Annotated in this window: 55 protein-coding genes (1 of these 55 cut by a window edge); 32 read left to right on the top strand and 23 right to left on the bottom strand. The window is 63.8% G+C overall.

The window, feature by feature from the left end; genetic code table 11:
- The 3 genes from C515_RS0106565 to C515_RS24550 all read left to right on the top strand — a co-directional run.
- Positions 1–553: the 3' portion of a CHAD domain-containing protein gene (locus C515_RS0106565; RefSeq protein WP_028454887.1), read on the top strand. The gene continues 197 nt to the left of window position 1, outside the view; 553 of the gene's 750 nt are visible here — the last part of the coding sequence; the start codon falls outside the window, past its left edge; it ends in the stop codon at positions 551–553.
- Positions 554–825: 272 nt separating this feature from the next.
- Complete coding sequence (locus C515_RS22365; RefSeq protein WP_158380788.1) at positions 826–2,574, top strand: carbohydrate-binding protein; 1,749 nt, start codon at positions 826–828, stop codon at positions 2,572–2,574.
- A 453-nt stretch (positions 2,575–3,027) separates the two neighbouring features.
- Positions 3,028–3,234 (top strand): YkgJ family cysteine cluster protein, encoded by a 207-nt coding sequence (locus tag C515_RS24550; protein ID WP_245574997.1) that lies wholly within the window; start codon positions 3,028–3,030, stop codon positions 3,232–3,234.
- Between the two features lie 60 nt (positions 3,235–3,294).
- On the opposite strand, the gene thiD is transcribed toward C515_RS24550, so the two are convergent.
- The 3 genes from thiD to thiM all read right to left on the bottom strand — a co-directional run bounded on the left by thiD (position 3,295) and on the right by thiM (position 5,878).
- On the bottom strand, positions 3,295–4,113 hold the full coding sequence (gene thiD / locus C515_RS0106545) for a bifunctional hydroxymethylpyrimidine kinase/phosphomethylpyrimidine kinase (protein WP_028454884.1): 819 nt from the start codon (positions 4,111–4,113) through the stop codon (positions 3,295–3,297).
- Positions 4,114–4,409: 296 nt separating this feature from the next.
- Entirely contained in the window at positions 4,410–5,063 is a 654-nt protein-coding gene (thiE, locus tag C515_RS0106540; RefSeq protein WP_043648441.1) for a thiamine phosphate synthase, read from the bottom strand.
- A complete protein-coding gene (gene thiM, locus C515_RS0106535) occupies positions 5,063–5,878 on the bottom strand; it encodes a hydroxyethylthiazole kinase (protein ID WP_043648438.1) in 816 nt (271 codons plus the stop codon). The genes thiE and thiM overlap by 1 nt, the downstream gene beginning before the upstream one ends.
- Before the next feature lie 432 nt (positions 5,879–6,310).
- Here thiM and C515_RS0106530 point away from each other — a divergent pair, with 432 nt between their 5' ends.
- Positions 6,311–6,523, top strand: coding sequence for a hypothetical protein (locus tag C515_RS0106530; RefSeq protein ID WP_028454881.1), 213 nt, complete (start codon positions 6,311–6,313; stop codon positions 6,521–6,523).
- A 93-nt stretch (positions 6,524–6,616) separates the two neighbouring features.
- The gene (locus tag C515_RS0106525; RefSeq protein WP_028454880.1) at positions 6,617–6,820 is read left to right on the top strand and encodes a hypothetical protein; all 204 of its coding nucleotides are present in this window, start codon (positions 6,617–6,619) and stop codon (positions 6,818–6,820) included.
- 182 nt (positions 6,821–7,002) lie between these two features.
- Here C515_RS0106525 and C515_RS0106520 read toward each other — a convergent pair whose 3' ends face one another.
- Positions 7,003–7,773, bottom strand: coding sequence for an HAD-IIA family hydrolase (locus C515_RS0106520; RefSeq protein WP_245574996.1), 771 nt, complete (start codon positions 7,771–7,773; stop codon positions 7,003–7,005).
- A gap of 186 nt (positions 7,774–7,959) precedes the next feature.
- Positions 7,960–9,216 (bottom strand): D-amino acid dehydrogenase, encoded by a 1,257-nt coding sequence (locus tag C515_RS0106515; protein ID WP_028454878.1) that lies wholly within the window; start codon positions 9,214–9,216, stop codon positions 7,960–7,962.
- 200 nt (positions 9,217–9,416) lie between these two features.
- On the opposite strand from C515_RS0106515, the gene C515_RS22360 reads away from it, so the two are divergent.
- The 4 genes from C515_RS22360 to recX all read left to right on the top strand — a co-directional run bounded on the left by C515_RS22360 (position 9,417) and on the right by recX (position 14,673).
- Positions 9,417–11,243, top strand: coding sequence for an ATP-binding protein (locus C515_RS22360; protein WP_051304700.1), 1,827 nt, complete (start codon positions 9,417–9,419; stop codon positions 11,241–11,243).
- 102 nt (positions 11,244–11,345) lie between these two features.
- Positions 11,346–12,398 (top strand): recombinase RecA, encoded by a 1,053-nt coding sequence (gene recA, locus C515_RS0106505; protein WP_028454877.1) that lies wholly within the window; start codon positions 11,346–11,348, stop codon positions 12,396–12,398.
- Positions 12,399–12,543: 145 nt separating this feature from the next.
- Entirely contained in the window at positions 12,544–12,846 is a 303-nt protein-coding gene (locus C515_RS0106500) for a GIY-YIG nuclease family protein (RefSeq protein ID WP_028454876.1), read from the top strand.
- A 1,350-nt stretch (positions 12,847–14,196) separates the two neighbouring features.
- Entirely contained in the window at positions 14,197–14,673 is a 477-nt protein-coding gene (gene recX / locus C515_RS0106495; protein ID WP_051304699.1) for a recombination regulator RecX, read from the top strand.
- Between the two features lie 349 nt (positions 14,674–15,022).
- On the opposite strand, the gene C515_RS19870 is transcribed toward recX, so the two are convergent.
- Entirely contained in the window at positions 15,023–15,949 is a 927-nt protein-coding gene (locus C515_RS19870; RefSeq protein WP_043648435.1) for a LysR family transcriptional regulator, read from the bottom strand.
- Positions 15,950–16,214: 265 nt separating this feature from the next.
- On the opposite strand from C515_RS19870, the gene C515_RS19865 reads away from it, so the two are divergent.
- From C515_RS19865 to C515_RS19860, 3 genes are all read left to right on the top strand, one after another.
- Complete coding sequence (locus C515_RS19865; protein WP_051304698.1) at positions 16,215–16,802, top strand: DsbA family protein; 588 nt, start codon at positions 16,215–16,217, stop codon at positions 16,800–16,802.
- A gap of 13 nt (positions 16,803–16,815) precedes the next feature.
- Entirely contained in the window at positions 16,816–17,454 is a 639-nt protein-coding gene (locus C515_RS0106480) for an NAD(P)-dependent oxidoreductase (protein WP_028454874.1), read from the top strand.
- Positions 17,455–17,712: 258 nt separating this feature from the next.
- Positions 17,713–18,951, top strand: a complete 1,239-nt coding sequence (locus tag C515_RS19860; RefSeq protein ID WP_051304697.1) for a multidrug effflux MFS transporter — start codon at positions 17,713–17,715, stop codon at positions 18,949–18,951.
- Positions 18,952–19,114: 163 nt separating this feature from the next.
- Here C515_RS19860 and C515_RS0106470 read toward each other — a convergent pair whose 3' ends face one another.
- From C515_RS0106470 to bioB, 8 genes are all read right to left on the bottom strand, one after another.
- Positions 19,115–19,873, bottom strand: coding sequence for an SDR family NAD(P)-dependent oxidoreductase (locus tag C515_RS0106470; protein ID WP_028454873.1), 759 nt, complete (start codon positions 19,871–19,873; stop codon positions 19,115–19,117).
- A gap of 115 nt (positions 19,874–19,988) precedes the next feature.
- Complete coding sequence (hpnE, locus tag C515_RS0106465) at positions 19,989–21,323, bottom strand: hydroxysqualene dehydroxylase HpnE (protein ID WP_028454872.1); 1,335 nt, start codon at positions 21,321–21,323, stop codon at positions 19,989–19,991.
- A gap of 28 nt (positions 21,324–21,351) precedes the next feature.
- Positions 21,352–22,191 carry a presqualene diphosphate synthase HpnD gene (gene hpnD / locus C515_RS0106460; RefSeq protein ID WP_028454871.1) on the bottom strand — a complete coding sequence of 280 codons (840 nt, stop codon included), beginning with the start codon at positions 22,189–22,191 and terminating at the stop codon, positions 21,352–21,354.
- A 28-nt stretch (positions 22,192–22,219) separates the two neighbouring features.
- Positions 22,220–22,846 (bottom strand): DUF4136 domain-containing protein, encoded by a 627-nt coding sequence (locus C515_RS0106455; protein WP_028454870.1) that lies wholly within the window; start codon positions 22,844–22,846, stop codon positions 22,220–22,222.
- Positions 22,847–22,945: 99 nt separating this feature from the next.
- A complete protein-coding gene (locus C515_RS0106450; RefSeq protein WP_028454869.1) occupies positions 22,946–23,509 on the bottom strand; it encodes a hypothetical protein in 564 nt (187 codons plus the stop codon).
- A gap of 13 nt (positions 23,510–23,522) precedes the next feature.
- Entirely contained in the window at positions 23,523–24,623 is a 1,101-nt protein-coding gene (aroC, locus tag C515_RS0106445) for a chorismate synthase (RefSeq protein ID WP_028454868.1), read from the bottom strand.
- 263 nt (positions 24,624–24,886) lie between these two features.
- The gene (locus C515_RS22355; protein ID WP_081686796.1) at positions 24,887–27,220 is read right to left on the bottom strand and encodes an extracellular solute-binding protein; all 2,334 of its coding nucleotides are present in this window, start codon (positions 27,218–27,220) and stop codon (positions 24,887–24,889) included.
- 223 nt (positions 27,221–27,443) lie between these two features.
- Positions 27,444–28,454: a biotin synthase BioB gene (gene bioB / locus C515_RS0106435; protein ID WP_028454866.1), complete on the bottom strand. Its 1,011-nt coding sequence runs from the start codon at positions 28,452–28,454 to the stop codon at positions 27,444–27,446.
- Positions 28,455–28,539: 85 nt separating this feature from the next.
- Between bioB and C515_RS0106430 the strand changes: the two genes are divergently transcribed.
- Positions 28,540–29,250, top strand: coding sequence for a ComF family protein (locus C515_RS0106430; RefSeq protein ID WP_211233999.1), 711 nt, complete (start codon positions 28,540–28,542; stop codon positions 29,248–29,250).
- Positions 29,251–29,315: 65 nt separating this feature from the next.
- On the opposite strand, the gene C515_RS0106425 is transcribed toward C515_RS0106430, so the two are convergent.
- Positions 29,316–30,341 carry a nucleoid-associated protein gene (locus C515_RS0106425; protein ID WP_028454864.1) on the bottom strand — a complete coding sequence of 342 codons (1,026 nt, stop codon included), beginning with the start codon at positions 30,339–30,341 and terminating at the stop codon, positions 29,316–29,318.
- A gap of 319 nt (positions 30,342–30,660) precedes the next feature.
- On the opposite strand from C515_RS0106425, the gene C515_RS0106420 reads away from it, so the two are divergent.
- Entirely contained in the window at positions 30,661–31,098 is a 438-nt protein-coding gene (locus tag C515_RS0106420) for an Hsp20/alpha crystallin family protein (RefSeq protein WP_028454863.1), read from the top strand.
- Positions 31,099–31,174: 76 nt separating this feature from the next.
- Here the strand turns inward: C515_RS0106420 and C515_RS23995 are convergent, their stop codons facing one another.
- Positions 31,175–31,378 (bottom strand): hypothetical protein, encoded by a 204-nt coding sequence (locus C515_RS23995; protein WP_158380787.1) that lies wholly within the window; start codon positions 31,376–31,378, stop codon positions 31,175–31,177.
- 157 nt (positions 31,379–31,535) lie between these two features.
- The gene (locus C515_RS0106410; RefSeq protein WP_028454861.1) at positions 31,536–31,880 is read right to left on the bottom strand and encodes a zinc ribbon domain-containing protein YjdM; all 345 of its coding nucleotides are present in this window, start codon (positions 31,878–31,880) and stop codon (positions 31,536–31,538) included.
- A gap of 125 nt (positions 31,881–32,005) precedes the next feature.
- Here C515_RS0106410 and C515_RS0106405 point away from each other — a divergent pair, with 125 nt between their 5' ends.
- Entirely contained in the window at positions 32,006–32,449 is a 444-nt protein-coding gene (locus tag C515_RS0106405; RefSeq protein WP_028454860.1) for a GNAT family N-acetyltransferase, read from the top strand.
- Positions 32,446–32,823 (top strand): hypothetical protein, encoded by a 378-nt coding sequence (locus C515_RS0106400; protein WP_028454859.1) that lies wholly within the window; start codon positions 32,446–32,448, stop codon positions 32,821–32,823. Before C515_RS0106405 ends, C515_RS0106400 begins: the two co-directional genes overlap by 4 nt.
- A gap of 11 nt (positions 32,824–32,834) precedes the next feature.
- Here C515_RS0106400 and C515_RS0106395 read toward each other — a convergent pair whose 3' ends face one another.
- From C515_RS0106395 to C515_RS0106385, 3 genes are all read right to left on the bottom strand, one after another.
- Complete coding sequence (locus tag C515_RS0106395) at positions 32,835–33,701, bottom strand: HDOD domain-containing protein (RefSeq protein ID WP_028454858.1); 867 nt, start codon at positions 33,699–33,701, stop codon at positions 32,835–32,837.
- A gap of 155 nt (positions 33,702–33,856) precedes the next feature.
- On the bottom strand, positions 33,857–35,227 hold the full coding sequence (locus C515_RS0106390) for an L-serine ammonia-lyase (protein ID WP_028454857.1): 1,371 nt from the start codon (positions 35,225–35,227) through the stop codon (positions 33,857–33,859).
- Positions 35,228–35,240: 13 nt separating this feature from the next.
- A complete protein-coding gene (locus tag C515_RS0106385; RefSeq protein WP_043648432.1) occupies positions 35,241–36,476 on the bottom strand; it encodes an amino acid permease in 1,236 nt (411 codons plus the stop codon).
- A 22-nt stretch (positions 36,477–36,498) separates the two neighbouring features.
- Here C515_RS0106385 and C515_RS23490 point away from each other — a divergent pair, with 22 nt between their 5' ends.
- Positions 36,499–36,807, top strand: a complete 309-nt coding sequence (locus C515_RS23490; protein WP_144290371.1) for a hypothetical protein — start codon at positions 36,499–36,501, stop codon at positions 36,805–36,807.
- A gap of 147 nt (positions 36,808–36,954) precedes the next feature.
- Here C515_RS23490 and C515_RS0106375 read toward each other — a convergent pair whose 3' ends face one another.
- Together C515_RS0106375 and apaG are read right to left on the bottom strand one after the other, a co-directional pair.
- On the bottom strand, positions 36,955–38,733 hold the full coding sequence (locus C515_RS0106375) for an ABCB family ABC transporter ATP-binding protein/permease (protein WP_028454855.1): 1,779 nt from the start codon (positions 38,731–38,733) through the stop codon (positions 36,955–36,957).
- A gap of 232 nt (positions 38,734–38,965) precedes the next feature.
- On the bottom strand, positions 38,966–39,343 hold the full coding sequence (gene apaG, locus C515_RS0106370) for a Co2+/Mg2+ efflux facilitator ApaG/CorD (RefSeq protein ID WP_043648429.1): 378 nt from the start codon (positions 39,341–39,343) through the stop codon (positions 38,966–38,968).
- A gap of 186 nt (positions 39,344–39,529) precedes the next feature.
- Here apaG and rpe point away from each other — a divergent pair, with 186 nt between their 5' ends.
- From rpe to C515_RS24340, 12 genes are all read left to right on the top strand, one after another.
- The gene (gene rpe / locus C515_RS0106360; RefSeq protein WP_028454853.1) at positions 39,530–40,210 is read left to right on the top strand and encodes a ribulose-phosphate 3-epimerase; all 681 of its coding nucleotides are present in this window, start codon (positions 39,530–39,532) and stop codon (positions 40,208–40,210) included.
- Positions 40,211–40,532: 322 nt separating this feature from the next.
- Positions 40,533–41,201 (top strand): phosphoglycolate phosphatase, encoded by a 669-nt coding sequence (locus C515_RS0106355; protein ID WP_028454852.1) that lies wholly within the window; start codon positions 40,533–40,535, stop codon positions 41,199–41,201.
- Positions 41,202–41,381: 180 nt separating this feature from the next.
- Entirely contained in the window at positions 41,382–43,484 is a 2,103-nt protein-coding gene (locus tag C515_RS24770; protein WP_144290370.1) for a methyl-accepting chemotaxis protein, read from the top strand.
- A gap of 106 nt (positions 43,485–43,590) precedes the next feature.
- Positions 43,591–44,052, top strand: a complete 462-nt coding sequence (locus C515_RS0106345) for a hypothetical protein (RefSeq protein ID WP_028454851.1) — start codon at positions 43,591–43,593, stop codon at positions 44,050–44,052.
- Between the two features lie 169 nt (positions 44,053–44,221).
- The gene (trpE, locus tag C515_RS0106340; protein WP_043648423.1) at positions 44,222–45,691 is read left to right on the top strand and encodes an anthranilate synthase component I; all 1,470 of its coding nucleotides are present in this window, start codon (positions 44,222–44,224) and stop codon (positions 45,689–45,691) included.
- Positions 45,684–46,097, top strand: coding sequence for a GxxExxY protein (locus C515_RS22990; protein WP_081686792.1), 414 nt, complete (start codon positions 45,684–45,686; stop codon positions 46,095–46,097). The genes trpE and C515_RS22990 overlap by 8 nt, the downstream gene beginning before the upstream one ends.
- A 50-nt stretch (positions 46,098–46,147) precedes the next feature.
- Positions 46,148–46,717, top strand: a complete 570-nt coding sequence (locus tag C515_RS0106330) for an aminodeoxychorismate/anthranilate synthase component II (protein ID WP_028454849.1) — start codon at positions 46,148–46,150, stop codon at positions 46,715–46,717.
- A 202-nt stretch (positions 46,718–46,919) separates the two neighbouring features.
- Positions 46,920–47,375, top strand: a complete 456-nt coding sequence (locus tag C515_RS19850) for a lysozyme inhibitor LprI family protein (protein WP_051304694.1) — start codon at positions 46,920–46,922, stop codon at positions 47,373–47,375.
- Between the two features lie 8 nt (positions 47,376–47,383).
- Positions 47,384–47,926, top strand: coding sequence for a VOC family protein (locus C515_RS0106320; protein WP_028454848.1), 543 nt, complete (start codon positions 47,384–47,386; stop codon positions 47,924–47,926).
- A 30-nt stretch (positions 47,927–47,956) separates the two neighbouring features.
- A complete protein-coding gene (gene trpD, locus C515_RS0106315) occupies positions 47,957–48,985 on the top strand; it encodes an anthranilate phosphoribosyltransferase (RefSeq protein WP_028454847.1) in 1,029 nt (342 codons plus the stop codon).
- A gap of 284 nt (positions 48,986–49,269) precedes the next feature.
- Positions 49,270–50,199: a restriction endonuclease gene (locus C515_RS0106310; protein ID WP_028454846.1), complete on the top strand. Its 930-nt coding sequence runs from the start codon at positions 49,270–49,272 to the stop codon at positions 50,197–50,199.
- Positions 50,186–50,557, top strand: a complete 372-nt coding sequence (locus C515_RS24340; protein WP_245574994.1) for a DUF1294 domain-containing protein — start codon at positions 50,186–50,188, stop codon at positions 50,555–50,557. The genes C515_RS0106310 and C515_RS24340 overlap by 14 nt, the downstream gene beginning before the upstream one ends.
- Positions 50,558–51,240: 683 nt before the next feature.
- Here the strand turns inward: C515_RS24340 and C515_RS0106300 are convergent.
- Entirely contained in the window at positions 51,241–51,813 is a 573-nt protein-coding gene (locus C515_RS0106300; RefSeq protein WP_028454845.1) for an NUDIX domain-containing protein, read from the bottom strand.
- 348 nt (positions 51,814–52,161) lie between these two features.
- On the opposite strand from C515_RS0106300, the gene hemP reads away from it, so the two are divergent.
- The 3 genes from hemP (at position 52,162) to C515_RS0106285 (ending at position 55,939) form a co-directional block, all read left to right on the top strand.
- Entirely contained in the window at positions 52,162–52,299 is a 138-nt protein-coding gene (gene hemP, locus C515_RS22985) for a hemin uptake protein HemP (RefSeq protein WP_081686791.1), read from the top strand.
- A gap of 124 nt (positions 52,300–52,423) precedes the next feature.
- A complete protein-coding gene (locus tag C515_RS19840; protein ID WP_081686790.1) occupies positions 52,424–54,583 on the top strand; it encodes a TonB-dependent hemoglobin/transferrin/lactoferrin family receptor in 2,160 nt (719 codons plus the stop codon).
- A 288-nt stretch (positions 54,584–54,871) separates the two neighbouring features.
- Positions 54,872–55,939 (top strand): hemin-degrading factor, encoded by a 1,068-nt coding sequence (locus C515_RS0106285; protein WP_028454844.1) that lies wholly within the window; start codon positions 54,872–54,874, stop codon positions 55,937–55,939.
- Positions 55,940–56,383: the final 444 nt, after the last annotated feature.

The raw sequence follows: 56,383 nt of genomic DNA, 5'->3' as shown, positions 1-56,383 counted from the left end.
GAGCAATGCCATGCGCGATCTGGATGTGCAACTCGCGCTGCTGCAGAAACATCGCGCCGGACAGGCTAGTCTGACCCGGCACCGGCAAGCCATGGCAGAAGCCAGCGAACGCCTGCGCGTCGCGCTCAGTACGGCAGCACTGGACACGCTGCTGCTGGACAGCACGCGCTGGCTGGCCTGCTCGCGGCCGGTCAGCGCGGGCCGGCTGGCGCAGCACCGGCGCACATTGCACACGCGCCTGCTGCGGGCGCTCGGCAGCCTTGCCCCGGACAGCCCGCCCGCGCTCTGGCATGCGCTGCGACTGGCCATCAAGCGTCTGCGTTACCTCAACGAGGCCGCCAGCAGCGCCACGCAGTCCGCAGCGCCGCCCTACCAGGCCGCATTGAAAGCCGCACAGGGCACACTGGGCGAGCTGCACGATGTGGATGCCCTGCTGCTGCAGGCCGGCCTTCCGGCGCCACTGCGCGCGGCACTGAGCGCGAGCCGCGCGCCCCTGCTGATCCGGGCCTGGCAGGACGTGGTCACACTGCAGAAGCTGCTGCCCGGCGCCTGAAGAGGCCTTGCCAGCCCCCCCTGGTGAACCTGTCGCCGCCGCCATTGCACGGTCATTCGTGAATCCGCCCGGTGCCAGCAAACCTGCATGTCACTGTTTTTAATGGCCATTTTCGAACGCGCGCCGTCATTCGTGAAAGAAGCCCGCAGCCCGGCTGGTCAACCGGCTGCGCTGCGCCGATAGTCACAGCTGCCCGAACCGGCAAGACCAGCAGAGGCCAGCAAGGCCCGGCGGCCGGGGGGCAATCACAAGCCAGGAAGATGGAGACGCAATTGAAAACAACTACCCTCAGCACCCTGCTGATCGGCCTGCTGCTCGCCGCCGGCAGCCATGCCGCCACCGCGTGGCAGGAAGGCAGCACCTACAGCAGCGGCAGCGTGGTCAGCTACAACGGCCGCGACTACCAGGCTCTAACCACCCACACGGCCCACATCGGCGCCAACTGGAATCCGGCCGGCACGCCGACACTGTGGAAAGACCTCGGCGCAAGCAGCGCCACAACACCGACAGCGACCCCCACGCCCACCTGCCCGTCTCCCCCGCCGTCCCCTAGCGGTGGAGCCACTCCGGTTTATTTGAATGGCTGCATCGTTGGCTGGAGCACCGCAACCCGCCCGCCAACCGCCACACCAACCGCCACGACCACTCCGACGGTCACCCCCACCGCCACCCCGACCGCCGCCAGCAGCTGCTATCCGGGCTGGACCGCCAAGGCCTATCCGGGCGGCAGCCGCGTCACCCATAACGGTCGAGACTACGAAGCCAGATGGTGGGCCGAAGGCAGCGAGCGCCCCGACCAGTCTGGCCAGTGGGGCGCATGGAAGGATATCGGAGCCTGCAACAGCACGACACCGACCGCCACCGTCACCTCAACCATCACGCCTTCGCCAACACCACTGCTCTGCCCCGTTCCCACTCCGCCCAATGGCCCGGCCACGCCCATTTATGGCACAGGGGATCTCAAGAACTGCATCATTGGCTGGAATGTGACGATCACGCCGCCGCCGACCCCGAACCCGCTGGTCAATCTGGTGTCGGCCACCAGCTGGAAGCATGGCGCCAACGGCGCGTATTCGCTGCTGCATGATGATTACTGCTCGATGTATTACGGCAACGACCCCTACATCAAGCTGATCGAGCCGGCGCTCACCCAGCGCGGCCTCGTCGCCGGCTTTGGCGTCATCACCGGCAACTGCTCGGAGCAGCACTGGGCCGCGGCGAAGACCATGGTCGCCAATGGCCACGAGATCGTCAGCCACAGCCGCACCCATCCCGACCCCTATATCGCTGACGCCGCGCTGCACGACCAGCTCAATGGCGCAGCCGCCGACATTGCCGCCAGGCTCGACGGCTACCAGGCCAGCTATTTCGTCTGGCCGGGCGATGCCGCCTCGGCCGCCGGCACGGACTTCCTGAAGAACGGCACGGCCTATCTCGGCGGACGCGCCACGCATCTGGTCGCCAATGGCGGTGTGGATTACACCACCATGCCGGCGGGCATCAACCCGGCGAACTTCGACAATCCGTATCGCATCAAGTGGGACCTGTTTACCGTCGACGGCAAGTGGTCGCTCTACCCGATGGGCAGCGAAATCCTCAACCTGCACGTCGATGCGGCAATCAGCCAGGGCGCCTGGGCCACGCGCACCATGCACAGTGTCGATACCGGCTACTGGGAAACCGCGCCGCTGGACCGCTACACCGCGCACCTGGACTATGTGAAGGCGAAGGTGGATGCCGGGCTGCTGTGGATGGCAGGGCCGAGCGACGTAATCCGCTACCGCTTCGCCCGCCAGTACTGCAAGCCGGTGCTGGGCGGCGACCTGCGCTCGGTGACGTTTGACACCAGCGCGCCGGAATGCGCGAAGTACGCCACGCCGATCACGCTGCAGCTGAACCCGGTCAATGCCATCGCCCCGCTGGCGGCCTTCCAGGCCGGCAAGCAGCTGCCGGTAGCCAAGCGTGACAACAAGTACTACGTCACCGCCAATCCGCTGGCCGGCGTCGTCGAACTGCGCTGATTCCGGCGCATTCGGGAACTTCAGCCTGAACCTTGCCCCGCCTCTGGCGGGGCTTTTTTTCGGCCAGGCCGCACACGCGCCGCGCCAGCCAGGCGGCATTGCGCCAGGCCTCGCACTGGCGGCGCCGCAGCTTGCGCAGGCCAGTCTGCGCCGCGCCGGCAGCCTTGACGCAGCGCGGCCCGCGTCCGCTCGGCCCGCCGTTGCACGCGCGCGACAAGGGTCCCGCCCGGCCATTCACAGCCAGGCCGGCTTGCGGCATCATCGCCGCCGCAAACGCCACCCCCTTGACCCTGCTTGTTGATCCGCTATCGCGATGAGCTCCGTCTGCCAGCACTGCGGCGCCTGCTGCGCCAGTTTTCGAGTGTCCTTCTACTGGGCCGAAACCGACGCCCATCCCGCCGGCCGCGTGCCGCAGGCACTGACCATTCCGATTAGCCCGCACCACGTCGCCCCATGCGCGGCACCGAGCAACAGCCGGTGCGCTGCAGCGCGCTGCAGGGCAGCGTTGGCGCAATGGTCTCCTGCAGCATCTATGCCGCACGCTCCAGCACCTGCCGCGACTTCCGCGCCGGCGACGAGCGCTGCAACGCCGCCCGCGCCCGGCACGGCTTGCCGGCGCTGGCGGAGGACGGGACGGAAGACCTGGCCATCGCCGCCTGATACATCCGCCCCCATCACCCTGTAGCCCATCACCCTGAAAGGCTGCAGGTCAATACCCTGTCACCACCAGGCATGGAAATGATGAACGGGCCCGATGCCCTGCCCCACCTGCAAGCGCTCGGCATTGCCGATGGCCTGCAGCAGCCAGGCCTTGGCCTGTGCGACGGTGCCCCCCCAGTCGGCGCACTGCGGGCGCAGCGCCGCCAGGGCCGCCGACAGGGTGCAGCCGGTGCCGTGGGTGTGCCGGGTCGCAATGCGCCGCGCCGGGAAACACACCGGCTCTTCGCCCGCCACCAGCAGCCAGTCCGGGCAATCCTCCCCCGGCAGATGGCCGCCCTTCATCAGCACCGCATTGGCCCCCAGCGCCAGCAGTGCCTCGCCCTGGCGCAGCATCGCGTCTTCGGTCTGCGCCTCAGAGCAATCAAGCAGCGCCGCCGCTTCCGGCAGATTGGGCGTGATCAGGCCGGCCAGCGGCAACAGCTTCTCGCGGATGCCGGCCACCGCATCGGGCAGCAAGAGCGCCTGCCCGCCCTTGGCGATCATCACCGTATCGACAACCACAAAACGCGGCTGCCAGCGCTGCAGGCTCTCGGCCACGGCGGCGACAATCTCGGCATTCGCCAGCATGCCGAGTTTCACGCTATCGACACGGATGTCGCTGAACACCGCATCGAGCTGCGCATGTACGAAGTCCGGCGGCACCGGATGCACGGCATTCACGCCACGCGTGTTCTGCGCGGTGAGCGCCGTAATCACGCTCATGCCGTACGCACCGAGCGCGGAGAAGGTTTTCAGATCGGCCTGAATGCCGGCGCCACCGCCGGAATCGGAACCGGCAATGGTCAGGGCATGGGGAATGGGATGGCTGGGGGCGTTCATCAGTTTTACCTTTGCTTTGTTTTTTCTCTGTTTCTGGAGCCCGCAGGGCGAGTTGCGGCGCGCCGCTGGACGGAGCGAGCAGCGCAGGGCATTCGGCGCGGCGGAACGGTGGAACGGGCGCGCCTTTCTTTGCTTACTTTCTTTGGCGAAGCAAAGAAAGTAACCCGTCCGCCGGGCGGAACCGGCCCCCCAACACTGCGCCGCCAGGCGCTAAAACTCCATCCGGCGGGTTACGCTGCTAATGCAGCTAACCCACCCTACGTCCTGGATTCCGGCCTGCGCCGGAATGACGCAACTCAGCGGGCTGCCGCGATCTCGGCCTTGAGCCGCTGCGTCGCGTTCCGCACATCCCCCTGCCCGCAGATCGCCGACACCACTGCCACGCCATCAGCGCCGGCAGCGATCAAGGGCGCGGCCATGCCGGCCTTGATGCCGCCAATCGCCACCGCCGGCAGCGGCTTGGTCTGCATCAGGCGCGCGAACTCATCCAGCCCCAGCGAAGGCGCAGCGTCTTTCTTGGTGCCCGTCGGGTATACCGGCCCGACGCCGATATAGTCTACGATAGCAGCCGATACCCCCTGCTGGTGTGCCAGATTATTGGTCGAGAGCCCCAGAATCTTGTCCGGGCCGATCAGGGCGCGCACCACGTCAGCGGGAATATCGCTCTGACCGACGTGCACGCCGTCGGCAGCCACGGCGAGCGCGATGTCGACGTGATCGTTGATGATCAGCGGCACGCCGCTGCCCGCCAAGACCGCTTTCAGTTCGCGCGCGCACCGCAGCCAGTCGCGCTTTTTCCACTGCGGCGCACGCAGCTGCACCACCGTCACACCACCGGCGACCGCCTGCTCGGTGGTGCTGACCATGCCGGCCAGGCCGCCGCACAGCTCGGGGTCAAGCACCAGATACAGCGAGAGATCAATCGGATTCAGTTCACGTTGTGAAGGCATCAGGCATTGTCCTCGGCGGTGGCGAGCTGGGCGGGGGCGATCACGGTCAGCGCATCAAGGAAGGCCATCTTGAAGGAGCCGGTGCCTTCCGAGCAATCGAAGGCCCGCTCGCCGCACACGCCCAGGATGCCGCAGGCGGCAGCCACCGCTAACAGGCGATCCGGCGCGTCGGCCAGGAAGGCGGCCACCACGGCAGACAGCGCGCAGCCGGTGCCGACCACGCGGGTCATGCGCACATGGCCCCAGCCGGTGGACAGCACGCGCGCACCGTCGGTGATGTAATCGGTTGCGCCGGTCACCGCGACAATCGCACTGGTGTCGCGCGCCAGCTGTTTGGCGGCATCGACGGCGCTGTGCGAGCCGGCGGTGCTGTCCACGCCACGCCCGCCGCCCGCCAGCCCCGCCAGCGCCAGGATTTCCGAGGCATTGCCGCGAATCGCGGCGGGCTGGAATGCCAGCAGCTCGCGCGCGGCATCGCTGCGGTATTTGAGTACGCCGACCGCCACCGGATCGAGCACCCAGGGCGTGCCGGCCTGCTGCGCGGCCGCCGCGGCAATCTTCATCGCGGCAAAACGCGCCGGGTAAAGCGTGCCGACATTGATCAGCAGCGCGGAAGCGATGGCGGCGAATTCGCCGGCTTCTTCCTCGGCGACAATCATGGCGGGGGCCGCGCCGATGGCCAGCAGCACATTGGCGGTAAATTCCTGCACCACCTCATTGGTCATGACATGAACCAAGGGGGTATTGTCACGCAGCCTTTGCAATTCAAGGGCCAGCTGTTGATAGGTAACGGGAGTATGATCGATGACTGTCATGGTGTTCTCTCAGGCGGGCCGGCTCGCGCCAGGCCGCGATAAATGGGTTCCGGGCAAGCCGGGAAAAGGCATGGCATGGGCAAGCCGCCACCTGATCAGGTAGGCAGTTCAGCAACTCGTCAGGCCGGCGTCCCACGGGGGAATGACGAAGTGTTCCTTGCTGAAGTCGCTGGGCCGCCACGCCCCATCGGCACGGCGGCGGAAAACCGTCAGCACGCCCCTGGGCGGCTGGTGCACCGGATCGGCCTGCCGATTGTCGGCGGCGGCTGCAGGAGGGTCAAGGCAGAGCCGGCGCGGATTGCAAGTTTCTTGATCCAGCCCGGTGCGACAACAAGACGAACGGCAGGCCGATGCCGCTTGATGGACGCTGCGCCAGCACACTAGGCTGGACTCAGGCTCGCCGCCGGCGGCCGCCAACCCAGGAGTTGCACGATGCCCGGACTCAACCTCGACTTGAACATCGACAAGCACCACAACGCCACGCTGGTCGTGGAATGCCCAGCCTGCAAGCACGAACTCACGCATCACCTGAAATCGCTCACCCCCGACCATATCCTGCCCTGCACCTGCGGTGAGCAGATCGGCCTGTCCGGGCACGATCTGGCGCGCGCACAGGCACTGCATCAGCAAATCATCAGGAACTGATTGTCTGGTTTAGCAAACCTTTTATCTGTCTTACGCAATCTGGTAACAGGGCTTATTTATGCTGGCAATTGTCCGTACTCATGGAGAACGACAATGCAAGCCCCCCTGTTTGGTTCGGCCCCGCACGACTGGTTGCGCGAGCTGAATACCTCCGACCTGCTGCATCTGGAGCTGGGCCTGTTGCGCCTCTTGACCAATCGCCCCAATGCCTTTGTGCTCTTCAAGGCGCGCGGCATGCTCAGCGCCGTGCAGTGCCTGCTACTGGAACGCAGCAACCAGCATCGCTCGGCGGCCTGAAGGCCCCGCAACGGGCCTGTGCCCCCACCCCACCATGGCGCCGCTGGCGCCATGGTGTTTTCTCAGGCCGCCGCAGCGCAACACTCCCCGGCGCCATTCCGGGCAAACGCCCAGGCGGCCGACCATCGCCGTCCCTTTTCCAGTTTGCAGTTTCCAGAAGCGGATCAGCGATCAGCAATGCCTCAGAGCGTGTCCAGCGCAATCTCGCCGACGTGGTTGAACACGTAGTCGGGCTTGTAGGGGAAGTGGTCGATCATCTCGGTGGTCGTCACGCCCGAGAGCACCAGCGCGGTTTTCATGCCGGCCTCCATGCCGCCGACGATGTCGGTATCCATGCGGTCGCCGACCATCAGCGTGTCATCCGGGTGCGCGCCGAGCTTGCGAAGCGCCAGCGTCATCATCAGCGCGTTGGGCTTGCCGACGATGTAGGGCTTCTTGCCGGTGGCGGCGGCAATCGCCGCCAGAATCGTGCCGGCCGCCGGCTCGTTGCCGCCTTCGACCGGGTCGATCATGTCCGGGTTGGTGCCGATGAATTTGGCGCCCTGGTCGATAAAGCGCACCGCCTTTTTCATCTGCTCGAAGCTGAAGGTCGTCGATTTGGCCACCACGACATAATCCGGCTTGCTTTCTGATATCGAGAAGCCGACGTTGTAGAGCTCGTTGATCAGCCCGCCGCCACCGATCACGTAGACCTTGGCGCGCTCCTTCTGGTTTTTCAGGAACATCGCGGTGGCCATCGCGGCGGTGATGAAGTTGTCTTCCGTCAGGCCGTGCACGCCCAGCGATTCGAGCTTCAGTTTCAGGTCATACGGCGTCTGCTCGGCATTGTTGGTCAGGAACAGGAAGGGAATCCTGGCCGCCAGCATGCGGTCGACAAAATCCTGCGCGCCGGGAATCAGCTGCTTGCCGCGGTACACCACGCCGTCCATGTCGGAAATCACGTTCTTGATCATTGCCGTCCCTCAAACCGGAAAAAACCAATTTACCACAAGCCCGCCCCCCTTCCCCTTGCAGGTCGCAGCCACAACAAAACCAAAATCCAAGGCTGAGGCGCAAAGACGCAGAGAAAAACAGCCGATATGTTGCCTTTCATCTGCGTCTTTGCGTTGGTGGTTTTTCGGTGCAAGTGAACCTGTCGCTCACAGCCCCTGCACGAAGGGGTAATCGACTTCGGGCTGTTTGCCGGCGATCAGGTCGGCAATCGCCTTGGCCGAGCCACAGCATTCGGTCCAGCCCAGGGTGCCGTGGCCGGTGTTGAGCCACAGGCTTGGGTAGCGCGTGCTGCCGATATAGGGCAGATTGCCCGGCGTGGCGGGGCGCAGGCCCGTCCAGAACTCGGCGTTGGCGTAGTCGCCGCCGTTGGGAAAGATCTCGCGCGTGCGGTCTATCAGCGCCTGGCAGCGGATTTCATTCAGTTCAAGGTTGTAGCCGTTGAATTCGGCGGTGCCGGCCACGCGCAGGCGGTCGCCCAGTCTGGAAAACACCAGCTTGTAGCCGTCGTCGGTCATGCTCACCGTCGGCGCCTCGTGCTCGGGACCGACCGGAATCGTCGCCGAATAGCCCTTGGCCGGGTAGATGTCGAGCGTGACGCCCAAGGGCGCCAGATACAGCGGGCTGTAGCTGCCCAGGCAGACGACGAAGCGATCGGCACTGAGCACTTCTTTACCTTCTGGGGTATGCACCCGCACGCTTTTCACATCGCCGCCTTCAGCATCAAACCCGTCGATCGCGCAGTCGTAGCGGAAGGTCACCCCCAGCGCCTCGGCGTGTTTGGCCAGCGCGTTGGTGAACTTGCGCGCATCACCCGATTCGTCGCTTGGCGTGTAGGTGCCGCCGACAATCGGGCGGCGCGAATGCCGCAGCGCCGGCTCGATCGCCAGACACTCGGCGGCGGATTTCACCTGCCGGTCCAGCCCCACTTCGCGCATCAGCGCGGCGGCCGGAATCGCGGCGTTGAAATCGGCCTCGTCGGTGTAGTAGTGAAGAATTCCTTCCGTTCGCTCGTCGTACGACAAGCCCAGCTCGCCGCGCACAGCCTGCAGCGTGTCGCGGCTATATAGTCCCAGGCGCACCAGATTCTGCAGATTGAAGCGCGCGCGCTCCGGCGTGCATTGCTGCAGAAAGCGCAGCCCCCAGCGCCACTGGTTCCAGTCGAATTTGAAGCGGAACAGCAGCGGTGCGTCTTCCTCGCCCAGCCACTGCAGCGTTTTCCACGGCGCTTTCGGATTCGCCCACGGCTCGGCGTGGCACACGGAAACCTGCCCGCCATTGGCATAACTGGTTTCGCGCGCCGGCTCCTGCGCGCGCTCGATCACGGTGACCTCGTGGCCTGCTTTCGCCAGAAACCACGCCGATGTCACGCCGATCACCCCGGCTCCCAGCACGATGATTTTCATGGTCTTGCCTCCCTGACACTCCGGCGCACATTATGCCGCCTGCCGCCAGGCCCTGCAGCGAAAGGGCGGCAATTCCTGCCCGGCATCAAATCCCGGCCTTAGCTGTTTCCTCCTGGCTGCAAGGGATGTGCGCGGCGCTGCTCGCCACCGGCAGTTTGCTCTACACTAGGCTTCTTTACTCCGCCGCCCTACCAGACCGCATGCGATTCTCCCTGCGCGCCGCCATCATCCTTGCCGTGCTGTTCGGCCTCTTGCTGCCAGCCAGCATCAATGGCTATTTCGGCATCCGCAGCGAGCAGCAGGACATGCAGCGCAGCTTTGCGCACGAGCAGCAACGACTGGCGGAAATTCTCGCGCTGGGCATGCGCGAACCGATCTGGAACCTGACGCCGGAAGCCGGCCGCCCGCTGCTGGAATCGGTACTGGGCGACGAGCGCGTGGTACGCATCACCGTCGTCGATGCGGCCCAGGGCCAGCCCTTTCTCAGCGCCAACTTCCCCGAGCGCCGCCGCAGCCGGCTCAGCATCGTGTCACTGCCGGTCAACAAGGAAGGCCGGCAGATCGGCGTGATCAATCTGGAAATGGACAACGGCCAGGCGGAAGAGACACTGCGCAACAAACAGAACCAGTATCTGATCGCCGTGGCGGTGCAGGCGATCATCAGCATCAGCCTGATCTACGTCCTGCTCAATGCCCGCCTGCTGCGCCCGCTGCAGCGGCTCTTGCGCCAGTCGAGCCGGCTGGCCAAGCGCGACCTGGACGAAACCTTCGTCTGGGATCGCGCGGACGAGCTGGGCGAACTGGGCAAGTCGCTGGAACGCACACGCCAGTCGCTGAAGGAGCTGGTGGTCGACCTGGAGCAGAAAAACCTGCAGCTCGAAGCCGACCTGATCAGCCGCGGCCAGGCCGAAGCGGCGCTGCGCGCCAGCGAACAGCGCCTGCGCCGCCTGGTGGAAAACAGCAGCGTCATCCCCTGGGATGCCCGGCCCGGCGAATGGCGCTTCACCTATATCGGCCCGCAGGCCGAAATGCTGCTGGGCCTGCCGCTGAGCGTCTGGTATGAAGACAGCTTCCTGACCCAGGTGATCCACCCCGACGACCAGTATCTGATTTATCAGCTGTTTGGCGAGCACAGCGAACAGCAGGGGCAGCGCCACTTCGAATGCCGCATGCGCCGCGCCGACGGCAGCGATGCCTGGATCCTGCTGCTGGCGAACACCAGCAACAGCGAAGGCAGCCGTTTTCTGCACGGCTATCTGGTCGACATTTCCGAGCGCAAGCAAAACGAGATCGAACTCGACCTCTATCGCCATCACCTCGAAGACGCGGTGGAAAGCCGCACACAGGCACTCGCCGCCGCCCAGCGCGAAAACGAGGAACTGGGCAACGCCATCAGCAATGACCTGCGCGGCCCGCTGCGCCTGCTTGAAGGGCTCAGTGACATTCTGGACAAGGATTACGCGCGCATGCTCGACGACAGCGGCCGCGCCTACCTGCGGCAGCTCGCCGCCGGCCTGCAGAATCTGCACAATCATCTCGACGACCTGCTGACCCTGCAGCAGTTCGCCCGTGCCGAACCCGAACTGCAGGACGTCGACCTCAGTGCGCTGGCCAGCGAGCTGCTTGAGGAAATCGCCATCCTGCAACCGGATCGCGCCATCGAACTGGACATCACCCCGGGCCTGCTCGCCCGCGCCGACCCGCAACTGATCCGCATTGCCCTGCACAATCTGCTCGACAATGCCTGGAAATACACGCAGGACAGCCCCGCACCGCGCATCCGCTTCGCCGCCAGCCAGCACAATGGCAAGACGGTGTACTGCGTCAGCGACAATGGCTGCGGCTTTGACATGACGCACGCCAGCAAGCTCTTTGCGCCCTTCCAGCGCCCGCACGGCGGCGCCTCGCAAGGCAGCAACAGCATCGGTCTGGCCATCGTGCAGCGCATTATCGCCCGCCATCACGGCAAGGTCTGGGCCAAGGCCACGCCGGGCGCCGGCGCCAGCTTCTGCTTCACGCTGGCCTGAGGACAAGACCCGCAGTGCACAGCCCGTGCAGGACATTTTGCAAAACAGAACGATTGTTCTATAATCCGCCACACCCACCAATTACCGCTGCCAGGAGCTTTCATGGACGACAACAAGAGCAAGGCGCTCGCCGCCGCACTCGCACAAATCGAACGCCAGTTCGGCAAGGGCGCCATCATGAAGATGGGCGAAAACCAGATCGAAAACGATTTGCAGGTTGTCTCCACCGGCTCGCTGGGCCTGGATCTGGGCCTGGGCGTCGGCGGCCTGCCGCGCGGACGCATTGTCGAAATCTTCGGGCCGGAATCCTCCGGCAAGACCACGCTGTGTCTGCACGTGGTCGCCGAAATCCAGAAACTGGGCGGCGTGGCGGCCTACATCGACGCGGAAAACGCACTCGACCCGGTGTACGCGCAAAAGCTTGGCGTCAATGTTTCCGACATGCTGATTTCGCAGCCGGACACTGGCGAGCAGGCGCTGGAAATCGCCGACATGCTGGTGCGCTCCGGCGGCGTGGACATCATCGTGGTCGACTCGGTTGCCGCGCTGACGCCCAAGGCCGAAATCGAAGGCGAAATGGGTGACACCCACGTTGGCCTGCAGGCGCGCCTGATGAGCCAGGCGCTGCGCAAGCTCACCGGCAACATCAAGCGCACCAATACGCTGGTGATCTTCATCAACCAGCTGCGCATGAAGATCGGCGTGATGATGCCGGGCCAGAGCCCGGAAACCACCACCGGCGGCAACGCGCTGAAGTTCTACGCCTCGGTGCGCCTGGACATCCGCCGCATCGGCGCGGTGAAGAAGGGCGAGGAAGTGATCGGCAACCAGACCAAGGTGAAGATCGCCAAGAACAAGGTCGCCCCGCCCTTCCGCGTCGTCACCTTCGACATCCTCTATGGCGAGGGCATCAGCCGCGAAGGTGAAATCATCGAGCACGGCGTCGTGCACAAGATCGTGGAAAAGGCCGGCGCCTGGTACAGCTACAACGGCAACAAGATCGGCCAGGGCCTGGAAAATTCGCGCAACTACCTGAAAGACAACCCCGAAGTCGCCGCAGAAATCGAGAAGAAAATCCGCGAGAAAATCGGCGGCAACGCGGCCCCCATCGTTGCCGGCGGCGCGATGGAAGACGAGGAAGCGCTGGAGGATTGATCCTTCGCCCCAACAACAACGGCCGCTGATGCGGCCGTTGTTTTATCAATCTCGACACGCCAGCCCACACGAGATACCACTCATGCAAATACCAATTCAGCATAGCTACTGCAAATTGGCCACATGCTCATTGGAATAATGCGCCATGAAATTTCGCCACGTGGTATACAAGCTCACATTTCCAAATGGAAAAATCTACATCGGGAAAGATATTGGCGGAGCAGGACACTCAATAAACTACTTTGGCTCTTGGGACAACAACTTAGTCGAACAGGACTTTACCAAAGAGCAACTGAGTGATTTTACAATCAGGAAGGAAATCCTCTTTGAATCCGAGAACAAGCAAGAAGTAAACCAGAAAGAATCCGAACTAATCATTCGCCATCAATCTAATGATGAGGCAATCGGTTATAACCAAACACACCGCTCTCGTAAGAAAACCCTTTGATATCAATCGGGTTACTCCAAGAGATGACTGTTCATTTCGCAGATTTCGGTTTATCGAAGGGAGAATTCTGCCATAATTGGAAAGTGCAATTTGCAGGTTGACGCCGAGCTTGCGAAGACCAACAACTACGGCAAGCGTTCAGCCGTATTTTATTTCACTTAACCTACGGACTGTTAGGCGAATTAATTTCCGGCTCAAACAACTAAAAGCAAGAATATGCCCAAACATCTTCGGATTGCTCTATTAGTCTACATCACATCTCGCTCCGCAATGGCCGCACTTGCTCCGCTATATGAATCAGATGTCTTCCGCCTAATTTCACCAATACTAATGCTCTCATTCATTAGCATTACGTTATTTTTCATGCGGCGAACTCAATGGTCGTGGCGTTACATGAAAACAATCGCATTTTGTGAAATTGGTATAAATCTACTTTTCTTCCCTTCGTCAACATTTCATGGAATCTACACAACACCAGCTCAATTTCTCGTTGCAACAATAATAGGATCATCTGCTGTAATCATTTGGTCACTCATTCGTGACCCTGCGACCAAATCTTGGTTTCTAAACCAAAAAAATTAAAACTTCCACTTTGGGTCGATTGCAGATTAATCCCAACCATGCCGTTTTCAGTGCCTGCGGCACGCTGTTTTCATGCGCGTTTCCGCCGCGCCCACGGGCTACTTTCTTTGCTTCGCCAAAGAAAGTAGCCAAAGAAAGGCGAGCCCGGTGCCAGCAAGCCGGCATCGCTCGACGCTAGGCGGCAAAGCCGCCAAGCTCTGCGGTGACCGCCGGCCCTTCGGGCTGCCCTGCGATGCTCGTTTTTCCGGGGGCGCGGGACAACTCGGCGGCGGCGGTGATTCTTAGCTTGGGTTGAATGCTATGAAACCCAACGGGATTGCTGCCGTATTGTTGGGTTTCGCTATGCTCAACCCAACCTACAACAATGGGTATACGGCTGCAGCCCTTTTCTAGGCTTGGCTGTGGATTTATCACTGCATGGGTATATCACTATGTCAGTTAGGACGAGATGCCCTCGCAGTCGCCGAGAAGCACAGTTGCAGCCAGGGTTTCGGCGTGACGAGTGTTTGAGCCCGTAGGGCGAGTTGCGGCACGCCGCTGGCTGCAACGAGCATCGCAGGGCACCCCGCGTAGCGGGGCGACGAAGCGGGCGCGCCTTGGGGGTGTCGGGGGGCTTGGCAAGACAAGCCCCCCGACGTGCCGCCGGGCACACCCGGCATCAAACACCGCGCCGCAGGCGCTTAAACAACTCGAACTGCACTTCAGCCACATACACCGCAATGTATTAACCTGCAGCCAAACCCTCTATTAGCTTACGAAGCAATACCCATGAATGATGACCTCCTCCAGACACTCCGCAACAAGGCCCTGGCGCTGCTGGCCCGCCGCGAATACTCGCGTGCCGAGCTGAGGCAAAAGCTGCTGCGCGCGGCCGGTGATGAGGGCGGGGAGCTGGTCGAACAGGTCCTCGCCGATTTCACCGACCGCAACTGGCTGTCGGACGAACGCTTTGCCGAGCAATGGGCGGCGCAGCGCAGTGCGCGCTATGGCCAGAATCGCCTGCGCCAGGAGTTGCGCATGAAGGGCGTCGCCGGCGCGGTGCTGGAAAACGCGCTGGCCGAACACGCGCAAGATGAAACAGCGGCGGCAAGACGGCTGTGGCAGAAGAAATTCGGCACGCCGCCAGCGGACCAGAAAGAACGCGCGAAACAGTTGCGTTTCCTGCTCGGGCGCGGCTTCAGCAGCGAGGTCGCCTATCGCGTCATCGGCGGTGGCGACGACTGGGACGAAGCGCTCATTGACTGATCCGGCGCGCCGAAGGGTGAATTGCTGTGGGAGCGAGCTTGCTCGCGAAGCGTTACTGATCGCGAAGCGTTGCTGATCGCGAGCAAGCTCGCTCCCACGCGCGAAAACATCAGAGGGCCGGACCAGTTGGAACAGCAAAGCACAAGCCGGCGCAGAGGCGTGGCGCACAAGCACGGCGGATTTGGTCGACTTCCCGGCTCCTGATGAGGTAGGCAGCACAGCAACTCAGCATGCCGGCGTCCCACGGGAATGAGGTCTTGTTCTGAGCTAGCCACCCAATCAGGCCCAGGCTTGGCGACACACGCCCGGGCTGCGGAGAAGCGCCCCTGTTGTTGGCCGCAGCCTCGTCTCACCCGCGCGACCGGTGTCCTGCCACGACCGGGCCGGCGGCCAGCCAGTCGCGGAAGAAATCGATAAAGCCGCGCACCTTGGCCGGCAAATGCCGCCCGGCCGGATAAACGGCGTAAATGCCCGCCTGCGGCAACTGCCACTGCGCCAGCAGGCGCAGCAAGGTGCCTTGGGCCACCGCGTCGCGCACCATGAAGTCCGGCAGGATGGACATGCCGGCGCCCGCCGCCACCAGCGCCTGCACCGTGGTCGGCGAATTCGCTTCGCTGCCGGCGGCCATGCGCACCGTGCAGGCTTCGCCGCCCGGGCCGGCGAACTGCCAGACCCGCGGGCTGGGCAGCAGGCTGACGGCGATCCAGTCCTGCTGGGCAAGATCGAGCGGATGCTGCACGCTGGCGGCCGCCGGGCCGGGCGCGGCGACCACCCATTGTTCGAAATCGGCCAGTTTCACCGCACGCAGGCTGGAATCCTGCAGCCAGCCCATGCGGATGGCCAGATCAATGCGCCCCTCGACCAGATCGAGAATCTCGTGCGAGGCAATCACATCGAAGGACAAGGCGGGATGGCGCTGCCGGAAAGCGGCCAGCGCGGGTGCCAGCACCGTGGCGGCATAATCGCCGGGCGCGGTCATGCGCAGCACGCCGCGCGGCTCGTGGGCAATGGCATCGAGTTGCAGCATCGCGTCTTCCAGCTGCTGCAGCGGCAGGGTACAGCGCGCCAGAAAAGCGGCGCCGGCTTCGGTCAGCACGACGCGCCGCGTGGTGCGCGTCAGCAGGGTGACGCCCAGCTCGGCTTCCAGCCTGGCCACCTGCTGGCTGACCACCGCCTTGGCCAGCCCCAAGCGGACTGCGGCGGCGGTGAAACCGCCGGTTTCGGCCACGGCGACAAAGAGGCGCAGGCGGTTCAGGTCGGGCAATTCGGCGGGCATGCTGGCTCTGTTGATGTGGTAAGTCGTGGGAGCGAGCTGGTCGCGATCAGCAACGCTTCGCGAGCCAGCTCGCTCCCACAGGCATTCAAACGGCTGAGGGCTGAGCACGCCAGCCACTCCCCACGGCGAGCAGCAACGGGCGGCTTGCCCCTGCAAATTGTATGCATTTTGCAAACAGTAAATCCACAGTTACGGGATTTATCCGAACAATGAAAGCGCGGATGATGGCAAGCATCGTTGAAGACACAGCAAGGCCCGCTTCGCCATGAATGACCGTTTCATCCTGATTTTCGACCCCTGGTGCGGCTGGTGTTATGGCGCCCATCCGGGGCTGCAACGCCTGCGGACCGCCCTGCCGCATGCCGAATTCGAGCTGCTGCCCAGCGGCCTCTTTTGCCGCCCCGAGCGCCCCGATGCCTTGCGGCGCGAGTATTTCTGGCAGGCCGACCAGCAGATTGCCACCCGCACCGGCCAGCCCTTCAGCATGCACTACCGCGAGCGCATCCTGGGCGATGCGGAGCAGATTTTTGACGCCTCGCTGGCCACGCATGCCTGGTTCCTGCTCAGCCAGGCCGCACCGCAGCACAGCCTGGATGTACTGCATGCCGTCCAGCGCCTGCGCTATGTGGAGGGCGATGTCAGCATCGATGCGCACGCCGCGCTGGGCGAGCGCTACGGCCTGGACAGCGCCAGCCTCGCCCGCCAGCTTGCCGGCCCCTGGCCGGACGCGCTGCACCAGCTGGTCGCACGTGCGCGCCAGCTGATGCAGCAGCAAAACATCCAGGGCGTTCCCACCCTGCTCGCCCGGCATGGCAACAGCCTGCATGCCGTCTCGAACCAACAGCTTTTCTGAGAGGACACCCACCATGAACATTGCCCTGATTGGCGCTTCCGGTTTCATCGGCTCGGCCTTGCTGGCCGAAGCCCTGGCGCGTGGTCACCAGGTTACCGCACTGGTACGCCACCCCGAACGCCTCGCACCCCAGCCCGGGCTGAGCGCGCAAGCTTGCGATGTGCTCGATGGCGCGGCACTGGCCAGGCAGCTGGCCGGTCACGATCTGGTGCTCAGCGCCTTCAGCGGCCATGCGCACGCCGACGTCGCCGGGTATTACCTGCAAGGCTTTGCCAGCATCATCGCCGCGGTGAAGGCCGCCGGGCTGCCGCGCTTCATCAGCATCGGCGGCGCGGGCAGTCTGGAGGTGGCGCCAGGCCTGCAACTGCTCGATACACCGGACTTCCCCGCCGAATGGCGCGCCAGCGCCGAGGGCGCCCGCCAGGCCCTGCAGCAGCTGCGCGCCGAGGCGACGCTGAGCTGGACGCTGGTCAGCCCGTCGGCGCACATCCATCCGGGCGAGCGCAGTGGCGTATTCCGCCTCGGCGGCGATCAGCTGCTGGTGGCGGCCGATGGCAACAGTCATGTCTCGCTGCCGGACTTCGCCATGGCGGTGCTCGACGAGGCCGAGTCGCCGCATTTCATCCGGCAGCGCTTTACCGTCGGCTACTGAGCGCCCTGCGCTCGGCCGCCAGCCGGCGCACGACCAGGCAAAAGGCCGGGCGGCCGGCTTGGCGGCGCCTGTTCCGGCAGCGGCCGACCTGCCTGGGACGCGCGGCGCCTCCCTGTCTGCCCGGCATTATTTGCCTTGAGCCGGGCCAGCGGCAGACATACAGTAGCAGGAGGCTCCAGACATACTAACCACTGTATGAACATGGGGCCTTTATCATTGTTTGGCTACAGGCACATACCTATGGATCAAACCTCAAGAATGTCAGAGGCGACAGCACATCGGCGCTTTGCCGGCTGGATCGTGCTGCTGGGCGCGGTCACCGCGCTGGGTCCGCTGTCGATTGACATGTATCTGCCGGGACTGCCGGCAATCGCACAAAGCCTGGGCAGCCCGGAAGCCACCGTACAGCTGACGCTGGCCAGCTATTTCATCGGACTGGCGCTGGGCCAGTCGCTGTATGGCCCGCTGTCCGACCATTTTGGCCGCAAGCGCCCCCTGCTGATCGGCCTGCTGGTGTATATCGCCGCGTCCATCGGCTGCGCGCTGGCCGCCAGCATCGAGCAGCTGATCGTCCTGCGCTTCGTGCAGGCGCTGGGCGGCTGCGCCGGCATGGTGATTGCCCGGGCCGTGGTGCGTGACCGCTGCGAGCCGCGCGAAGCCGCGCAGGTATTCTCCTCGCTGGTGCTGGTCATGGGCGTCGCGCCCATTCTCGCGCCGCTGCTGGGCAGCTGGATCGTGGTGTCGGCCGGCTGGCGACCGATCTTCGCGCTGCTCGCCGCCTTTGCCGCACTGTGCTTCGTGCTGCTGCACCTGAGCCTGCAGGAAACGCGTCCGCCGCAGCACAGCGCGCCCTTCCGGCCGGGCGTGACCCTGGCAAGCTATGGCCGCTTGCTGCGCGACGGGCATTTCATGGCCTATGCGCTGACCGGCGGACTGGCCGTGGCCGGGCTGTTTGCCTACATCACCGGCTCGCCGGTGGTGATGATGAGCCTGTACGGCCTGAGCCCGGCCAGCTACAGCCTGGTGTTCGGCAGCATCGCGGCCTGCTACATCCTGGCCAGCCAGCTCAATGCCCGTTTCCTGAAAACGCAGGATCTCGACAGCCTGCTTGGCCGCGCTGTGGCGGTACTGACCGTGCTTGCCGCCGTGCTGCTGGCCGCCACGCTGCTGCTCGGGCTGCCGCCGTTCTGGCTGGTGCTGACCTGCGTGTACGGCTATCTGGCGGCGCTGGGCTTTGCCGCCCCCAATGCCATGGCCGGCGCCCTGGCCGGACACGGCCAGCAGGCCGGACTGGCTTCGGCGCTGATCGGCACGCTGCAATTCGCCATCGCCACGGTAACCGGCGTCATCATGGGCAGCTGGCATGGCAGCACCACGTTGCCGCTGGCCGCCATGCTGGCCGTCTGTGGCATCGGCGCCTGGCTGAGTTACCGGCGCGTGGCGCAAAAAAAGACCCCGCCGAATGGCGGGGTTCAATCAGGGAGAGTTGGAGCGTGATGTCACCCGCACTGTTGCGGCAACATCGGATTCGCACGGAACCGAATCACTGATTCTGACCGGCCTCCCCCGGATTGGTTCCAGCCCGCATGCTGTGGTGCAGCGTGAATTTTTCACAGTCACCCAGCGTACGCCATGCGCAAGCCACCGGCGGCCCTCCGGGCTATCCGGCCTCGGCAAAGCACAGCGTGCGCCCGCTCTGGCCGGCACTGGCCGCGCTCATCCAGTACAGCAGCGCCGGCAGGATGGCTTCGGTTGGCGGCAGGCTGTCGCGCGGTTCGGCCGGATGGGTCGCCAGCCGGAAGGGCGACTGGATGGGACCGGGCACCAGCAGGTTGATGCGCAGCTGCGGCAGGTTGTCCCACTCGCTGGCGGCGATCTCGACCAGATTTTTCTGCCCTGCACGGCTCACGCTATAGCCCCCCCAGAAGGCAGCGGGCGCCAGCGCATGACTTTCCCCCAGGTGCACGATGGCCGCATCGGGCGCCTGGCTCAACAGCGGCAGCAGGCCGCGATTGATGGCAAACGGCGCCGCGACATTGACCTTGAACATGTCCACCCATTCGTCGAGCTTCTGGTTCGTCAGCGGCGACAGGAAGGAAAAGCCGTTGGCGGCATGCAGAATGCCGTCCAGCCGGCCGAATTCCTTGCGCAGCGTGATGCCCAGCTGGGCGATTTCGGTTTCGCCGATCTTGGCCAGATCCATGGGAATGGCGGCCGGTTGCGCGCCGCCCGCGGCTTCGATCGCATCGTAGGTGCGCGCCAGCTTTTTCTCGTTGCGCCCCAGCAGGATCACCGTGGCACCATGCCGGGCATAGGCCAGCGCGGCAGCCGCACCGATGCCCTGCCCCGCGCCGGTCACCAGAATGACCCGGCCAGCCAGTGCATCGGCGGGCGCCTGATAATGTTTCCAATCACTCATTGTCTTCCCCAATGGCAATACATATTAATGTATTGACCTGAAACCCTTTCCTGGCATGAGCCACAGGCACATACCCACAAAATATGACTACATCTCATTGTCCTGACACATAGTCTCACAGCATGCCCGTCTCGCGCAGCACACCCTGCGCAGCCGCCACGCCGCTGCGTGCGGCGGCTTCCAGCGTGGCCGGATAATCGCCGTTGCCGTCAGCGCTGGCCGTGTAATCGCCGGCCAGCCACAATCCGGCCACGCCACTGGCATTGCCCGGACGCGGCAGCCCCGGTGTGCAGGCAAAGGTGGCACGCTTTTCATGAATCACGCGATGCCAGCGCGGTGCCTGGTCGAGCGCAAAAAACTGCTGCAGTTCCGCATGCACGCGCCCGGCCAGCGTCGCGGCATCCCAGTCGCTGTATGCGCCGCGCGCCGACAGCACCACGGCCAGCAGCCCCGGCGTACCGTGAATCCGGCCACGGTCGAACACCCACTGGCACAGCCCGCCAGCCACGCCCTGCATGGGCAGATCCAGCCTTACCGTCTCGGCATACTGCAGGTAGACGGTCTGGATGGGCTGATAGCGGAAGGCGCTCAGTGTCGCGCGCAGCGGGGCAAGCGCGGCCTGCTCGGGCAGCAGCGCAGACGCCCGTTGCGGCGACACGGCGAGCACCACGGCGGCAAAGCGCTCTGCTCCGTCATTGATCCGCCAGCCCGCCTCTTCGCGCGCCAGCGCGCGCACCGGTGTGCTGCAGCGGACTTCGCCGTCGCGCTGCGCCAGCCAGTCGGCGGCCGGCTGCGGGAACAGCGCGGTGAAATCGATGCGCGGAATCAGCAGATCGCCATCGCGCCGCGCGCCCAGCAGGCTGTCACGCAAGACGGTGAGCAGCACTTGCGCGGAGGCGCTTTCCAGCGGGGTATTGAGGGCGGCGACCGTCAGCGGCTGCCAGAAGCGTTCGATCAGCGCTGGCGACTGCCCGCCGGCACGCAGCCAGTCGAGCACCGTGCCATCCTGTTTGAGCCGGAAACCGCCCAGCTGTGCCTGCAGCAGCAAGCGCGCCAGGCTGAATTTTTCGCGCCAGGCCAGTCCCTGCGCGCCCAGCAGCGCACCCAGGCTGTGCAGCGGCGCCGGCCAGTCGGGCGCGACCATGCGGAAGTCGCCCCGGGCCTCGCCACGCGGAACCCGCTGCTGCAGCGTCAGCGGCAGGCGCAGCAGCGCCGTCGCTTCCGCCACGCCCACCTGCTGCATCAGCCCCAGCAAGGTGCGGTAGGCGCCGATGAGGATGTGCTGGCCATTGTCGAGCAGCCGGCCGTCGAGCTCGACGGCACGGGCACGGCCACCCAGTGTCTTTGCGCCTTCGAACACGCACACGCGCGCACCGGCCGCCGCCAGCGTCACGGCAGCGGCCATGCCGGCGTAACCGCCGCCGATGATGGCAATGCGGGAGGCCGTCATGCCCTGCCAACCGGGAAACAGGCAAGCATCAGCGGTTCTGCCACCAGGCGCGCCAGGCCAGCCAGATCTTGCGCGCGCCGCCCAGGCTCAGGCGCTGGTTGAGCACCTTTTCGGCGCCATCCTTGCGGATTTCCTGCAAGGTGGTGCGATAGATGGCGGCCATGATGAGCCCGCAGCGCTGATTCTTGCGATCCACCTTCGGCAGCTGCGCCAGCGCCTGGTCATAGAATTGTTCCGCCCGCTCGATCTGGAACTCCATCAGGGCGCGGAATTCGGGTGTTTCGCGGTAATGGCTGAGGTCATCCATCGGCACATTGAAGCGCTGCAGTTCCTCCACCGGCAGGTAAACGCGACCGCGCCGCAGGTCTTCGCCGACATCGCGGATGATGTTGGTGAGCTGGAAGGCGATGCCCAGATCGTGCGCGTATTTCAGCGTCTTGCGATCCTGGTAGCCGAAAATGCCGGCCACCAGAATGCCGACGACCGAGGCGACGCGATAGCAGTACAGTTGCAGGTCCTTGAAGGCGTTGTAGCGCGGCACGTCCAGATCCATCTGCATGCCGTCGATGATTTCCAGAAAATGCTCGCGCTGCAGATCGTAGGCCTTCACCGCCGGCAGCAGGGCGCGCGTGACGGGATGCTGGGGGTTGCCAGCGTACATCTGGTCGATCTCGCCGCGCCACCAGTTGAGCGTGGTGCGCGCGACCTGTTCATCATGCGTTTCATCAACGACATCGTCCACCTCGCGGCAAAAGGCGTACAAGGCGGTGATGGCGCGGCGCTTGTCCGTGGGCAGGAAACGAAAGCTGGCATAGAAACTGGAGCCGCTTTTCGCGGCCTTGTCTTCGCAATATTGATCGGGTGTCACGCGGAAACTCTTCTCGGAAAAGGGCGGCTCAGGGCTGGCTGCCGGCGGGCGGCGTCAGCGGCAGGCGTACTTCGCGCCGGCTGTTGCCGGCCACGGGGAACTCCTGGAATACGGCGCGGATCAGCCAGGGCACGGCGGGCTCCAGCACGTTTTCCGGGCTGGCGTTCAGCGCCCGGCTTTCATACAGCTTGGCAAACTGCCCGCTTTGCAGCGCACGCGGGTCGTAAATGTCCAGATTCAGCTCGCGGCCAAAGTAGGTGGTGGCGATCATCTCCTGGAAAATCGGGATGGTCATGCCGATTCCCACGCCATGCCAGCCGCCGGTACCGATGCCGACCGTGCCCCAGAAGGGCGTGGACGTCGTGCTTTTCAGCGGACCGGTCAGCCGGTAATCAAACTGGACCAGCCAGTCGGCAAAGCGGCTGTCGCCAACCTGCACCATGCCGCGCTGCTTCAGCGCGGCGCTCACCTGGGCTTCATAGTCCTGCCGCGCCAGGCTTTGCTCCTGCCCGGCCTTGCGCTCGATGACAAAACGCTTGCCGGCCAGCGGCGCGCTGGCAGTGAGCGTGCTGCGACTGCTCACCTGGGCGACGAATTGCGGCGACGCACAGGCCGTACACAGCAGAACCAGCAGGAAGGCAAATATACGCATCATTGTATCTCCATGAAGCCTTTGCAGAGAAAGGGCTTCCGGCATATACCCAAGTAAAAACCACGAGCCACCCGTTCCGTGCTGCCATGCCTGCCGGGCAGCTCAGTCAAAACCGGCCTCCGCGCGCCGCAACCACCAGCAGCGCGCCAGTACGAGCAGCACCGCCAGCATGCCCAGCACGCAGGCGCCGCGCAGCAGGCCGGCCAGCAGGGTATCCAGTTGCAGCATGCCCCAGCGGCTGAGGATCTCGGTCCAGTCATGCTCGCCATTGCCGACCAGCGGCAGCTGCTGCGCGCGGGCATCGGCCATGTAGCGGCCGATGTTCAGGCCGTTTTCCAGCAGCCACAGCGCGGCGACACCAGCACTGGCGCTTTCGCGCCGGCGCCAGAAATGCCAGAGCACCACACAGGGAAACACCAGTTGGCCCAGCGTGCCGCCATAGACGGTCAGGCGCTCGCTGACGATGCCGAACAGCGGATGGCCCGCTTCGTGAAACAGCAGGTTGGCGCCATCGAGCAGCGGCACCCACTGGTCACCACCCAGCGCCTGCCAGAGCACCCACAGCGTGCCCAGCGCAATGGCCGCGAGCGCCAGGCCGGATACCCGCGTCCAGCCCTCGCGCTCGGCGGCGAACAGGTGCTCGACTTCGGCGGGGATGCGGCTCATGCGCAGACGCGGCTCAGGCGATGCGGCCGGGGATGCGCGGTGTATTCACCACGACGTCAGCGCATTGGGCGCGGTGGCGCAGCGCGTGGTCGATCAGCGTCAGCGCCAGCATGGCTTCGGCAATCGGCGCGGCACGGATGCCGACGCAGGGGTCATGGCGGCCGGTCGTGGCCATCAGCACCGGATTGCCATCCTTGTCGATCGAATGGCGCTCCTGCGCGATGCTGGACGTCGGCTTGATCGCGATATTCACCACGATATCCTGGCCGGTGGAGATGCCGCCGAGAATGCCGCCCGCCTCATTGGCAGCAAAGCCCTGCGGGGTCAGCTCGTCGCAGTGTTCGCTGCCGCGCTGGGCCACCGACTTGAAACCGGCGCCGATTTCCACGCCCTTCACGGCGTTGATGTTCATCATGTTGAACGCGATGTCGGCATCCAGGCGGTCATACACCGGCTCGCCCCAGCCCACCGGCACATTTTCGGCGACCACGGTAATTTTCGCGCCAACCGAGTCACGTTCCTTGCGGATGGCGTCCATGTAGTCTTCGAGCTGCTGGACTATCCCGGCATTGGGTGCAAAGAAGGGGTTGTTGCCCACCTCGTCCCAGCTCTCGAAGGGAATGTCGATTTCGCCCAGCTGGCTCATGTAGGCGCGGATCACCACGCCGTATTTTTCCTTCAGCCATTTCTTGGCAATGGCGCCAGCGGCAACACGCACCGCGGTTTCGCGCGCGCTGGAGCGACCGCCACCACGGTAATCGCGGATGCCGTACTTGTGCCAGTAGGTGTAATCAGCGTGCCCCGGGCGGAAGGTCTCGGCAATCTTGCCGTAATCGTGGCTGCGCTGGTCGGTGTTGCGGATCAACAGGCCAATCGAGGTGCCCGTGGTCTTGCCCTCGAACACGCCGGAGAGGATTTCCACCTGGTCGGGTTCGCGGCGCTGGGTCACGTGGCGGCTGGTGCCGGGCTTGCGGCGATCCAGCTCGATCTGGATGTCCTCGGCCGTCAGCGCCATTCCCGGAGGGCAGCCATCGACGACACAGCCGATGGCCGGGCCATGCGACTCGCCAAACGAAGTTACGGTAAACAGCAGACCCAGCGTATTGCCCGACATCTCGACTCCCATCGCGGCGCACGCAGCCGCACATCAAAATCAAAGCCGCGATTCTAGCATGAGCACGCCCTGGAGCCTGTTCAATCACGTGCAAGGCCAAGCGCAGACCCAGGGCCCGGACGCAACAAGGCACAGCAGAAAGGGCAGCAAGGTGTCTGTCCTCTGCGCCTATGCACGCCCTGCACTGGATGCGATTCCCGGCTGAGTCGCCTGCGCTGCCACCATGACCACCCGCAGGTGGCAGCGGTGCCGCACCGGCCAGGTCAGCGTCTGGCCGTGGCGGCAAGCTTGGCCGCGGCGGCGGCGGCGCTCATGCCGTCATTGGCCCAGTACTCGTAAACGACTTCGATCAGCGCCTTTTTCATGTCGTCCTGCACGGCCATATTGTGCGCCCAGGACGGCACGAGCACGTTCTTGCTGGCGGCCTGTGCGAAATCCTTGGCCGAATCGCGCCCATAGGCATCCAGCTGGTTGTGGTCGATGTCGGTACGGGCCGGGATGCTGCCCTTGTGCTTGTTGTAGGCGACCTGCGCCTCGCTGCTCATCAGCAGCTCGGCAAAATCGCGCTGCGCCTTGTGGCGCACCGGATCGTCCTGGCGGAACAGCGTCAGCGTGTCGGCCGCAAAGCTGTATTCGCCGGCCTGGTTGGGCGCGGCCCAGAACAGGTAGTCGCTACCAGGCGCCTTGCCGGCGGTGTCGAATTCGCCCTTCACCCAGTCGCCCATCAGCTGCATGGCCGCGCGGCCATTGATGATGTCGGCAGTGACCAGATTCCATTCCCGCCCGACCGGATCGGGAGAACAGTAAGGCTTGAGCCGGCGGAAGGTTTCCAGTGCCCTGATCGTTTGCGGCCCGTTCAGCGCCGACTGGTCGAGCTTGCTGAATGCGGCGAGATACCAGTTGGCGCCGCACAGCCCCAAGGAGACCGCCTCGAACAGCGTGGCCACCTGCCATTTCACCTCGCTGTGCGCGATCGGCGTGATGCCGGCCTGCACCAGTCGGTCGCAAATGCCGAAGAACTCGTCCCAGCTGGCCGGTGGGCGATTGACATTCACCCGGCGCATCAGCTGGGTATTCACCCAGAGTACATTCACGCGCGCCACGCCCAGCGGCACGGCCACATAGTGACCATCGGCATGCATCATGTCATCCAGCACCTTGGGCAGAATTTGCCCCCAGCGCTGTTCGGCGGCCAGCTGATCCATATTGGCCAGCACGCCCTTGCCGGCCCAGTTCTGGGTTTTGACGCCGCCGATCGCCGCCGCGGTGGGCAGCTTGCCCTCTTCCACCGCTTTTTTCAGCATGCCCGGCACATCCTTGCCGCTGTGCATGTCGGCCCAGTGGTGGCCGATCTTGTTCAGCCTGGCCTTGATGTCGGCCACGGCGCGAAAGCCGCTGGCGGCAAACCAGCCATGCAGCACGGTAATGTCATCCAGGCGGAAGCGCCCCACGGCCTCCATCAGCTCGCGGGCGCGGCCGTCGAGCTGCTCGAGCGCGCGCTTGGCCTGCTGCAGTGCCGAGTCGGTGGACTGCGACATGGCATTGATCTGTTCGGCCGAGCGCGCCATCGTGGTGCTCGAGGCCGTTTGTTCGCGGGTGGATTCGGCGATCTCGCGCACGGCCGTGTAGACATGCTGCATGCGGCTGCCGATGTCCAGCATCGAACGCCGCGCCTCTTCGGCACGCTCGGCGCTGCCAGACACGCTTTGCGCGGTCGCGCCCATCGTGGCCACCGCGAGCTGGGTTTCCTCGCTGACCTTGCTGATGCGCTCCTTGATTTCGACGGTCGCCTTGGCGCTGCGCTCGGCGAGCTTGCGCACCTCGTCGGCGACCACGGCAAAGCCGCGCCCCTGCTCGCCGGCGCGCGCCGCCTCGATGGCGGCGTTCAGCGCCAGCAGATTGGTCTGCTCGGCGATGTCCTGAATCACGCTGACGATGCTGCCGATTTCCTGCGAACGCTGGCCCAGCTCGTTCATGGTATGCCCCAGCTCCTGCACACTGCGCGACATGCGCGCAACCTCGTCGGCCACACGCTGCACGGCATCGGCGCTCACGCCGGACAATTGCTGGGTCTCGGCCACCACGCCATCGACATCGTTGGCGTTGTCGGCGATGTGGGTGATGCTGACGGTGATTTCTTCCACCGCTGCGGCCGAGGCAGCTGCAAAATCGGACTGGGTGTGACTGTCCTTGACCAGTTGGCCGGTCACGGTGGTCAGCTCGCGCAGCCCCAGCGACAGGCCTTCCATATCACGCTGGACTTCACGAAAGGTACCCTGCAAAGCGGTGGCGAAGTGATTGAAGCCGTGGGCAATGTCGGCAAACTCGGCACCACCGTTTTCCGGCAACCGGGTTGTCAGATCGCCGCCACTTTCGGCCAGATGGCGCATGGTGGCCTGCAGCACGCCCAGCGGCTTGAGCAGATGCCCGATCACCAGTGCCTGCAGCACAAGCAGCACCGCCAGACCCACCCCCCAGATCAGCACCTGCAAGCCCACGCTTTGCGCTGCCAGCTGATTCACCAGCAGCACCAGCACCACGATACCCAGCACATTGATCAAGCCAATGGCGGCCAACACCCGCTTGCTTACTGACATACGCTTATTCTCCCTCGCAGCCCCACAGCGGCCGGTTTTACTGCCTGTCACCTTGCCGGCAGCGGGTTGCCATGTCGATAAAGTATTTCCTTATCGTCGCCGTGACCACCAAAACCTTACTTACTGTGCCCTGTCAGCAACGGCAGTGCCGCTGTTGTAAGTATCAGCATAGACAGTACGATGGCATCGACCAAGGGCCTGCGGCTGCGTGCGAGAAGCGTGCTTACAGGGGTTGAATATCCAGTTTGGCAAACAGCTCGCGATCACGCGTGACATCAGGGTTGCCGGTCGTCAGAAGCTTGTCGCCGTAGAAAATCGAATTGGCACCAGCGAGGAAACACAGCGACTGCATGCTCTCGTTCATTTGCTGGCGGCCGGCCGACAGGCGGACGAAGGATTTCGGCATGGTGATGCGCGCCACGGCAATCGTGCGCACGAATTCGGTCCAGTCCACCGCCGCATTGCCGTCGAGCGGCGTGCCGTCGATCTTCACCAGATTGTTGATCGGCACCGAATCGGGTTGCGGGTCGAGGTTGGCCAGCTGTGCGATCAGGCCAACGCGGTCGCTGCGCGTTTCGCCAAGGCCGACGATGCCGCCCGAACACACATTCAGGCCGGCCTTGCGCACCTTGCCCAGCGTATCGAGGCGATCCTCGTAGCTGTGCGTGGTAACGATGTCGCCGTATTTTTCCGGGCTGGTGTCGAGGTTGTGGTTGTAATAATCCAGCCCCGCCTCGCGCAACTGCTCGGCCTGGCCGTCCTTGAGCATGCCGAAGGTCGCACAGGTCTCCAGCCCCAGCGCCTTCACGCCGGCGATCATGCGCTTCACTTCGTCAAGATCCTTGTTTTTCGGACCACGCCAGGCCGCGCCCATGCAAAAGCGCGACGAGCCGTTTTCCCTGGCGATCCTGGCCGCATCGATCACGTCTTCGGCCGTCATCAGTTTCTCGCGCTCCAGCCCGGTATCATGGCGCGCCGATTGCGAGCAGTAGCCGCAATCTTCCGAACAGCCGCCGGTCTTCACCGACAGCAGCGTCGAGAGCTGGACGCGGTTGGCGTCGAAATGCTCGCGGTGCACCGTTTGCGCCTTGAAGAGCAGATCGTTGAACGGCAAGTCGAACAGCGCGGCAATCTGCTCCAGCGACCAGTTCTGCGCCTGCGGATGCGGCGTCGGGCGCTTGAGTTCGATGGTCTGCACCGTGGCGCTGCTTGGGCAGGCGGTGGCTTGGGGCATGGCTTGGCTCATGGTGACTATTCCGGCAAGGCGCGCTACAAAAGAGATGCCGCATTGTCGGCAAGGCCGCAAGGAGTTGTCAAATTTGCCACCCGGTTTTTTGAACAAGCTGTTTGCGCGCCTGCCCGCTGCCGACCGGCTCTTGCCCTGCCGCTGCCTGCTGTGCGCCGGCAGCAGCAAGGAGGCCCTATGCCCCGCCTGTCTCGCCGCCCTGCCCTGGCTGGATCGCCGCTGCTGCCCGCGTTGCGCGCTGCCCACGCCGGCGGGCGGCCTGTGTGGCGGCTGCCTCGCCAGACCGCCGCGCTTTGATGCCTGCCATGCGCTGTTTGCCTATCAGCCGCCCTTGAGCCCGCTGATCCTGGCCGGCAAGTATGGCGGACGCTGGCCGCTGTGGGCGCTGCTCGGCCACGTGCTGGCCGGCCACCGCCCCGCACTGGCCGGCCCGGCCTTGCTGCTGCCCATGCCGCTCTATCCCGGCCGGCTGCGCGAGCGCGGCTTCAACCAGGCCGCGGAGCTGGCCCGCGCGCTGGCGCAACAGACCGGCCTGCCGCTGCGCCACGACCTGCTGGCGCGCGTGCGCGATACCGGCCACCAGTCGCGGCTCAGCCGCAAGGCGCGGGCGCGCAATCTGCGCCAGGCCTTCCGCGTCAACGGCCAGCTGGCGGGGGAAACGGTGATTGTCGTCGACGATGTGCTGACCAGCGGCGCGACGCTGGATGCCGCCGCGCGCGCGCTGAAACGCGCCGGCGCGGGCCTTGTCATCGGCTGGGTGCTGGCGCGCACGCTGCGGCACTGAAACACATACCCAACCACCATCCACTCCACAGCCCTTTCACAGTAAAGGCTGCAGCGCCATACCCATCAGGTTTTCTTGCTGAAATACAGCGTCATCACGATTTCCTCGGCGCCGTTCTCGATATTCACGTCTTCGAGGTTGAGATCCGACGGTTGCAGAATGCTCACGCCGTGGCCGATGCCGATCTTGCTCCAGCTGCGCTCCAGCCGTTTGGCGACGTTTTTCGCCGGCACGCGGGTGGTCTTTTCGAGTGATTCGAGCGCAAAGCCGTGCGACGCCGCCGCCTCGTCGAGCACCTGGTTCACCTGCTCGCGCGGCACGAATTTCTCGGCGACCTCGGTCACCTCCCAGGGCAGAAAGTCCTCGTCGGCGCGGCAGCGCGTGAGCACCTCCTCCTTGAACTGGCTTTGCTGTTTCGCATCGGCGATCTGCTCGGATACCTGTTCGAGCACATCGGCGACCAGCTTGGTGGTGCTGGCCGGGTCGGGCAGGCGCAGCACCTGCAGGAAATCGTCGAGCCAGAACTTGGCGTTTTGCGCCAGGCGGTCGACCGCGTAGACCAGCGGACCGCTTTCCAGCAGCAGCGCGCCCTTGTCGATCAGGCGCGGGTTGATGCCGGTGGCGTGGCGCAGGTCGATCACCTCGCCGGACTCGACCACCGTCAGAAAATCGTCGCGGATTTCCGACTTGAACACGCCGATGGCGCGCTGCGTGCCCTCGCCTTCCTGCAGGCCCTCGAACAGGATCACCAGCAGGTCGCCGGCACTGATGTTCGGGTGTTGCGAGCGCGCATGCAGGTGCTGCGCAATCGCCTGCGACAGGGCAACAAACTCCAGCTCGCCGCGAAAAAACTGCTGCTTGTAGTGATACAGCTCGTTGAGGTTCAGATCGGTGGGGTGGATGAACTGGTGCTTTTTCTTGTCGGAAACGATGCCCTTGAGGTAGCCGTCCAGAATCAGCTGCGACACCTCGGCGTCCACCACGGCCGCCCGCCCGGACAGCTGCAGCGGCTCGCCACGCACGGGATTGCCGACCCGGTGCACCACCAGCTGGGCGACGCAGGGGGCAGGGCTTGACTCTTCGTTCATCATGATCAGATTACCTCGGCAAAGAGGCGCGATTATCGTCCCGCCACCAGCCAGCCGCAATCCCCGAACTTCATACATCATCATGTATAAATCCACAGCCATTACACGTAAAAGGCTACAGAGATATACCCGCCAATAATCATCAGGAAAAGCGCCTGCCGCCCGGCGGAAAATCGTCGCACCCTCCCTTTAAAACGGCTGGCGCACGCCCTATTTCTGAAGTGCACAAGGGTGTTTGCTCATGTGGGTCATCCGGCCCTGCCGCGCAAGCCTGCGCTGACAGGCCAGGACGCCCACGCAACCATGACAAGGAGGTGTCATCATGAACAGCCTGATCAGACGCAAACTGGACAATCTGCAGGAACCGCTCGGCACGCTGGACGACCTGTTCCGCGGCTTCTTCGTACGCCCGCTCGACTTTGCCGCCGCCCCCAGCCAGATCAGGGTCGACGTGAAGGAAGACGACAAGGCCTACACGGTGCACGCGGAACTGGCCGGCGTGAAGAAGGAAGACATCCGGGTGCACGTGGATGGCGATGTGGTCACCATCAACGCCGAGGTGAAGCAGGAAACGGAAAGCCGTGACGGCGACCGCCTGCTGCGCTGCGAGCGCTACATCGGCCAGGTGTCGCGCAGCTTCCGGCTGGGCCAGGAAGTCGACGAGGCCGCCACCAGCGCGAGCTACCAGGATGGCGTGCTGGAACTGCTGCTGCCGAAAAAACCGGCAACGGCAAAGCGCCGGCAGATTGAAATCCACTGACTCTACCCGCCCTGCAGCGATTTCTGCCTGGCAGGAATGCCAAAACCCGGCCACGGCCGGGTTTTGGCATGGGCGCTCAGAAAGCGGATTGCCCGGTCTCCAGCTCCCTGATCAACTGCAAGGCGGCATCAAGAATCCGCTCCCTGAATTGCACCTCGATGGCAATGAGCTGTGGCTCGCAGGCCAGCAGGGATTCTGCTTGCCAGTGCAATCTGGCAGTGCCCAAGGGCAAGGCAGGAGGGATTGCCCCGACAAACGCCGCAAAGACCGGAAAACGCACGGCAAACTGGTGTTGCCACGGTTGATCAAGCAAGGAAACACGGCCCTGCAGCCGGCGAACGCCAACGGCCAGGCCAGCCTGCTGGGCAACAATTGCCCTCGCAGCCCCCAGCACCCTGGCCAATCTGGCGCAGCGCTGCTCCGGCGTCATGCGGCACTCAAACCTTTTTCAAAAAGCAGGCCTTGAGCATGAACTGCCCGGCGTCGAGCTTGCAGTCGACTTCGTGGTCGCCACCGCTCACCAGCCGGATGCTCTTGACCTTGCTGCCCTGCTTGAGCGTGATCGACGACCCCTTGACCTTCAGGTCCTTGATCAGCACCACCGCGTCGCCGTCATTGAGCACATTGCCGTTGGCATCGCGCACCAGCGCCACCGTGTCGTCATCGCCACCGGCATCGGCCTCGGTCGACCATTCAAAGCCGCAATCGGCACAGACGAGCTTATCGCCATCGGGATAGGTGTTTTCCAGTGTGCACTGGGGGCAGGCAGGCAGGTTTGACATGGCGTTGAAGGCTTTCCAATACGGGCAAAACGGCAGTGTAGCGCGTGATCGGGCAAAACCCTGTAACGAATGTGGCTTTTGGCGGCAGTTACACTGGCATACTCGCGCTTTTGGCGAGCTTGCCGATGCCCATCGACTACCTTCCCGCCCTGGCCACCGATTTTGAAGCACTGCACCAGCTGCGACTGGCCGCCATGCGCGACAGCCTGATGCGTCTGGGACGGTACGATGAGGTGCGCTCGCGCCAGCGCTTTGCCGCCAGCTTTGCGCCAGAGGCCACGGTTCGGCTGTTCCGGGCTGGTTCGCTGCTTGGCTTTTACCAGCTGCGCTGCGCGGCCCCAGACTGGCAGCTTGACCACCTGTACCTGCATCCCGATGCACAGGGGCAAGGGCTGGGCTCGCTGCTACTGCGCCAACTGTGCGCCCGGGCCGATCAGGCCGGATGCGCCATCACGCTGGGCGCCCTGCGCGACAGTGCGGCCAAGCGCTTTTACCAGCGCCACGGTTTTACCCTGCAACACAGTGATGAGCTGGACCTTTACTACCGCCGCGAGCCCCACACAGCATGAGCCAGGATAACGATGCGCTGCGCCGCAGCCTGCAAACCAGCATTGCCGAATTAAGCCACGAACTGGCCCGCGCCGAGGCGCTGGACAACAGCAGCGTATTTCTGATTCTTGCCGGCGATACGCCGCTGCAGTTCGTGATGCGCGATCACAAGCCAGTCACGGCGGCGCCGTGCGAGGTGCAACTGGCCACCCGCTTTACCCTGGCCGATGCGGAAATGATTGCCGCCGCCTTGCCGGCCCGCCCCGACCGCCCGATCCGCGTGGCCGACGCGCGCAGTGCCTTGCGCACGGCGCTGGCCGGCCAGCGCGCCAGGCTGTTTGCGCTGGAACACGGGGTCAATGTGATCAGCTGGCAAGGCCTGAAGCGGCAATAGGGCGAGTCGCACTACCAGACATTGAGCATTTCGGCGCAGTTGGCTTCGGCCTCGTCCTGGCAGTCCAGATACTGCGGGTCGGACAATTCGGCCGGGTCTTCCAGCATCGGCACATCCATGCGCCGCATTTCCTCCACCCCGCCGGCAAACAGATTGGCGACGTAGAGCAGATCGTTCAGCGTGCGCAGCTGCTCGACGGGCGGTCGTGGCAGGTCGATTTCATGCACGGCGTCGATCACCTCTTCGGGCATGCCCAGCGTGCTCATCAGCGTGGCGCCGATGCTGTCATGCCATTGCGCCACCAGATAATCGACGGAGGCGGGACGCTCGACGAGTTCGGGATAATGCCCGGCACGATCCAGCAGGAAAAACGCGCCCAGGTCGTGCACCAGCCCGGCCAGCATGGCGACATCCGGGTTGTGACGCGTCAGTCGCCGCGCCAGCACCATCGCATAGGCCGCGGTGCGCATGCTGTGCCGCCAGAGCGCCTGCGCCTTGTCTTCGAAGGCTGCCGCGCCTTCGCCCTTGCTGAGCTGTTGCAGCGAACAGGCCATGGCGACCGAGCGGGTGGTCTGCATGCCCAGCCGCAGCACCGCCGAGCCCAGATCGAGCACCGGCCGCCCGCCGGGATTGAAGGCGGTGGTATTGGCGAGCTTGAGCAGTTTGGTGGTGATCAGCGGGTCTTTCTGCACTTCCTGCGCGATGCGCTGCAGCGAGGCGGTCTGGCTGCGCATGACCGAGCTGATGCGTATCGTGGCGTCAAAACACACCGGAAAAACGACATCGCCCGCCAGCTCGCGGGCGATGTCTTCCAGCAGGTGAAAACGTTCTTCGCGCAGTGCCTCGGCCGTTTTGGGGGCGGTGTGCGGTGCGGGCATGACAGTCTCGGCAGGATGGACAGGGCTGGCTTTCACTATAGCTGACAAGCCCGGCCATGTCGCGCGGCCATGCCGCCCCCCGCCACCCAATACCCACCACCCCATCAAGCCACAGCCATTTCCTGAAAATGGTCACACGGCAATACCCATCCCAATCAACAGGCCGGCACCCCCACGGTCAGCGCCAGCCCGCCGAGCGCGGTTTCCTTGTAGCTGTGCTGCATGTCCTGGCCGGTGCGCAGCATGGTCTCGATCACCTTGTCGAGCGAGACCAGATGCTCGCCGTTTTCCAGCAAGGCCAGCTGCGCGACCTTGATCGCCTTTTCGGCGGCGACGCCGTTGCGCTCGACGCAGGGCACTTGCACCAGCCCGCCGACCGGATCGCAGGTCAGGCCCAGATGATGTTCCATGGCGATTTCGGCGGCATTCTCGATCTGCGCCAGCGTGCCGCCCAGCACCGCGCAATACGCGCCGGCGGCCATCGAGCAGGCCACGCCCACCTCGCCCTGGCAGCCGACCTCGGCGCCGGAAATCGACGCGTTCATTTTATACAGCATGCCGATGGCCGCCGCAGTCAGCAGGAAATCGACCACGCCCTCATCCGAGGCATTGGGCGCGAAGTTGCGGTAATACTGCAGCACCGCCGGGATGATGCCGGCCGCGCCATTGGTCGGTGCGGTGACGACGCGCCCGCCGGCGGCGTTTTCTTCCGACACGGCGATGGCATAGACCATCGGCCAGAGCATGATGTCGGCGCGGCCAGCATATTGCAGCTGCGTGAGTTTTTTCATGATCGCCGGCGCGCGCCGCCGCACGCGGTAGCCGCCAGGCAATTCCGCCTCGTCATGCCCACTGCCGCGCTGGATGCAATCGGCCATCACGGCGGCAATGTCGAGCAGGCCGCGCCGCACCTCGGCCTCGCTGCGGTGCGCGCATTCATTGGCCATCACCAGCTGGGCGATGCTGCGGTTCTGCGCGCGGCACAGCGCGATCAGCTCCGCCGCCGAGGCAAAGGGATACGGTACGGCGAGCCCGCCGGCCGGCGGGGCGTCCAGCTCGGCCTCGGTCTGCACGAAACCGCCGCCCACCGAGTAATACACCTCGCGGCACAACTCGGCGCCATCGGCAGAGAAGGCGCGAAAGCGCATGCCGTTGGCGTGGCGCGGCAGGAACTGGTGCTTGTTGAGCTGCAGGTCGCGGGCAAAGGCAAAGTCGACAGTATGCTCGCCCCCCAGCTGCAGCGCGGCGCCGGCGCGCAGCTGGCCCGCGCGCGCCAGCAGCCAGGCCGGGTCGACATTGGCGGGGTCGGCGCCTTCCAGGCCCAGCAGCACAGCGTTCACCGTGCCGTGCCCCTCGCCGGTCAGCGCCAGCGAGCCGTACAGCGCGGCCTCGATCCGCGCCACCCCGGCCAGCAGGCCGGCGTGGCGCAACAGCCGCACAAAGGCCCGCGCCGCGCGCATCGGCCCCACCGTGTGCGAGCTCGACGGCCCGATGCCGATTTTGAACAGATCGAACACGCTGATCATCACGTTCTCCCGTTCACAGATAGCTGCCGACAAAATCGCCGGCGATGCCCACCAGCCCCATCACAAAGATGAAACTGGCCAGCGAGGAGCGGTAAATCATCAGGCGCGGCACGCGCTTCATCAGCATCACCGGCAGCAGATAGGCATAGATGGCGATGATGGGCGCCGACAGCGCGCCGATGATTTTCAGGATAGGCGGGTTGTAAACGGCGAGGAACCACAGCCCGACGATCATCAGCAGCGTCACCACGCGATTGATTTTCGGCAGATTGAGCTGCGCCTCGCGTTCCGGGTGCTGCCAGGTCATCAGGCGGGTGATCACGCCCACCAGTCCCTCGCGCGTGCCGACGAAGTGGCCGAAGTAGGAGCTGGCGATCGCCAGGAAGGCAATCAGCGGAATCAGATACTTCAGCAGCGGCTGCTGCGCCACCAGCGAAATGGTGGTGAGGATGTCGATATTGTCGGCCTGCGCGCGGGCCAGCAGTTCCGGCGAGGTCGCCAGCACCATCGACACCACGAAGAACATCACGAACACCAGCAGCACGAGGCTGGTCCACTTGATGATGCCGTCGGTGCGCGCCACGGCCTCGGCCGCCGGATACTGGGCGCGATAGGTGGCGCCCAGTGTCGAGCAGACCGGCGAAAAGTTCATCGCAAACACCAGCACGGGGAACAGCAGCAGCAGGTTCTTCAGCGTGCCGTCCAGCGAGAAGGGGGCGCTGAAGACGGCGGTGTTCCAGTACGGAATCATGTAGAGCGACAGGCCCGCCAGCAGGAAAATCAGCGGAAAGGTCATCCACGAGGTCACCAGCACCATCACGCGCTCGCCAGCCAGGATCACCCCGGTCAGCCCCAGCAGCAAGAGGAAGGTCAGCAAGGGGCGCGAGACCTCGCCCATGCCGAGCTGATTGCTCAGAAAGGAGGAAACGATATTGGTGATGCCGGTCGCATAGCCGACGCAGATGGTGATGATGGAGAGGAAATACAGCAGGGAGACGGCAAAGCCGACATTGCGGCCCAGATCCATTTCCACCGCGCCGACAATGTCGGTGGGCTTGTGCGCCGAGGCGACGACGCGCGTGATGCCACGGTGCGCCACCCAGGTGATGGGGAAAATCAGCGCGGTGAGGATCAGCATCGGCCAGATGCCGGACAGCCCCGCGCGAATCGGCAGGAAGAGAATTCCCGCCCCCACGGCGGTGCCGAAACAGGTCAGCACCCATTGCCAGTCTTGCTTGTTCAGTGTCATTGCCCTAGCCCTTGTATGGTCCGTGATCAACACCCTGCCCGGCGGATCGCGCCGTGTAGCAAGGTGGCGGCCATTTCAATCGGGCGCCTTGCAAAGCAACAGTAACAATTTGGCAAAAAACGGGGATTACAGTTTTCAGGCCAGTCAAGACAAGGGTTTGCGCGGGTCAGGTGATTCAGCAATGCGGAAAGTCACAAGCGCCGAGCAGCGTCAAAAAGGTAGGGAAACCCGCCGCGACTACATGATTCGCCTTATCTTGCGCCAGCGCAAAATCGCGGTACGGCAGGCGCACTACATTATGTGCAGTGCAACACAAGGAGCTCTGCCATGACCAGTGATCACTGGAACCACATCCCCGCCCTGCCCGACCCGGACGCCGCCGCGCGGCTGCTGGCCGCGATGCACGACGCACCATGAGCAAGCAAATCCCATGCAATAACGCCGGTCATCCCGGCGTTATTGCATGGGCGGGACGCGTTCAGCCCGCCTCCTCGCTCGCCTGCAGTGCCCACATCCGCGCGTAGACGCCATTGGCATCCAGCAATGCGCGGTGTGTGCCGCGCTCGACCACCCGCCCGCCTTCCATGACCAGGATTTCGTCGGCATCCACCACGGTGGAAAGCCGGTGCGCAATGATCAGCGTGGTGCGGTTGGCGGCAATCGCCTTCAGCTCGGCCTGGATGGCCTTTTCGGTTTTGGAGTCCAGCGCGCTGGTCGCCTCGTCGAAGATCAGGATGGGCGGGTTTTTCAGGATGGTGCGCGCGATCGCCACGCGCTGCTTCTCGCCGCCGGAGAGCTTGAGCCCGCGCTCGCCGACCACGGTGTCGTAACCCTGCGGCAGCGCGGCGATGAAATCGTGGATGTGCGCCGAGCGCGCCGCCTCGATGATGTCCTCCCGCGTCGCTTCGGGCCGGCCGTAGGCGATGTTGTAGTAGATCGTGTCATTGAACAGCACGGTATCCTGCGGCACGATGCCGATGTGCTCACGAAGGGTATGCTGCTGCAGCCCTCGTATATCCTGGCCATTGATCAGGATACCCCCATCACTCACATCATAGAAACGATAGAGCAGCCGCGAGAGCGTCGACTTGCCGGCGCCGCTGGCCCCCACGACCGCCAGTGTGTGCCCGGCCGGAATGGTGAAATCGACGCCAAACAGGATCTGCCGCTCGGCGTCGTAGCCAAAGACCACGTTGTCGAAGCGCACTTCGGCGGCCTGGGTGGCCAGCGCGCGCGCATCCGGCGCGTCGGTGATTTCGGTATTGCGCCCCATCAGCGCGAACATCTTTTCCATGTCCGCCAGCGCATGCTTGATTTCGCGATACACAAAACCCAGGAAGTTCAGCGGCCCGTAGAGCTGCAGCAGGAAGGCATTGACCAGCACCAGGTCGCCCAGCGACATCTTGCCGGCGACCACGTCGGCGGCGGCCAGCCACACCAGCGCGGTAACGCCCACGGCAATGATGGCCGCCTGGCCGGCATTCAGGAAGTTCAGCGACACCTGGCTCTTGATGGCGACCGCCTCCCACTGCGCCAGGCTGTCGTCATAACGGCGCGCTTCCCAGCGCTCGTTGTTGAAGTACTTGACCGTCTCGTAATTGAGCAGCGAATCGACCGCTTTCGAGTTGGCGCTGGAATCCAGCTCGTTCATGGCCTTGCGCCAGCCCATGCGCCACTCGGTCACCCCCAGCGTGAAGGCGATGTAGACGGCAATCGTGCCAAAGGTGATCGCGGCGTAGTACCAGTCATATTTCTGCAGCAGCACCAGCGCGACCAGGACGATCTCCACCAGCGTGGGCAGGATGTTGAACAGCGTGAAATTCAGCAAAAAGGCGATGCCCTTGGTGCCGCGATCGATGTCGCGGTTCACGCCGCCGGTCTGGCGCTCCAGATGGAAGCGGAGACTCAAGCGGTGCAGGTGCTCGAACACCTGCAGCGCCACGCGGCGAATCGCCCCTTGCGTCACCTTGGCGAACACCGCGTCGCGCGCTTCGCCCAGGATGGCGGAGGCCAGCCGCAAGCCACCGTAGGCCAGCACCAGCGCCAGCGGCACGGCCAGCGGGTGCTGGCTGGCGTCGAGCGCATCGACGATGTCTTTCAGCACCAGCGGCACGCCGACGTTGGCGAACTTGGCCAGCACCAGCAGCGACAGCGCGAGGATCACGCGCCACTTGTAGGCCCACAGATAGGGCAGCAGCGATTTCAGCGTTTGCCAGTCCTGGCGGTTCGCCGGCGCTGACGGGGAGGAAGGGGGCATGAACGATCCTAAAGGGTATGTTGCTACAGCCAATACCGGTAAATGGCTGTAGCCGCATACATGAAATGGTATCCAGAGGCGTACGGTTTGCCGCCGCCCCGCGCTCGCCCTGCCCGCAGCGGCAGGCCGCGTCAGGCACGGAACTGCGGCACGCCAGCCGGCGGCAGGGGCCGGCCAGGCCCAGCCAGGCCGGGGCCGCTCAATCCTGCAGATGGGGGCATTTGCCCCGCGCTCAATGCAGCGTGCGCGGCACGGTCAGCATGAACTCCGGAATCGGCGCGTCGAATTCCTCGCCATCGGCCGTGACAAAGCGATAGCTGCCGCGCATCGTGCCCAGCGGCACATTCAGATTGACCCCGGAGGTGTATTCGAAACTCTGGCCCGGCTGCAGACGCGGCTGCTCGCCCACCACCCCCTCGCCGCGCACTTCCTGCACGCGCCCGTTCATGTCGGCGATCAGCCAGTGACGCGAGAGCAGCTGCACCGGCACATCGGCCTCGTTGCGGATGGTGATGTGATAGGCAAACACATAATGATTGGCGACCAGATCGGACTGCTCCGGCACAAAGCGGGCCTGCACGCTGATGGCGATGGGAAAACGGCTGGACATCGGACACTCCATCACGAGGGGATGGCGCAGTTTACCCGAAGCCGGCGCACAAGCCGACGCCTGCTTGAGCAAAGTCAGTACCACCGGCCGGCGCCTTGGGCACACTGGCTGCCTGCGCCGCGCCCGCGGCCATTCCGCTACAATCCAGAGCCATCCGCCCCGCCCGGGCCGCCGCCAGGAGCCGACATGACCTTCCGCATTGCCCCCAGCATCCTTTCCGCCGATTTCGCCCAGTTGGGCGCCGAAGTGAAAAACGTGATCGAGGCCGGCGCCGACATCATCCACTTCGACGTGATGGACAATCACTACGTGCCCAACCTGACCATAGGTCCCTTGGTCTGCGAAGCCATCCGGCCGTGGACCGACGCGCCCATCGACGTGCACCTGATGGTCAAGCCGGTGGACCGCATCATTCCGGATTTTGCCAAGGCCGGCGCCAACATCATCACCTTCCACCCGGAAGCAAGCGAACACATCGACCGCACGCTGGGGCTGATCAGGGAATGCGGCTGCAAGGCCGGTCTGGTGTTCAACCCCGCCACGCCCTTGTCCCATCTCGACTACGTAATGGACAAGATCGACATGATCCTGCTGATGTCGGTGAACCCCGGCTATGGCGGCCAGAGCTTCATCCCCGCCGTGCTGGACAAGGCCCGCCAGGCGCGCGCGCGCATCGACGACTACACGGCGAAAACCGGCCGCGAGATCTGGCTGGAAATCGATGGGGGAGTCAAGGTGGACAATATCGCCGACATCGCCGCCGCCGGCGTCGACACCTTCGTCGCCGGCTCGGCCATCTACGGCCAGCCCGATTACAAGGCCGTCATCGACCAGATGCGCGCCGAGCTGGCGCGCGTCAAGCGCTAACAAGGTTGTTGAAAAAGTCGGTTTTTCCAACGGAAGCAAGCACCGGGCCAAGCCCGACGCAAATCGGCTTCTGAAAAATCAATGACTTATATTTTTCTTTTCATGCATTTTTCCCGGCTTTGCCGGAAAAAACGGATCGCAGGCTGTTCTTCAACAGCCTGCTAAGCCAGCCCAGGCCCAAGCAGCCGCAGCCTCTGCTGCGGCTTTTTCATTACCGAATCAAGGCAGCACAAACCGAAACCCCGGCCACGCCACCCCGGGTCGCTGCCTGTTTTACACTGCCCGTTTGCGCCGCCGCGCGACACAGCCCAAGGAGACCGCCATGACCATCACCGCCTTCGCCTTCGATCTGGACGGCACACTCGTCGATTCCATTCACGACCTGGCCCGCGCCGCCAATGCGATGCGCGCCGAGCTGGGCCTGCCCGCGCTGGATTCCGCCACGGTGGAGGGCTATGTCGGCGACGGCTCGGCCAGCCTGGTGGCGCGCACGCTGGCCGACGACCACGCGGCGGAGTACACCGGCACCGCCGAGCAGCACAAGGCGATGGCGCTCTTCAACGCGCATTACCTCGCCGGCCTCACCATCGCCACCAAATTCTACCCGCGCGTGCAGGAAGTGCTGCATACGCTGCACGAGCGCGGCGTGCCGCTGGCCATTGTCACCAACAAGCCCGAGCGCTTCACGCTGCCGCTCTTGCGCGAAATGGGCGTGTTCGAGCATTTCGACGTGATCGTCGGCGGCGACACCGCCAGCGACAAGAAACCGGCCGCCGCGCCCATCCTGCTGGCCGCCGAAAAGCTCGGCGTCCCCGTTGACCAGTTGCTGATGGTGGGCGACTCGCAGAACGACATCCTCGCCGCGCGCGCTGCCGGCTGCCCGGTGGTGGCGGTGAGCTACGGCTATGGCGAGGATGCGGGCGCGCTGGGCGCCGATTCGGTGATCCACGATTTCCGCGAGCTGCTGGAGTTTCTCGGGGATGAGCGCTGAGCGCAATGCGGGCGTGCGGCCTGAGCCACGCCTGCCCACCAGTCCAGGGAAGCACCCCATAAATTACAAACCAGCAATAGAAAAGCAACAAAAACCCTACACCAAGCCGTTTACACACCAAGGCTTTGCATGAGCCATGTGCTAGGGTGGGATGGCACATGGCAATCAGGAGCCACAACGATGGGCGTATGGAACAGATTCTTTGGCGGCCAGTCCGCACTCTTGCAGAACGACTCTAGCGGACAATCGCACGCCCTTGAACGATTGCAGGACCTGAGCGGGCAGGTCGCCGCCATCGACCGGGTGATGGCGGTCATCGAATTCGAGCTTGACGGCACGATACGCACGGCAAACGACAACTTCCTCACCACGGTCGCGTATACGCTTGAAGAAGTCCGGGGCCGGCATCACCGGATGTTTGTCGATCCGGAGCAGGCCCAGAGCCATGAATACCGGCAGTTCTGGGAGCGGCTCGCACGTGGCGACTGCGATAGCGGGCAATACCGGCGCATCGGCAAGGACGGGCGGGAGATCTGGCTGCAGGCGTCCTACAACCCGATTTTCGACGCCAGCGGCAAGCCCGTCAAAGTGGTCAAGTACGCCACCGACATCAGCGAACAGAAAAAACGCAACGCCGATTTCGAAGGCCAGCTCGCCGCCATCGGCAAGGCCATGGCCGTGATCGAGTTCAAGCTGGACGGCACGATACTCGCCGCCAACGACAATTTCCTGAAAACGGTGGGCTACACGCTGGCCGAGGTACTGGGCCAGCACCATCGCCTGTTTGTCGAGCCCGCCTACGCGCAGAGCCACGAATACCGCCAGTTCTGGGAAAAACTGGCGCGCGGCGAATACGATGCCGGCCAGTACCGGCGCCTTGGCAAGGGCGGGCGCGAAATCTGGATCCAGGCATCCTACAACCCGATCTTCGACGCCAGCGGCAAACCCTGCAAAGTGGTCAAGTACGCCACCGACATCACCGAGCAGAAAAGGCGCAACGCCGATTTCGAAGGGCAGCTGGCCGCCATCGGCAAGGCCATGGCCGTGATCGAATTCGGGCTCGACGGCACGATCCTCACCGCCAACGCCAATTTCCTGACCACACTGGGCTACACACTGGCCGAGGTGCAGGGCCAGCACCACCGCCTGTTCGTCGATCCGGTCGAAGCGCAGGGCCAGCAATACCGTCAGTTCTGGGACAAGCTGGCGCGCGGCGAATACGACGCCGGCCAGTACCGCCGCATCGGCAAGGGCGGTCGCGAAGTCTGGATCCAGGCCTCGTACAACCCCATCCTTGACGCCAACGGCAAGCCGTTCAAGGTCGTGAAGTACGCCAGCGATGTCACCGAACAGGTGCGCGCCGCCAAGGCCATGCAGCAGGCGGTCGAGCAAACCCAGTCCGTGGTCGCCGCGACCAGGGAGGGCGACCTGACCCGCCGCATCCCGCTGGCGGGCAAGACCGGCGCCATTGAAACGCTGTGCTCAGGCGTGAATTCGCTGATCGAAAACATGCACGACATCCTCACTCAGATCAAGAACAGCAGCGACGCCGTATCCACCGCGGCCAGCGAAATCGCCGCCGGGAACAGGGACCTGAGCCAGCGCACCGAAACGCAGGCTGCGAGCCTTGAGGAAACGGCCAGCAGCATGGAAGAGCTGACCAGCACGGTAAAGCAGAACGCCGAAAACGCCCAACATGGCAGCCGGCTGGCGAAAGCCTCGTCCGATATTGCCGTGCAGGGCGGCCACGTGGTCGATTCCACCGTGGCGACGATGGCGCAGATCCGCGATGCCTCGCGGCGGATCGCCGAAATCATCGGCGTGATCGACGGCATCGCCTTCCAGACCAATATCCTGGCGCTCAACGCCGCCGTCGAAGCCGCCCGGGCGGGGGAACAGGGGCGCGGTTTTGCCGTGGTGGCCGCCGAGGTTCGCAATCTGGCGCAACGCTCGGCCAGCGCGGCCAAGGAAATCAAGGGGCTGATTTCGGACAGCGTGAGCCGGGTCGAAAAAGGCACCGAGCTGGCCAACCGGGCAGGCGCGACGATGACCGAAATCATCCGCAGCATCGAGCAGGTGACGGCGATCATGGCGGAAATCAGCGCCGCCAGCATCGAGCAATCGGCCGGCATCGAGCAGATCAACCAGGCCATCACGCAGATGGACGAAGTCACCCAGCACAATGCCGCGCTGGTGGAAGAAGCCTCCGCGTCGGCCCACCTGCTCGAAGAGCAGGCAAGCCAGATGGGCGCCATCGTCAACCGCTTCAGGCTGGCCGACTAGCAGCCCTTCAAGCGGCTGATTCCGGCGCTGTGAGCCGGGCCACACCCCGCCGGCAGGCATGCCGGGTTTTCGCCATGATGGGAAACCTGCCCTGCCGGAGGAAACCATGCCTGCCCGCCTATTTGCCGCCTTGCTGCTTGCCTTGCCGCCCACGCTTGCTGCCGCACCAGTGCTCGGTCGCGATGAGGCGTGCAAGCTGGCCATAGCTGAGTTGCTGGCTACTCCCGGCTTCGTCGACACGAAGAAAACCTCGCGCTGCAACTTGCCAGAACACTGCACTGCAGATCTGCAGATTTACCATGACACCACGACGGTCATGCTGGAGCTTGATCCGACCTCGCATGGCATGCGACTGGTGCGCAGCGGCTGCAAGGATGGCGGCAAAATGAATGATGCCGACCCCCAGCGCTGGATCGCGCGCTACAGCGAACGCCGCTACTGGGACGTCACCGTCTATTTTGGCGGTGCCGGCTACGCGTCCCGCATCCTGGCCGACACCGGCGAGCCGATTATCGATCACCCCGATTGCAGCGCCCCTGCCGAAGAACAACATTGGCCCGCACCTTGAATTGACGCTGCAGCGCCCAGCCTGCACAATGCCCGGACCTGATTCATTGCTACGGTTTTTCCCCTACATCATGGCTATCCGCACTCCCCAGAGACTCGATTGGCGATGGCGTCGTTCGTAAGAGCAACCGCCTTCTTTTGCATCTAAAGTCCCTCTGTCGGAGACATCCATGCTGACCCGCGCCGAATTCGACGCCCTGGCGCAACAGGGCTATAACCGCATCCCGCTTGTACTCGAACTGTTTGCCGATCTGGATACGCCGCTGTCGGTGTACCTGAAGCTGGCCAACCGCCCGTATTCCTATCTGCTGGAATCGGTGGTCGGTGGCGAGCGCTTCGGCCGCTACTCCTTCATCGGCCTGCCGGCCCGCACCCGCCTGAAAGTCGTCGGCCAGACCACCGAACTGATCATCGACGACCGGGTGGTGGAAACCCACAGCGACAACCCGCTCGACGTGATCGCCGCCTACCAGGCGCGCTTCAATGCGCCATCCCTACCGGGCATGCCGCGTTTTCTCGGCGGGCTGGTCGGCTATTTCGGCTATGAAACCATCCGCTACGTGGAAAAGAAGCTGGCGGCCTGCCCCAAGCCCGATCCGATCGGCGCGCCGGACATTCAATTGCTGCTGTCCGAAGAACTGGCGGTGGTCGACAACCTCAGCGGCAAGCTATACCTGGTCGTGTATGCCGACCCGGCCGTTGCTGGCAGTTACGAAGCGGCCAATACCCGCCTTGCCGAACTGCGGATGACCTTGCGCGAGCCGGTGCAGATCCCGCTGTCGCGCCCGGCCAGGGCCGTTTCGACGCCGGTCTCGGAGTTCGGCGAACAGCCTTTCAAGGATGCGGTACTCAAGGCCAAGGACTACATCCGCGATGGCGACATCATGCAGGTGGTGCTGGCGCAACGCATGACCGCACCGTTTGCCGAGTCGCCGCTGGCGCTGTACCGCGCGCTGCGCTCGGTCAACCCCTCGCCCTACATGTTCTTCTACGACTTCGGCGACATGCACATCGTCGGCGCCTCGCCGGAGATCCTGGTGCGCCTCGAAGGCGACGCGATCACCGTGCGCCCGATTGCCGGCACCCGCCCGCGCGGCAAGACCCGCGAGCAGGACATCGCGCTGGCCGAAGAGCTGCTGGCCGACGAGAAGGAAATCGCCGAGCACGTGATGCTGATCGACCTGGGCCGCAACGACGCCGGTCGGGTCGCGCAAACCGGATCGGTGAAGCTGCTCGACAAGATGATCATCGAGCGTTATTCGCACGTGATGCACATCGTGTCGTCGGTGGAAGGCAAGAAGCTCGCCGACAAGAACGCCATGGATGTCTTGAAGGCCACCTTCCCCGCCGGCACCGTGTCCGGCGCGCCGAAGGTGCGCGCGATGGAAATCATCGACGAGCTGGAGCCGACCAAGCGCGGCGTGTATTCCGGCGCCGTCGGCTATCTGGGCTTCAATGGCGACATGGACGTGGCGATCGCGCTGCGCACGGCGGTCGTGAAGAACGACACGCTGTTCATGCAGGCCGGCGCCGGCATCGTGGCGGACTCGGTGCCCGAGAGCGAATGGCAGGAAACGCTGAACAAGGCCCGCGCCGTACTGCGCGCCGCGGAACTGGTTCAACACGGTCTGGATGCCTGATTTTTTAAAAAGCATGAACCACAGAGACACAGAGGGGCACAGAGACTCACTGAGTGAAATAGTGATTGGTTCAGCAATCGAAGTGCATCGCCATCTCGGTGCTGGTCTGCTGGAATCAGCCTATGAAGAATGCCTCTGCTGGGAATTGCAACAGCGCGGTGTGCCGGTTCAACGGCAGCATCCATTACCTGTCAATTACAAAGGACAGCAACTGGATTGCGGATATCGAATTGATTTGCTGGTGGCAAACCGGCTGGTCGTGGAATTGAAAGCAGTCGAACAGCTTCTTCCAATCCATGAAGCTCAAATTCTCAGTTACTTGCGCCTCGGTGGCTTTGACACCGGATTACTGGTCAATTTCCACACCACCTTACTGAAGAACGGCATCAGACGATTCAAACTCTAGGGTTTTCTCTGTGATCTCTGTGCCTCTGTGGTGAAATAGGGGTTTTAACAATGCTTTTGATGATCGACAACTACGACTCGTTCACTTACAACCTGGTGCAGTACTTCGGCGAGCTGGGCCAGGATGTGCACGTGCACCGCAACGACGAAATCACCATCGCGGAAATCGAGGCCAAGCAGCCCAAATACCTGGTGGTGTCGCCCGGCCCCTGCTCGCCCGCCGAGGCCGGCATCTCGGTCGCCGCGATCAGGCATTTCGCCGGCAAGCTGCCCATCATGGGCGTGTGCCTGGGCCACCAGGCCATCGGCGAAGCCTTTGGCGGACATATAGTGCACGCCAAGACACTGATGCACGGCAAGGTATCCCCCGTGGAACATAACGATTTCGGCATGTTCAAGGGCATACCCAACCCGGTTACCGTTACCCGCTACCACTCGCTGGCCATCGAGCGCGCATCGCTGCCCGACTGCCTGGAAGTGACCGCGTGGACGGCAGATGGTGAAATCATGGGCGTGCGCCACAAGACGCTGCCCATCGAAGGCGTGCAGTTCCACCCGGAATCCATCCTGACCGAACACGGCCACCGGATGCTCGACAACTTCCTCAAGGAATTTGCCTGACCGCCCAAGGCCGCCGCGTGCGGCCTTTTCCTTGGCGCGCGACAAGGCAAAGCGAAAGCAAAACCCAAATGAACCACAGAGACACAGAGGCACAGAGAAAGCAAAACCCGAGGAATAGCTTTGATTTCTCCCGCAGTTTCTCTGTGCCTCTGTGTCTCTGCGGTAAACCGGTTTTCGCCCCACTCCGGAAATCACCCTGCCGATGAAAACCGCCCTCACCCTGCTGCTGGCGCTACTTGCCGGAGGCGCACTGGCCGACGACGGCAACGCGCGGCGCAGCGCCGAGCGCGAGCATGTGCAGACACTGCTGCTCGCGCAGCCGAGCGCGGATGCACAATGCGGCCAGCAGGCGGGCAACCAGGCCGAGCTGAAAGCCTGCCTGGCCCGGCTGCTGCTTCAGGGGGAGCAGGACAGGCTGAATGCCGAAGCCGCCGCGCTCGCCGCGATGAAACAACTGGACCGCGTTCTGCAGCGCCAGCACGCCACGCCCGCGCTGCAAAAGGACATCAAGGCCTATGCCGCCTATCGCAAGGCGCACTGCGCCTGGGTCGCCGCCAGCTACGGCAGCGGCGCAGGCGCCGGCATTGCCGAGGCCGCCTGCCTGATCGACCTGGACCGCGCCCGCGCGCACACCTTTTCCATCTATTACATGCGCTAGGAACAACCATGAGTATTCGACTTGGCGCCATCCGCCAGATTGCCTTCGTCGTGGAAGATATTGATGAAGCCATGCGACACTGGACCCAGGTCATCGGGGTCGGCCCCTTTTTCATCAAACGGCAAATTACCCTGGCTGATTTCGTTTACCGTGGCGAGCCCTCGCAATCACCCACCATCAGCATTGCGCTGGCCAATTCGGGTGAGCTGCAAATCGAGCTGATCCAGCAGCACGACCACACACCCAGCCTCTATCTGGAATTTTTGCAACAGGGTAAACGCGGTCTGCAGCATGTGTCCTCGTGGCTCAGCCGTGCCGACATGGAGCGAAAGAAATCCCAATTACTGGCAGAAGGCATGCGGATCGCCCAGCAGGGAACCATTGCCGCCAGTGGCGTACGCCTGATCTATCTGGACACCGAAACCGCAGATGGCCCCGTTTTTGAACTGGCGGATCTCGACGAACCCGAACATCACCCGCGTCTGCACCGTATCCGCGATGCAGGCACGAACTGGAACGGCCAGAACCCTGTCATCGAAGTCAATCAATAACGCGTCAATCAAATTAATACGGACCTCATCATGATCACCATCCAAGCCGCGCTCAACCGCCTGATCGACAACAACGAGCTGTTCTACGACGAAATGCTGCACCTGATGCGCCAGATCATGTCCGGCGACATGCAGCCCACGCAGATCGCCGCGCTGTTGATGGGCCTGCGCACCAAAGTGGAAAGCGTTTCCGAGATCGCCGCCTCGGCCACCGTGATGCGCGAATTCGCCACCCAGGTCGCCGTCAAGGATCGCAGCCACCTGATCGACACCTGCGGCACCGGCGGCGATGGCGCGCACACCTTCAACATCTCGACCACCTGTGCCTTTGTCGCCGCCGCCGCCGGCGCCAAGGTCGCCAAGCACGGCGGGCGCTCGGTGTCCTCGAGTTCCGGCAGCGCCGACGTGCTGGAAGCGCTGGGCGTAAACCTCAACCTGACGCCCGACCAGGTCGGCCAGTGCATTGACCAGATCGGCGTCGGCTTCATGTTCGCGCCCAACTTCCACAGCGCGATGAAATACGTCGCCCCGGTGCGCCGTGAACTGGGCGTGCGCACCATCTTCAACATCCTCGGCCCCTTGACCAACCCGGCCGGCGCCGACAACCAGCTGATGGGCGTCTTCCACCCCGATCTGGTCGGCATCCAGGCGCGCGTGCTGAAGCAGCTGGGCAGCACGCACGTGATGATCGTGCACGGCCGCGACGGGCTGGATGAAATCAGCCTGATGGACAAGACGCTGGTGGCGGAGCTGAAGGACGGCGACATCACCGAATACGAACTCGACCCGCGCGACTTTGGTTTTGCCTTCTGCGACGTGAAGGACCTGCACGCCGGTGACGCCCAGCAATCCAAGGCAGTGATCGAACAGGTGCTCGACAACGTCGCCGGCCCGGCGCGCGACATCGTGCTGCTCAACGCCGGTGCGGCGATTTACACCGCCAACAAGGCGGTGACACTGGAAGACGGCATCAACGCCGCGCACGAGGCACTCGCCAGCGGCGCGGCGAAGGCCAAGCTCGCCGAGCTGGTGGCGCTGACGCAGCAGCTGGCGGGGTAATCCGGGCTTCACCACAGAGGCACAGAGAAGGTCAAAAACCTCAACGCAGAGGCGCAAAGACGCAGAGAAGGCGTAGCTTGGGTTGCGCGCCGCCCGACTTGCAAACGGCCTCTTGCCGAAGGTTACAAAGCCTCATTATTGATTCGGCCCTCAGAAGTTTGAATATCCGTAGGAGCGAGCTTGCTCGCGAAGCCTTGCTGATCGCGAGCAAGCTCGCTCCTACAAGTGAAAGCATCAGAGGGTTGCATCAATAATCCAAGTCACCAATCCGATAAGCCACAGTCATGCCCATACCCGACTACCAGACCATCATGTTGCCACTCTTGCAACTGGCAGCCGATCAGAAAGAACATCGCTTTCGTGACGCCATTGAGCACCTCAGTACCCTGTTTGAGCTGACAGAAGCTGAACGAGCTGAAATGCTGCCAAGTGGTGCAGCCCCATTGTTTGCGAACCGGGTTGGCTGGGCACGCTTTTATCTGAAGCAGGCAGGACTCCTGGAAAGCCCGCGACGGGGTCAGTTCAAAATTACTGCGGATGGAATGGGGCTACTGATCAAGTCGCCCGCAAAAATCACGCTGGCGGTGCTGGAGCAGTATCCTGCTTTTGTAGAAAGCCGATCACGCAAAAACCCCAGCAACGAGAGCAAAGATGCAAGCCCCAGTCATGCTGCCAATGCGCTGATGCTTGAGGAAACCACCCCCGAAGACCAGTTGGCCGATGCCTATCGGCGCATTCGTGCTGAGCTGGAAAACGAGCTGCTTGAACAAATCAAGGCCTCTTCCCCGGCCTTCTTCGAGCAACTGGTAGTAGACCTGCTGGTTCGAATGGGTTATGGCGGCTCCCGGCAAGACGCCGGCCGCGCCGTTGGTCGCAGCGGCGATGGCGGCATCGACGGCATCATCAAGGAAGACAAGCTTGGTCTTGACTTGATTTATCTGCAAGCCAAGCGCTGGGAGGGCACCGTTGGCAGACCGGAAATCCAGAAGTTTGCCGGCGCACTGCAAGGCCACCGCGCCAACAAGGGCGTATTCATCACGACCAGCAGCTATACCAGGGAAGCGCTGGAGTATGTTGAGCTCATCAACACCAAGATCATTCTGATCGATGGCAATCAACTGACCCGGCTGATGTTTGAGCACGGAGTTGGCGTCTCAACGGTTGGCGTCTACGAGTTGAAGCAAATTGACTCGGATTATTTTGAAAGCATCTAAATTCACATCGAGTTTCGACCTGATCGACTGCCTGACGCTGGCGCTGCTGCCGGTTCTGGCCGCCCTCATCCTGCGCAGCAGCCACGCCCTGCCGCTGGCGCTGGCCTGCCTGGCATTCAGCGCCATCGCCTTTGCCGCCTACGGGCTGGACAAGGCGCGGGCGCAAAGCGGATCGTGGCGAATTACCGAGGCTACGCTGCATGGCTGGGCGCTGCTGGGCGGCTGGCCGGGCGCATGGCTGGCGCAGCGCGTGTTTCGGCACAAGACCCGCAAGGCCGGCTTTCGTGGCGTGTTTCTGGCGACGCTGCTGCTCAATCTGGCCGGGCTGCTGGCACTCACGCAAAAGCTGGCGGCGTGATCGGCAGCACCTTGACCACAGAGGCACAGAGAAGCTCAAAAACCGCAGCGGAACAACCACACTGAGCCAGGCGCTTGCGCAACACAAGCAGCGGACTCAGGCACATGCATACGCTGCGTCATTGGTAGCGCCGCGTACTGATCCGGCAATATGCGCCAAAAAATGCCAGCCGCAGCACAGTCACACGGAGCCAGATTGCCGAGGAGGAACGGCACCTGAATAAGCAGCCAGGGAAGCAACCCGGCGTCGAGTCACCGAACCGCCTTTTCCAACAGGCATGAATCAGCCCCCACCAGACTGCGGTACTCCCCTCTTGTCGAATCCCCCCGCTTGCTTCTGGAGATCGCATGCGCAGCAAATTCATGGCGCTGCTTTTGCTGGTTTTTCTGCCACAGGCGCCCATGCTCTTGACTCGGCCAGAAGTTCCGAATCAGGCGTGCATGCCGCAATGCGTAGCCTGGGCTAGATGCCATTCTGTGCACGCGGTGCGGTCGTTGAACATGCGCCACGCCGGGGCGAGCCATTTCTTTACGTGCTCACGTTTCGCCTTGCTGTTCGGCAAGGGTCTTCCAGTTGACACACGCCCTATATAAATGGGTATAGCTACGCAGCCTTTTATAATAAAAGGCCACAAATCCATACCCATGACGGTAAACATCAGGCCAGCCAATCGGCCGCCCCGCTCAGGTGCTAGTTGCCAGTTTTTGCTGCAGCCAGAAAATCCCGGCGACCGTCTTGCCGTCGGTGATCGAGCCATCGAGCACGCCGGCGACCAGCTCCTCCAGCGTCATGGCGATGCATTCGACGAATTCGCCTTCATCGAGCTGCGCGGCGCCGGCCTGCAGGCCCTGCGCGAGGAAGACGTGGATTTCCTCGTTGGTGTAGCTGATCAGCGGGTGGATCACGCCCAGCTGCTCCCAGCGCGCGGCGCTGTAGCCGGTTTCTTCCAGCAGTTCGCGCCGTCCGCAGGCTTCGGCGCCCTCGCCTTCATCCAGCTTGCCGGCCGGGAATTCGATGAACACGCGGTGCAGCGGGTAGCGGTATTGCCGCTCCATCAGGATGCGCCCGTCGGGCAGCACCGGCAGGATCATCACCGCGCCGGGATGGACGACGTATTCGCGCGTGGCGAGCGACTCGTCGGGCAGGCGCACGGTGTCGCGGTTGATGTGCAGCAGCTTGCCGTCAAACACGCGCGCGGATTCGACGGGCAGTTCGGCAAGATGCGGATTGGCAGAGGGAGAGTGGGCAGTGTTCATGATCGGCAGGGGCAAAAAGAAGCAGTGTAACCGCTGCGTGCAGCGCCGGGTTTGACGCTGGCGCGGCGCATGGCCTCGCCTGTGGCTGACTGGGCTTGTCCTGATGGGCAGAACGCTTCAATCCAATCCCGCCCACCCTCAGAGACGCACTGACGCAGAAAGCACAGGCGATCTGGCCGGCCTCAACGCTGGGCCGGTGCTGCGGGTTTGTCTTTCCTGTGTGCTTCGGTGCCCAATGCGGTGTCTGCATGTGCTGGCCAGCCTTGCCCAGCAAAATCGTTGCCGCACTATTGATATTGAGAACGCTTATCAGTTAATATTGAGGGCATGGACACGAGAAACACCACCATGAAGCCTGATGCACAACTGCCGGCCCTCTCCAGCCGGCAGTTGCTGCAAGGGCAGCGCCAGATCGTGATCGAGCATCGCGGCGAGCGCTATATCCTGCGCGTAACCAGCCAGGGCAAGCTGATCCTGACCAAGTAAGCCACCAGACCCGATTCAAGCCACACCCAGCACGCCAGCCAGTCCCGCCTTCTTGGCGTGGTAGCCAGCCGCAACGCGTCCCCCTTGGACGCCTCCCGCTACCACCAGCCAGAGAAGGACCGGAATGAAAGCCGTACCGCATTGCCTCGCCCTTACCCTGCTCGCTACGGCGATGCAGACCCTGTTCGCCAGTGACGCCAGCACGCTGGTGGCCGCGCAAACGCTGCCCACCGTCGTCGTCACCGCCACGCGCAGCGAAGCCCCGCTCGACACGCTGCCGCCCTCGGTCAGCGCCGTGGGTCGCGAGGAGATGGATGACGGCTTCGTGCGCGATTACACCGATCTGGCCAAGACCGATCCGGACATCGCCATCAGCCGCAACCCGCGCTATGGGCTGTCCAGCGTGAACATCCGCGGCCTGGAGGGCAATCGCGTGCTGATGCTGGTCGACGGCATCCGCCTGCCCGATGCGTTTGCCTTCGGCCCCTACCAGAACAGCGGCCGCGACCTGGTCGACTTCGACAGCCTGAGCGCCATCGAAATCGTCCGCGGCCCGGCGTCCACGCTGTACGGCTCGGATGCGCTGGGCGGCGTGATCGGCCTGCGCACGCTGGAGCCGATGGATCTGCTGCGCGGGCGCGGCAGCTTCGCCGGCCAGGTCGCCGCCGACTACGACAGCAGCGACGACAGCGCCGGCACACGCGCCACGGTCGCCGGCATGACGGGCGACCAGCATTTCTGGCTCGTGCAGGCCGGCATCCGCAGCGGCCACGAGATCGACAACCAGGGCGAAAACAGCAGCCAGTCCGCCGCGCGCACCGCGCCGAACCCGCAGGACTACAAGACGACCAGTGCACTCGCAAAGCTGCGCACGCTGCTCGACGGCGGCCACACGCTGGGCGTGAGCGCCGACTTTTTCCGGCGCGACACCGACGCCATCCTCTACACCGACCTCGGCAACCCGATGACGCCGACGGTGCGCGACAGCCGCGCCGCAGACGAAACCCGCCGCTGGCGCGTTTCCGGCGAATACGACTATGCCGCGCCAGCCGCGGGCGGCGTGATCGACAGCGCCAGCGTGCGCGTTTACGCACAGCAGGAAGACACGACGCAGAAAACCCTGCAGACCAGAACGAACGCGCCGAACTGGAGCCGCGTTTCCGAATACAGCCAGGACCAGTTGGGCCTCTCCGCGCAGGCCGGCAAGCAGTTGCAGAGCGGCACCGTTAATCACGCGCTGCTTGTCGGCGCGGAAATCCTGCGCTCGGACCTCACCCAGTTCCGCAGCGGCACGCCGGCCAGCAGCACACTCGATGTGCGCGACGTGCCGAAAACCGGCACGACGCAATGGGGCGTGTTCGCGCAGGACGAAATGCGTTTCGGCCAGAGCGGCTTCACGCTGACGCCGGGGCTGCGCTACGACCATTACGAACTGGCGCCGCACACCGATGCCGCCTTCGACAAGCAGGGCGGCCGCGCGGTCGGCCTGTCCGACGGCAAGCTCTCGCCCAAGCTGCTGGCCAGCTGGCAGGCGAACCCGGCACTGACACTGTTCGCCCAGTACAGCCACGGCTTTCGCGCGCCCAACGCCATGGAGCTCAATGGCAGCTACATCAACTACGCCATGGGCTACGGCGCGGTCGCCAATCCGGACCTCAAGCCCGAGACCAGTCGCGGCGTCGAGCTGGGCGCGCGCTTTGGCGGCCAGCAAGCCGGCGGCAGCGTGACGGTGTTCGACAACCGTTATAAGGACTTCATCGAGCAGGTTTCGATCAACTGCCCCGGCAGCCCGGCCTGCGTGCCAGGCGCGGCGCTGATCTATCAGTCGCAAAACCAGGCGAAGGTGCGCATCTACGGCGCCGAAGCGCGCGGCCACTGGGAATTCGCGCCGGGCTGGCGCAGCTGGGCCAGCGTCGCCTACGCCGTCGGCGAGAACGAAAGCACTGGCGAGTGGCTCGACAGCGTCGCGCCGCTGAAGGGCGCGCTGGGGCTGGAATACCGCCAGGTCGCCTGGGGCAGCGCACTGACGCTGAGCGCCGCCGACCGCCACCACCGCGTGTCGGACGACAGCTACTTCAAGGCGCCGGGCTACGGCGTGCTCGACCTCACCGCGTGGTGGGAGCCGGTGAAGGACGTGCGCATCAATGCCGGCGTGTTCAACCTCGCCGACAGGAAATACTGGCTGGCCAGCGATGTGGTCGGCGTACCGGCCAACAGCAGCACCGTCGACCGCTACAGCCAGCCCGGCCGCAATGCGCGCGTGAACGTGCGCTGGAGTTTCTGAGCGCGATCTTCACACCTGCTGATGGCCGGGGCAGCCCGGCAAACACCGAAAGCCATTTACCACAGAGAAACAGAGAAACCTGACTAGAAACCCTTCTCAGCAAACCACAAAAACCTATTGAACCACAGAGACACAGAGGGCACAGAGGAAGCAAAACCCTGAGAATTGCCTGGACGTGCTCCGGCTTTTCTCTGTGTTCTCTGTGCCTCTGTGGTGGCTTTGGGTTTTGGCTGACGATCTAGCCCATCAGCGCGTCGCTTGTTTTTCATATCACCAACAGGATTCAGCATGAACGCCATCCCCTCCGCCGAACTCATCCGCCAGCTGCAGGCCAGCCACGCCGCGCTGCGCGAACGGGAACCGAAGCTGCGCGCGCGCGACGTGGCCCGCCGCCTGGCCATCAGCGAGGCCGAGCTGGTCGCCGCCGGCTGCGGCGTCGACAGCATCGCGCTCGCCGGCACGCCGCAAGCCTTGTTCCGCGACCTGCCCGGCTTTGGCCGCGTGATGGTGCTCACGCGCAACGACTGGTGCGTGCACGAGCGCCACGGCGAATACGAAGAGGTCGAGGCCGAGAAGGCCATCGGCCTGGTGCTGGGCAGCGATATCGACCTGCGGCTCTTCTTCAATTACTGGCACAGCGCCTTTGCCGTGACCGAGCGCGGCGGCGATGGCGAGAAGGGCGAGCGGCGCAGCATCCAGTTCTTCGCCGCAGACGGCGAAGCGGTACACAAGGTATATCTCACCAGCCAAAGCAATGAAAGCCATTGGGACACATACATTGCCACCCATAAGGCGGCGGAACACAAGCTGCCCCGAGTAGCCCCCTACCCGGCCGACAGCGCGGCGCGCCACGCCGCAGCGCCCACCGCCTTGCGGGACGCCTGGCTGGCGCTCACCGACACGCACGGCTTTTTTCCCATGCTGCGCAAGTTCGACATCCAGCGCCTGGGCGCGCTCGAAGCCGTCGGTGCCGATCTGGCGCAGCAGGTCGCCAGCGATGCGGTTCAGACCTTGCTGAACTCGGCGGCGGCGCAAGCACTGCCCATCATGTGCTTCGTCGGCAGCCGCGGCGTCGTGCAGATCCACTCCGGCCCGGTGAAAAAGCTCCTGCGCACCGGCCCGTGGTTCAACGTGCTCGACCCGGATTTCAACCTGCACCTGAACACCACGGCGATCGCCAGCAGCTGGGTGGTGAACAAGCCAACCAGCGACGGCTGGGTGACGTCGCTGGAGCTGTATGCGGAGTCCGGCGAGCTGATCGTGCAGTTCTTCGGCGTGCGCAAGCCCGGCATCCCGGAAGACCGCGCCTGGCGGGCGCTGCTGGAGGGCCTGTGCGCGACGCCGCTGGCGGCGTGATTGCAGGTCTGCGGCATCGGACGACGACAAATCCCTTGCAAGACAAGAAGAGTTTTAGCGCCTACGGCGCGGGGTTTGCATGCCGGTTCCGCCCGGCGGACGGGTTCATTTCTTTTGCTTCGCCAAAAGAAACGAACCAAAGAAAAGGCGAGCCCGGTCCGCCGCCCCTTCGGGGTTCCCTTGTATCTCGCAGTACTTGGCGGTTAGCTTCCGCCAATCGGGAGAAGGACAGCTTGTGGATTCCCTTAAGGTCCAAACCTTGTATCGCAGATCAAGCCCTTCTCCCACCTCTTCGCCAGCCTGAACACTGAACGGTAGCCAAGGGCCCAGACCCTGCATGCACAAGGCAAGTGGGTGAAGTTGGCAAACGCAATCACTGGAAACAAGCATGATCTATCTCGGTATCGATGTCGCCAAGGCCAAACTGGATTGCGCCCTTCTGCG

Source organism: Chitinilyticum litopenaei DSM 21440 (assembly GCF_000428145.1).
GTDB lineage: Bacteria > Pseudomonadota > Gammaproteobacteria > Burkholderiales > Chitinibacteraceae > Chitinilyticum > Chitinilyticum litopenaei.
The sequence above is the reverse complement of the archived record's forward strand: the minus strand, read 5'-3'. Positions and strand labels throughout refer to the sequence as shown.

Coding starts and splice junctions, on each gene's coding strand:
- C515_RS24550 (WP_245574997.1), top strand. CDS start 3,028: ATGCGCGGCACCGAGCAACAGCCGGTGCGCTGCAGCGCGCTGCAGGGC.
- thiD (WP_028454884.1), bottom strand. CDS start 4,113: ATGAACGCCCCCAGCCATCCCATTCCCCATGCCCTGACCATTGCCGGT.
- thiE (WP_043648441.1), bottom strand. CDS start 5,063: ATGCCTTCACAACGTGAACTGAATCCGATTGATCTCTCGCTGTATCTG.
- thiM (WP_043648438.1), bottom strand. CDS start 5,878: ATGACAGTCATCGATCATACTCCCGTTACCTATCAACAGCTGGCCCTT.
- C515_RS0106530 (WP_028454881.1), top strand. CDS start 6,311: ATGCCCGGACTCAACCTCGACTTGAACATCGACAAGCACCACAACGCC.
- C515_RS0106525 (WP_028454880.1), top strand. CDS start 6,617: ATGCAAGCCCCCCTGTTTGGTTCGGCCCCGCACGACTGGTTGCGCGAG.
- C515_RS0106520 (WP_245574996.1), bottom strand. CDS start 7,773: ATGATCAAGAACGTGATTTCCGACATGGACGGCGTGGTGTACCGCGGC.
- C515_RS0106515 (WP_028454878.1), bottom strand. CDS start 9,216: ATGAAAATCATCGTGCTGGGAGCCGGGGTGATCGGCGTGACATCGGCG.
- C515_RS22360 (WP_051304700.1), top strand. CDS start 9,417: ATGCGATTCTCCCTGCGCGCCGCCATCATCCTTGCCGTGCTGTTCGGC.
- recA (WP_028454877.1), top strand. CDS start 11,346: ATGGACGACAACAAGAGCAAGGCGCTCGCCGCCGCACTCGCACAAATC.
- C515_RS0106500 (WP_028454876.1), top strand. CDS start 12,544: ATGAAATTTCGCCACGTGGTATACAAGCTCACATTTCCAAATGGAAAA.
- recX (WP_051304699.1), top strand. CDS start 14,197: ATGAATGATGACCTCCTCCAGACACTCCGCAACAAGGCCCTGGCGCTG.
- C515_RS19870 (WP_043648435.1), bottom strand. CDS start 15,949: ATGCCCGCCGAATTGCCCGACCTGAACCGCCTGCGCCTCTTTGTCGCC.
- C515_RS19865 (WP_051304698.1), top strand. CDS start 16,215: ATGAATGACCGTTTCATCCTGATTTTCGACCCCTGGTGCGGCTGGTGT.
- C515_RS0106480 (WP_028454874.1), top strand. CDS start 16,816: ATGAACATTGCCCTGATTGGCGCTTCCGGTTTCATCGGCTCGGCCTTG.
- C515_RS19860 (WP_051304697.1), top strand. CDS start 17,713: ATGTCAGAGGCGACAGCACATCGGCGCTTTGCCGGCTGGATCGTGCTG.
- C515_RS0106470 (WP_028454873.1), bottom strand. CDS start 19,873: ATGAGTGATTGGAAACATTATCAGGCGCCCGCCGATGCACTGGCTGGC.
- hpnE (WP_028454872.1), bottom strand. CDS start 21,323: ATGACGGCCTCCCGCATTGCCATCATCGGCGGCGGTTACGCCGGCATG.
- C515_RS0106455 (WP_028454870.1), bottom strand. CDS start 22,846: ATGATGCGTATATTTGCCTTCCTGCTGGTTCTGCTGTGTACGGCCTGT.
- C515_RS0106450 (WP_028454869.1), bottom strand. CDS start 23,509: ATGAGCCGCATCCCCGCCGAAGTCGAGCACCTGTTCGCCGCCGAGCGC.
- aroC (WP_028454868.1), bottom strand. CDS start 24,623: ATGTCGGGCAATACGCTGGGTCTGCTGTTTACCGTAACTTCGTTTGGC.
- C515_RS22355 (WP_081686796.1), bottom strand. CDS start 27,220: ATGTCAGTAAGCAAGCGGGTGTTGGCCGCCATTGGCTTGATCAATGTG.
- bioB (WP_028454866.1), bottom strand. CDS start 28,454: ATGCCCCAAGCCACCGCCTGCCCAAGCAGCGCCACGGTGCAGACCATC.
- C515_RS0106425 (WP_028454864.1), bottom strand. CDS start 30,341: ATGATGAACGAAGAGTCAAGCCCTGCCCCCTGCGTCGCCCAGCTGGTG.
- C515_RS0106420 (WP_028454863.1), top strand. CDS start 30,661: ATGAACAGCCTGATCAGACGCAAACTGGACAATCTGCAGGAACCGCTC.
- C515_RS0106410 (WP_028454861.1), bottom strand. CDS start 31,880: ATGTCAAACCTGCCTGCCTGCCCCCAGTGCACACTGGAAAACACCTAT.
- C515_RS0106405 (WP_028454860.1), top strand. CDS start 32,006: ATGCCCATCGACTACCTTCCCGCCCTGGCCACCGATTTTGAAGCACTG.
- C515_RS0106400 (WP_028454859.1), top strand. CDS start 32,446: ATGAGCCAGGATAACGATGCGCTGCGCCGCAGCCTGCAAACCAGCATT.
- C515_RS0106395 (WP_028454858.1), bottom strand. CDS start 33,701: ATGCCCGCACCGCACACCGCCCCCAAAACGGCCGAGGCACTGCGCGAA.
- C515_RS0106390 (WP_028454857.1), bottom strand. CDS start 35,227: ATGATCAGCGTGTTCGATCTGTTCAAAATCGGCATCGGGCCGTCGAGC.
- C515_RS0106385 (WP_043648432.1), bottom strand. CDS start 36,476: ATGACACTGAACAAGCAAGACTGGCAATGGGTGCTGACCTGTTTCGGC.
- C515_RS0106375 (WP_028454855.1), bottom strand. CDS start 38,733: ATGCCCCCTTCCTCCCCGTCAGCGCCGGCGAACCGCCAGGACTGGCAA.
- apaG (WP_043648429.1), bottom strand. CDS start 39,343: ATGTCCAGCCGTTTTCCCATCGCCATCAGCGTGCAGGCCCGCTTTGTG.
- rpe (WP_028454853.1), top strand. CDS start 39,530: ATGACCTTCCGCATTGCCCCCAGCATCCTTTCCGCCGATTTCGCCCAG.
- C515_RS0106355 (WP_028454852.1), top strand. CDS start 40,533: ATGACCATCACCGCCTTCGCCTTCGATCTGGACGGCACACTCGTCGAT.
- C515_RS24770 (WP_144290370.1), top strand. CDS start 41,382: ATGGGCGTATGGAACAGATTCTTTGGCGGCCAGTCCGCACTCTTGCAG.
- C515_RS0106345 (WP_028454851.1), top strand. CDS start 43,591: ATGCCTGCCCGCCTATTTGCCGCCTTGCTGCTTGCCTTGCCGCCCACG.
- trpE (WP_043648423.1), top strand. CDS start 44,222: ATGCTGACCCGCGCCGAATTCGACGCCCTGGCGCAACAGGGCTATAAC.
- C515_RS22990 (WP_081686792.1), top strand. CDS start 45,684: ATGCCTGATTTTTTAAAAAGCATGAACCACAGAGACACAGAGGGGCAC.
- C515_RS0106330 (WP_028454849.1), top strand. CDS start 46,148: ATGCTTTTGATGATCGACAACTACGACTCGTTCACTTACAACCTGGTG.
- C515_RS19850 (WP_051304694.1), top strand. CDS start 46,920: ATGAAAACCGCCCTCACCCTGCTGCTGGCGCTACTTGCCGGAGGCGCA.
- C515_RS0106320 (WP_028454848.1), top strand. CDS start 47,384: ATGAGTATTCGACTTGGCGCCATCCGCCAGATTGCCTTCGTCGTGGAA.
- trpD (WP_028454847.1), top strand. CDS start 47,957: ATGATCACCATCCAAGCCGCGCTCAACCGCCTGATCGACAACAACGAG.
- C515_RS0106310 (WP_028454846.1), top strand. CDS start 49,270: ATGCCCATACCCGACTACCAGACCATCATGTTGCCACTCTTGCAACTG.
- C515_RS0106300 (WP_028454845.1), bottom strand. CDS start 51,813: ATGAACACTGCCCACTCTCCCTCTGCCAATCCGCATCTTGCCGAACTG.
- hemP (WP_081686791.1), top strand. CDS start 52,162: ATGAAGCCTGATGCACAACTGCCGGCCCTCTCCAGCCGGCAGTTGCTG.
- C515_RS19840 (WP_081686790.1), top strand. CDS start 52,424: ATGAAAGCCGTACCGCATTGCCTCGCCCTTACCCTGCTCGCTACGGCG.
- C515_RS0106285 (WP_028454844.1), top strand. CDS start 54,872: ATGAACGCCATCCCCTCCGCCGAACTCATCCGCCAGCTGCAGGCCAGC.